Source organism: Aeromonas sp. A04 (assembly GCF_047780465.1).
In the GTDB taxonomy this organism is placed as follows: domain Bacteria; phylum Pseudomonadota; class Gammaproteobacteria; order Enterobacterales; family Aeromonadaceae; genus Aeromonas; species Aeromonas bestiarum.
In genome coordinates this window covers 1,022,288-1,078,828 of sequence record NZ_JBLNHP010000001.1, presented here as the reverse complement: position 1 = coordinate 1,078,828, position 56,541 = coordinate 1,022,288, and the positions used below count along the sequence as shown (strand labels likewise).

Sequence of the window (56,541 nt, the reverse complement as noted above, 5' to 3'; positions counted from 1 at the left end):
GAAAGCTGTGGTAAGGCGGCTCGGGATGGGCTGTTATAAAAAATATACTTGAGATAGATCAAGAGGATGGCTGCTTATTGCTTTCGGGGGATGTGATGTTTTCCGGCAGTGGGTATGGTAGGCCTCGCCACTATATTAATAACAGAAAGGTTTTGTGAGCTATGTGGAAATGGTTGCACCCTTACGCTAAACCCGAGCGCGCCTATCAGCTGGCAGGGACCTTGCTGCCCTGGTTTGCCGTGACAAGCCTGCTGGCGTTCATCATTGGCACCCTCTGGGGCCTGGCTTTTGCACCCGCTGATTATCAGCAGGGTGACTCCTTCCGGATCATCTACATCCATGTGCCGGCCGCCATCCTCTCCATGGGGGCTTATTCCACCATGGCGGTGGCCGCCTTCATCGGGCTGGTGTGGCAACTGCGAATGGCTGACATGACGGTGGCCGCCGTTGCGCCGGTCGGTGCCGTGTTCACCTTCATAGCGCTGTTTACCGGCGCCGCCTGGGGCAAACCCATGTGGGGCACCTGGTGGGTATGGGATGCCCGTCTCACCTCCGAGCTTATTCTGCTGTTCCTCTATCTGGGGGTGATCGCGCTCTACAACGCCTTCAGCGACAAGGTGCTGGCCGGTCGCGCCGCCGGCATTCTGGCGTTGGTGGGGGTGATCAACCTGCCCATCATTCACTACTCGGTGGAGTGGTGGAACACCCTGCATCAGGGCGCCAGCATCACCAAGTTTGACAAGCCCTCCATCTCCCCCGAGATGCTGTGGCCGCTGCTCATCATGATACTGGCCTTTGCCACCTTCCTCGGGGCCCTCTCCCTGATGCGTTTTCGCAACGAGCTCTTGATGCGGGAGTGGCATCGCCCCTGGGTCAAAGAGATTGCAGAGCAGGAGAAGTAAGCATGCACTTTGCCTCTTTCAGTGACTTCATGGCGATGGGCGGCTACGCCTTCTATGTCTGGCTCTCCTTCGGTCTGACCCTGATCTGCCTGGTCGGCATCGTCATTTCCACCCGGTTGAAGACCCGCAGCCTGCTCGGCGAATTGCGTAGCAAGCAGGCCCGCGAGACCCGCCGCAAGGCGGCCCAGCAGATGGAGAACACCCTATGAACCCGAGACGCAAGAAACGCCTCACCATCATATTGGCGATAAGTCTTGGCCTCGCCGCAGTGATAGGCCTAGTGCTCTATGCCCTCAGCCAGAATATCGATCTCTTCTACACCCCGAGCGAGCTGGTGGAGGGCAAGGGGCCGGACAAGATCAAGCCGGAAGAGGGGCAGCGCTTGCGCATCGGTGGCCTGGTGGTACCGGGTTCTGTGCAGCGGGATCAGCAGAGCCTCAAGGTGGCCTTCAAGCTGGTGGACAACGGCGGCCATCTGGTGACCGTCGAGTTTGACGGCATACTGCCCGACCTGTTTCGCGAAGGGCAGGGCATAGTGGCCCAGGGTACCCTCAAGAACGCCACTACTGTGGAGGCGTTCGAGGTGCTGGCCAAGCACGATGAGAACTACATGCCGCCGGAAGTGGCCGATGCCACCAATGGCATGCATTTCAAGCCGGAATATACCGAGGCGCAGTTGAAGGGAGCCAAGCAATGATCCTGACAGCATTCGCACCGCTTTCACCATTTCAAGCCGGTTTACAGGTTCGTGCTGCGGCTCATTTGAAAGGAGTTCAGCCATGATCCCGGAATTAGGACAGTTTTCACTGATCCTGGCCTTTGCCACCGCCCTGCTGCTGGGCGTCTATCCCTTGCTCGGTGCCCAGTGGGGGCGGCTCGGCATGATGTCGGCGGCCCGTCCGCTGGCCTATGCCCAGTTCCTGCTGCTGCTGCTGTCCTTCCTGTGCCTGACCTGGGCCTTCATCGACAATGACTTTACCGTGCAGTATGTGGCCACCAACTCCAATACCCTGTTGCCGCTGGCGTATCGGATCTCCGCCGTCTGGGGCGCTCATGAGGGCTCACTGCTGCTCTGGGTACTGACCCTGGGTGGCTGGACCGCGGCTGTGGCCCTGTTCAGCCGCAGCCTGCCGCTCGATGCGGTGGCGCGGGTACTCGGCGTGCTGGGGCTGATCTCGGTCGGTTTCACCGCCTTCGTGCTGTTCACCTCGGATCCTTTCACTCGTACTCTGCCTTACTTCCCGGTGGATGGACGCGACCTCAATCCGCTGTTGCAGGATCCCGGCCTCATCTTCCACCCGCCCATGCTCTACATGGGCTATGTGGGCTTCTCGGTGGCGTTTGCCTTCGCCATCGCCTCCCTGATGACGGGGCGTCTCGATGCCACCTGGGCGCGCTGGTCCCGTCCCTGGACCATGGCGGCCTGGGTCTTTCTGACACTCGGTATCGTGCTGGGCTCCTGGTGGGCTTATTACGAGCTTGGCTGGGGTGGCTGGTGGTTCTGGGATCCGGTGGAAAACGCCTCCTTCATGCCCTGGCTGGCGGGCACTGCCCTACTGCACTCGCTGGCGGTGAGCGAGAAGCGAGCTACCTTCAAGGCCTGGACAGTGCTGCTGGCGCTCTCTGCCTTCTCCCTGAGCCTGCTCGGCACCTTCCTGGTTCGCTCCGGCGTGCTGGTCTCGGTGCATGCGTTCGCCTCCGACCCGACCCGCGGCCTGTTCATCCTGGGCTTCCTGCTGGCGGTGATCGGCAGCTCGCTCTTGCTATTCGCCTTCAAGGGCTCCCAGGTGAAGAGCCACGGCAAGCACGAGCTGTGGAGCCGCGAGACCCTGTTGCTGTGCAACAACATCATGCTGGTGGCGGGTCTGCTGACCGTGCTGCTCGGCACCCTGTTGCCGCTGGTGCACAAGGAGCTGGGGCTTGGCAGCATCTCCATCGGCACCCCCTTCTTCAACCACATCTACAGCTGGCTGATCATTCCGTTTGCCCTGCTGCTGGGGATGGGCCCGCTGTTCCGCTGGCGCCGTCAGGATCTGGGTGAGCTCAAAGGCAAGGTGATCCTGGCGCTGGTATTGAGCCTGGCCGCCGCCTTCCTGCTGCCGCTGCTGCTGGCCGAGGAGTTCAAACCCTGGGCCGCGCTCGGCATAGGCCTCGGGGCCTGGATCATAGTTACCAGCGTGCAGGAGACCTGGGTGCGCGCCACCCACAAGCACAGCTTTGCCGTCGGCGTGCGTCGGCTTGGCAACAGCCACTGGGCCATGATCCTGGGCCACGTGGGGCTCGCGGTCAGCATCATAGGCATCGCCTGTACCCAGAACTACAGCATCGAAAAGGATCTGCGCATGCAGGCCGGCGATCGCGTCCAGTTTGCCGACTACGAGTTCGTCTTCACCGGCATCAAGGAGAAGAACGGCCCCAACTACGACGGCTTCAAGGGCGTGCTGGAAGTGCACAAGGATGGCAAGCAGATAGCCCTGCTCAAGCCGGAGAAACGCATGTACAAGGTGAGCCGGATGCCGATGACGGAAGCGGCCATAGACGCAGGCTTCACCCGGGATCTCTATGCTGCGCTCGGCGAGCAGCTCGACAACGGTGCCTGGGCGGTGCGGATCTACTACAAACCCTTCGTGCGCTGGATCTGGTTTGGCGGCGTCTTCATGGCCATCGGCGGTGTGCTGGCGATGCTGGACAAGCGTTACCGTTTCGGCCGTCGTGACGAGGAGGCCAAGGCATGAGCAAGAAGACCTGGTTGTTTCTGATCCCCTTCATCATCTTTCTGCTGGGGGCCGTCTTCCTGTTTCGCGGGCTCTACTCAGACCCCACCAAGCTCGAATCCGTGATGGTGGGCAAGGAGGTGCCGGTGTTCACCCTGCAGGACATTTATGACCTGAACAAGCAGCATGACAGGAGCATCCTCAAGGGACGCCCCATGCTGCTCAACGTCTGGGCCACCTGGTGCCCGACCTGCTATGGGGAGCATACCTACCTCAAGCAGCTGGCGGGGCAGGGGATCTACATAGTCGGCATGAACTACAAGGATGAGCGCGCCAAGGCCATCAACTGGCTGGCGGAGCTCGGCAATCCCTACCAGATCAACCTGTATGATCCGGATGGCATGCTGGGGTTGGATCTGGGGGTCTACGGCGCGCCCGAGACCTTCTTCATCGACAGCCAGGGCATCATCCGCTATCGCCACGTGGGGGACGTCAACCCCGAAGTCTGGGCATCGACCCTCAAACCCATCTTTGATGCCATGAAGTGAGGGAGAGCCTGATGAGAGTATTGATTGCATCCCTGCTGTTGCTGGCAGGATTGGGTGGCGCCGGTCAGGCGCTGGCCGCCATCGATGTCTACACCTTCGACAACGATGCCCAGGAGCAGACCTTTCGCGAGCTGACCAAGGAGCTGCGTTGCCCCAAGTGCCAGAACCAGGACATAGCCGATTCCAATGCCGGGCTGGCCAAGGATCTGCGCGACAAAACCTACCAGATGGTGCGCGAGGGCAAGGAGAAGCAGGAAGTGGTGGACTACATGGTCGCCCGCTACGGCAACTTCATTCTGTATAACCCGCCGCTGATGGCGTCGACCCTGATCCTCTGGCTGGGCCCGCTGCTGGTGATCGTCATAGGTGTCGTCACTGTGGTGGTGCGCAGCCGCCGTCGTCCCGCGGCAGCCAGGCCGACGGATAGCGCCCTGAGCGCGGAGGAGCAGCGTCGTCTGACTGCCCTGCTCAAAGAGGAAGAGAAACAATGACCGCATTTTGGATAGTGATCGCGGCCCTGCTGGTGCTGGTGAGTCTGGCGCTGGTACTGCCGCTGTGGCGCGGTGAGGGCAAGCAGAGCATCAGCCGATCGGCCCTCAACAAGCAGCTCTATCGCCAGCGTCTGCTGGAGATTGGCGAAGAGCGTGAACAGGGCATATTGGCGGAGGAGCCGGACTCCCTGGTCGAGCTGCAACGCAGCCTGCTGGACGACATTCCCGACGTGGAGCAGACCGCCCGTGGTGGCAAGAGTCTGATCTGGATCCCGGGTGTGCTGGTGCTGGTGGTGGTGAGTCTGGGACTCTATTACCAGCTCGGTTCCTGGCGGGAAGTCCAGCGCTGGCAGGATGCCAACAGCCGGCTCGGTGAGCTGAGCAACCGCATCCTGGTGGAGCGGGATGCCCAGGTGACCGAGCAGGATCTGATGGACTTCATGCTGGGTTTGCGCACCCGTCTGAAAGACGAACCGAACGATTACCGCGGCTGGCTGCTGCTGGGTCGCCTGTCGCTGGATGGCAATGATCCCGAGATGGCCCGTGAGGCACTGGAGCGGGCCTATGCGCTGGCACCACAGAAGGCCATGGTGGCCGTGCCCTATGCCCAGGCGCTGATGATGACAGGAGATGACGCCCAGGCCGATGAGCTGCTGCGTAGCGCCATCGCGCTGGATCCGGCCAACATAGAGGCGCGTTCCGTTTATGCCTTCATGGCGCTGCAAAAAGAGGACTTCAAGACGGCGCTGCTGCGCTGGCGCGAGATGTTGCCGCTGATGGAGAAGGGCTCGACCCGCTACGCCATGGTGGAGCGCTCCATCGACTATGCCGAGCAGCAGCTGAAGCAGCGTAGCATGGCGGCGCCAGGCGTGCCGGCGACCCAAAGTGAACAGGCACAGAGCCAGGCGCCTGCCCAAGTGCTGGAGGTGAAGGCCGGTGAGTTCCCGCTGCACGTCACCCTGGCTCCCGGCATCCAGTTGCCGGAGGATGCCCATCTGTTCGTGTTTGCGGTGATCCCCAACGGTCCGCCCATGCCCATCGCGGTCAAGCGCATCCCGGGTCCCCAGTTCCCGCTGACCCTGTCACTGGGGGATGGCGATGCCATGATGGAGGGCAGCAAGCTCGCCGCCTACCCGCAGTTGCAGTTCAAGGCGCGGCTCTCCCGCGGTGGCAACGTCATGAACAAGGAAGGGGCGTTTGAAGGGGTATCGGCTCCGATCCCGACGGACGCCATTCCGTCAGCACCGATTGACATTCGCATCGATCACGCCCTCTAATACTCCTTTGGCCCGGCCCCTCGATGGGGCCGGGCTGCCTATAATTCAGATTAATCACAATAAAAAGCTAGGACTTCCATATGTATGTGCGTTTAGGGGCATTGATGGTGGCCTTGTTGCTGGGTGGCTGTGCAGGTGGCCCGCCCAAGCCGGGTCCCGAAAGCCTTGACCTCAAGGAGACCCCGAGTCGACCAGAGGCGACCAGCACGGCCAGCGATGGCCGTGACCCGTTCCAGGGGGCCAACCGGGCCATGTGGGCGGTCAACTACGATGTGCTTGAGCCCTATGTGGCCCGCCCCGTGGTGCATGGCTATGCCCGCTACATTCCGCAAGGGATGAAGGACGGCATCGAGAACCTGGTCGAGAACTTCAACGAGCCGAGCAGCATGGTCAACCACCTGATCACGGGGGATCTGAAGGGGGCGGGGACCAACCTGGGTCGCTTTACCCTCAACACGACCCTGGGTCTGCTGGGGATCTTCGATGTGGCCAGGCACACAGGGCTCGAGCGCAACAAGCTGGAACTCAATACTGTGCTGGGGCGCGCCGACATCGGCGATGGCGCCTATCTGATGGTGCCCGTCTACGGCCCGACCACGACCCGCAAGCTGGTGGGGGACACCATAGACACCATTTACTTCCCCTATGCCCTGCTGACCTTGCCGCTGCGTATCACGCACTGGGCGCTGGATGGCTTGGGCACGCGTTCCAAGCTGATCGATCAGGAGCGGATCATCGACAACGCGCTCGATCCTTATGCCCTGACCAAGGACTTCTATCTGCAATACAACCAGAACAAGGTGACGGGTCGCCAGACCGAGATCAAGCAGGAGCAGAAGGAGAAGGTGGACGACACCAATCTGGATGAATACCTGGATGAAATCGATCAGTGATGCCACTGGTTGTGCAACAAAGGCGCCTGTGGGCGCCTTTTTCATCTTGGTGCCGCGAATGCCGCCCATAAAAAAACGCCCCGCAGTGCGGGGCGTTTTGGCAAGAAGCGGCTATCAGGCAGCCAGGTTCTTGGCCACGAATTCCCAGTTGACCAGAGTCCAGAAGGTTTCCATGTACTTGGGACGCAGGTTGCGGAAGTCGATGTAGTAGGCGTGCTCCCACAGGTCGACGGTCAGCAGCGGGGTAGTCCCGGCTTCGGTCAGCGGGCAGCCGGCGTTGGAGGTGTTGACGATGGCCAGGGAGCCGTCGGCTTTCTTCACCAACCAGGTCCAGCTGGAACCGAAGTTGCCGATGGCAGACTTGGTGAACGCATCCTTGAACTCGGCAAAGGAGCCGAACGCCTTGTTGATGGCATCAGCCAGGGCGCCGGTCGGCTCGTTGCCGCCGTTCGGGGAGAGGCAGTGCCAGTAGAAGGTGTGGTTCCAGATCTGGGCGGCGTTGTTGAAGATGCCGCCAGTGGAGGTCTTGATGATCTCTTCCAGGGACTTGCCTTCAAACTCGGTACCCGGCACCAGGTTGTTCAGGTTGACCACATAGGTGTTGTGGTGCTTGCCGTGGTGGTATTCCAGAGTTTCCTGGGAGATGTGCGGTTCCAGAGCATTGATTGCATAGGGCAGAGCGGGAAGTTCGAATGCCATTTTCTACTCTCCATTGGCTGGCCGTGCGAAGGCGACGGTTGCAAGACATTGCGTACTCTTTTCTATTTTGAAAAGAATTGTTCTTGAAATGATGGGGCCAAACGGCCCAAAGCCCGTCGATTGTACCAGCATCAAAGATGGGCTAACAACTCTTGATTCTCGCCATGACTTGGATCAAGCTGCGGCGTATTGATTCATCACTTCTTGCATCCGGGACGGTTTGTCAGTTTGTGGTCTGCCCGGATTGCAGTAGAATGGCCGCCGAAATCGCTCTAGTGAGGCACCTATGGAAACTATTGAAAAGATCAAACAGCAGCTGGCTGACAATCCCATCATCCTTTACATGAAGGGTTCCCCCAAGCTACCCAGCTGCGGTTTCTCTGCCCAGGCCTCCCAGGCTCTGATGTCCTGTGGCGAGCCGTTTGCTTACGTCGACATACTGCAAAACCCGGACATCCGTGCCGAGTTGCCGAAGTTTGCCAACTGGCCCACCTTCCCGCAGCTGTGGGTCGAGGGTGAGCTGGTCGGTGGCTGCGATATCCTGATCGAGATGTTCCAGGCCGGCGAGCTGCAGACCCTGATCAAGGAAACGGCCGCCAAGCACAAGCAGGATGACGCTGCCGCCGAATAAGGTCGCATCTGCATCATGCAAAAAGGGGAGCCAATGGCTCCCCTTTTTTTATTCCACGGCTGGCATCAGGCGATGCGTTCGATCCGCGCCATGTAGAAGCCGTCAAAACCGGTCGCGGACGGGCTGACGGTGTGGTCATCCCGCAGACGGTAGTTGTCGTTGGCAGCCAGGAACTTGTCCACCTGCTGGCGGTTCTCCTGGGGCAGGATGGAGCAGGTTGCATAGACCAGCAGACCGCCGACCTTCACCATCTGGCTGTAGCGCTGCAGTATCTCTTCCTGCAGGGCGACCAGAACAGGCAGACGCTCGGCGGTGTCGCGCCACTTGGCATCCGGGTTGCGCTTGAGCACGCCCAAGCCCGAGCAGGGCACGTCCAGCAGCACGCGATCGGCGGTGCCTTTGAGGCGCTTGACAGTCTTGCTGCTCTCGATGACGCGGGTTTCCACGTTGTGGGCACCGGCGCGGCGGGCGCGCTGCTTGAGGTTTTCCAGCTTCCACTCTTCCACATCCATCGCCAGCAGACGGCCCTTGCCGTTCATCATGGCGGCGATGTGCAGCGTCTTGCCGCCGGCGCCGGCGCAGGCGTCTATGACGCGCATGCCAGGCGTCACTTCCAGCGCGGCAGCCACCAGCTGGGAGCCTGCATCCTGCTGCTCGAAGCAGCCATCGGCAAAGGCCTTGGTGCGGAACAGGGCGGCGTCCGAGGTGACCTGCAGGGCGGTATCCACGCCCTCAACGGGAATAGTGGTGACATGCTCTTTGGCCAGAATGGCCTGCAGCTCTTCACGGGTGCACTTGAGGGTGTTGACCCGCAGGTAACGCTTGGGCATCCAGGCCAGGGCGGCGCGCTCGGCAGGCCAGGCCTCGCCGAGCTGCTCGCTGCCCAGTTTTTCCAGCCAGCTGGGGCAACCGTCCATCAGCACGGGGTTCTTCTTCGCTTCGGTCAGGCGGCGACGGAATGCCTCCTCATTGAAACGATCCAGGGTCGGATGGTTAGGTTGAGCTATCTTGTGAAAAGCGTGCCAGCTGTGCAGCAGCGGCCAGACATTCTTCTCGGCCTGACGTACCTGAATGCCGGTCAGGGCGCAATAGAGGCTGAGGCGACGCAGCAGATCGCCAGTGACCAGAGCAATCCTTGCCTGTTCTTGCGGTTTGAGTTCGATGCCGGAGAAGTGACGGGCATAGGCGCGGTCCAGAGTGAGACCCTGGCCCAGCACATCGTCAACAATGGCAACGATCAGGTCCCCGAAACGGGGCAACAGTGGGGATTTGAGCATGAGATTAACCTTGGTCAGATAAAGACGAACTGTCGTCATGGTGACGCAGCTCTAAAACTGATAAATCCGCGCAATGATAGGGGCTAGACAGGGTTGGTGCAACACTCCCCATTCGGGGAATATACAGACGATGGCGCTGGACTAATCAGACCAGCAGGAAAATGATGCCGGTTGCAGTTCAGGTGAGTGCATTTAAAAGGACTAAAAAGATGCAGTTAATGAAATATTCTCCCTTGGCGCTGGTCGTGGCCAGCCTGATGAGCTCGGGTGGCCTCGCGGCCAAGGAGTGGAACACGGTAGCGGCGCGCGCCACGGCGGCGGACGGCTATGAAGTGCGGGCCAACCAGTTCCGGGTGGCCAAGGTGCCCCTCGATTACTTTGCCGGACTGCAGGCCGGGGCGCGTCAGCTGACCCTGCCACTGCCGGACGGGGGTGAGGTGAGCTTCACCCTGCAGGCCTATGACCTGCTGCCCGCCGATCTCGCCGCCAGGTATCCCGAGATCCTGACCTTCAAGGGCCATAACCCGGCGGCGCCGGTGGAGACGGGTCGCTTCGACCTGGGCCCGCAAGGTTTCCACGCCATGTTCACCCACCAGGGCAAGACGGTGTTCGTCGATCCGCTGCGCAATGCCGAAGGCTATGCCGTCTATTATCAGCAGGATGCCTACAGCCGGCTGGAAGAGGAGGCCGACAAGGTGATCGGGGCTGACGCCAAAGCCCTGGCCCGCAAGGTGCAAGTGGATGGCAACGAGCGCAAGCGCTACATCATCGCCATCTCGGCGGCCGGGGAGTACACCCAGTTCCACGGGGGGTCCAAGGTGCTGACCATGGGCGCCCTCGCCACCCTGCTCAACCGGGTGAACGAGGTATATCAGCGCGATGTGGGGGCCGAGTTCCAGCTGGCCAGCGGCAATGACGCCATCATCTTTACCGATCCGGCGAGCGATCCGTTCAGCAATGACGACACGGATGTCGATGTCAACGGCGCGGTGCAGGCCAATGCGCAGACCTTGCCCAGCGGGGCGCTGGGACCATTCGACATAGGCCATGTGGTCAACACGGGTGGTGGTGGTCTGGCCGGATTGGGTGTGCTCTGTACGGCCACCAAGTCGGACGGCATGACGGGTTCATCCACCCCGGTGGGGGATGCCTTCTTTATCGACTATGTGGCCCACGAAATCGGCCACCAGTTCGGTGCCGATCACACCTTCAACGGCACCACTGGCAGTTGTGGCGGTGGCAACCGTGAGGCGGCACAGGCCTGGGAGCCGGGCAGTGGCACTTCCATCATGGCCTATGCCGGTATCTGTGGTGACGAGAACATCCAGCCCCACAGTGACCCCTATTTCCACAGCAAGTCCATCGAGCAGATGCGGGCGCACATGGCAACCGTGCCGACCTGTGGCACCACGCTGCCCCTTGCCAACAATGCTCCCCAGGCGGCTGCCGGGGCCAGCCATATCATTCCCGCCAACACCCCGTTTGTGCTCAAGGGTGCCGGGGCTGATCTGGACACGGATCCCCTGACCTACACCTGGGAGCAGATTGATCTGGGCAACCTGTCCAGCAGCGCCCTCGACATGATCGATGACGGCTCCCGTCCGTTGTTCCGCTTCGTGTCGCCGACCAGCTCGCCGGAGCGGATCCTGCCGAGCCTGCCATCCCTGCTCTCCGGCTCGCTGGCCAAGGGCGAGGCCTGGCCCACCACCAACCGGGATCTCAACTTCCGGCTCACTGTGCGTGACGGCAAGGGCGGCGTCGCCAGCGATGACATGAAGGTGCAAGTAGTCAACACCGGCAGCGCCTTCCGCCTGACCAGCCCCCTTGGCGTTATGGTGACGCCGGGCGCCAGCCAGGCGGTCGGCTGGGATGTGGCGGGCACCAGCGCGGCCCCGATCAACTGCAGCAAGGTAGACCTGTCCGTGACTCAGGATGAGGGCGCAAACTGGGCGACCCTGGCCAGCGGCCAGCCCAACAGCGGCTCGGCCACCGTCACCCTGCCGGCCACGCTCACCAGCAGCGTCAGGCTGAAAGTGGCCTGCAGCGACAACATCTTCTTCGCCATAAGCCCGCTCAAGTTGCCTGTGGTGCAAAGTGGCGGCAACTCGGGCGGTGGTGGTGGCGGTACGCTCGGTTTCTGGACCCTGGCGCTGGCCCTGCTCGGCTGGCAACGGAGGCGGGCATGAGAGTCACCGGCTTGCTGCTGCTCACGCTGCTCGGGGGCTGTCAGGCGGATGCCGACACCCTGGAGCAGGCGGTCAGCGCCAGCCTTGCTAAACAGGATTACCGGCTGATAGTGCGGGCCGGGCGTGGCGAAGTGGCGCCCGGCATTGCGACCGGTGAGCAGGAAGCGGCCAAGGCGCGCTGTGGCGTGCGCTATCTGGAGGGCTTGGGGGATGTCATCAAGCCCGATCAGAAAGAGGCTCAGGCCAGGCTGAGGGCCTATGCGGCCGAATATAACCAGCGCATGCTGGCCCATTGTCCACCGGCCGCCGGCAAGCAATAAGCCCGCAGCCGGGTGTGGGCAGAAAAGGGGAGGCGCAAGCCTCCCTTTCTTTTTTGGGCGCTGGCATTTGGCCGCCCTGAGGCTTGTACCCATGGCGTGCTCGTCGCACAATGCCAGCACGCATGGCCGCATCGGCGGCAAGAGAGAAGGAAAATCAAGATGATGGATGTGGCTGATCTGCGCCGTGAATACACCCAGGGCGGATTGCACCGGGCCGATCTGCCGGCCGACCCCCTGGCACTGTTCGAGAAGTGGCTGGCCCAGGCCTGCGAGGCCAAGTTGACCGATCCCACCGCCATGGTGGTGGCGACCGTGGATGCCGAGGGGCAACCCTGGCAGCGCACCGTGCTGCTCAAGCACTACGACGCCGAGGGCATGGTGTTCTACACCAACATGGGCAGCCGCAAGGCGCGCCAGCTGGAGGGCAATCCCCGCATCAGCCTGCTCTTCCCCTGGCATACCCTGGACCGCCAGGTGCACGTGACCGGCCGGGTGGAGAAGATGAGCACCTTCGAGGTGATGAAGTACTTCCACAGCCGCCCCAAGGACAGCCAGATAGCCGCCTGGGTTTCCCAGCAGTCGACCCGCATCTCGGCCCGCGGCGTGCTGGAGGCCAAATTCCTCGAACTCAAACAGAAATTTGCCAAGGGCGAGGTGCCCTTGCCGAGTTTCTGGGGCGGCTTCCGAGTGGTCATCGACACGGTCGAATTCTGGCAGGGTGGCGAGCACCGGCTGCACGATCGCTTCTACTACAGCCGGGAAGGGGAAGGCTGGCACATAGAGCGGCTGGCGCCCTGATCCCCCGTTTATCCCTCTGCAATCCTGTGCTGACAAGGAGTCTGTATGCGTCTGTATGGCGATCTGAGATCCGGCAACTGCTACAAGGGCTGGCTGCTGGCCCGCTGGCTGGCATTGCCTCTCGACTGGGTCTCTGTGGATATCCAGGCCGGTGACACCCAAACCCCGGCCTTTCTGGCCATGAATCCCAACGGCAAGATCCCGGTGCTGGAGCTGGCCCCCGGCGATACCCTGGCGGAATCCAACGCCATCCTCTTCTATCTGGCGCAGGGCTCGGCGCTCTGGCCGGCGGAGCCGCGTCAGCAGGCCGAGGTGCTCAAGTGGCTGTTCTTCGAGCAGTACAGCCACGAGCCCTACATAGCGGTGGCGCGCTTTATCGTTCACTATCTGGGCCGCCCCGAGTCCCAGGAGGCGCGACTCGACGGCCTCAAGGCCGGTGGCGAGCGGGCGCTGGCGGTGATGGAGCAGCAGCTCAAGCGTACCCCTTATCTGTGCGGCGAGGCACCGACCATCGCCGATATCGCCCTCTATGCCTACACCCATGTGGCGGAGGAGGGGATCTTCTCGCTGCAGGGCTGGCCCGCCATCCAGGCCTGGATCGCCCGCATGGAAGCCCACCCCCGCCACCTGAGCCTGCCTGCGGCCTGTCAGGCCGCCTGATGGAGCTGCTGATCGAACGGGCGCTGTGGCAACCCCATTGGGCCCAAGTGCTGCAGGCCTGGCAGCGGCAGGGCCATCACTGGCAACTGCTGCTCAGCAAGGAGGCCGAGTCCCAGCTGGCTGAGGAGGAGGATCTCTGGTCCACCTGCCGACCCGACGGCCTCCTCTCGGCCACTTCGCTGCTGGCAGCCTGGCTCGACGGCGATCTGATCGCGGATGTTCAGGCGGACCCCAGCCGCCAGATCCTCATCAGCGCCTCTGCTTCCCTGCTGACCCTGGCCAAGGAGAGCGGTCTGCTCACCCTGGGTCCGCTCGGGGCCGATCTGGTGCTGACCGCGGACGACGACATGGGCGCCGTGCTCAACCGCCTGCTCGCCCGCCGTTTGACCGTGCCCCTGCTGCGCGAGCCCGTTGCTGCGTCCTCCTCGGCTGCGCTGGTGCTGCGGCCGCTGCTGGCCGACGACGAGGCCGCAGTGGTGCGCTACTGCGGTGACGAGGCGCTCTCCCGTTATACCCTCAACATTCCCCACCCCTACCCGCCGGAGGGGGCCCGTGACTGGCTCGTCAGCAGCTGGCGCAAGGCGGCACTGGGGCTGGGCTGGAGCTGGGCCATGACGCTGCCACAGGGAGATGAGGTGGCCCCGCTGGTCGGGGTGATCTCGCTGCACTGGAACGGCGAGCTGGCCTGGTGGGTCGGCGTCCCCTGGCAGAATCAGGGGTTGGCCACCCGGGCGGCGCAAGGGGTCAAGTCCTTTGCATTCGACACCTTGCAGCTGCCGGCGCTGACTGCGCGCCACATGCCGGGCAACCTCGCCTCCGGCCGGGTGATGGCCAAGCTCGGCATGCACTATCGCGGGCTGCGCGGCCGAACCGCCCAGCAGCCTTGCGAGGTGAGTTATTGGCGACTGGACAGGGCCATCAGCCTGCCCGAGCCAATGACCCGGCAACTGGCGCCCTGGCTGGCGGACGAGCGGGTGGCCGTGGCTATCCTGCAGGGTGCCGATGCACAGACAGGGTTGGACCATGGCCGCCCGTGGCAGCTCACCCTGTTTCTGGATGAGCAGGGCTATGATCCCGACTCGCCGGGGGGCGCCTCTGATGATGGGGCCTGGCTCGATGTCATCTGCTATCCGCTCAGTGAGCTGGATCTGGCCGAACCCGAGCGGCTGCCTCTGCTGGGTGGTGTGCTGCTCAAGGACAGGGATGAGCAGGGGCTTGCCTGCCTGCTGCAACTGGCCAGCCTGCGGCGTCAGGGGCCCGTCCTGCTCACCCGCACGCAGCGACAGCAGCGGCTCGGCTGGATTGGCAAGATGGCGCGTCGCACCGGCCTGCTCGGGGCCAGTGCCGGGGAGGCGGTGGCCGGGCGCTATCGCCAGCTCTGGCTGCTGGTGGAGCTGCCTGCCCTCATCGATGAGCTGGCCGGGCATTGGCATCAGGGGCCCGAGCTGGCGTTGGCACGGCTTGAGCGAGAGGATGCCGGGCTGTTTGCGGCCTACCACGAGGCCATTGACACCCTGACGCCGGCGGCCTTGCTGGGGTTGCTGCGGCAACTTGCGGCTCGTTTTCCTGAGTCCACCCTCCCATTTCTGGACAAAGGTGCTCAGGCTGACCGGCACTTTGTGGAATAATGCCCGCTCTGCTGTACGAGGAGTAACGCTGTATGCTGAGAACCGAGCGCCCCGGCGACATGTTGCCGGTCTATGAACTGGTGAGCGCCGCCTTTGGCCGTTCCGATGAGGCCGAACTGGTCAACCGCCTGCGCGAGTGTGGCGCCGCCGTGGTGACCATGGTCGAAGAGGAAGAGTACGAGTTCATGGGGCACCTGATGCTGAGCCCGATCACCATTAACGGCCTGGAAGGGCCCTGGCTCGGCTTGGCGCCGGTGGCCGTGCATCCGGACTGGCAGGGGCAGGGCATAGGCTCGGATCTGGTGCGTGAAGGGCTGGATACGGCGCTGGAGATGGACTGGAAGGCGGTGGTGGTGCTCGGCGACCCGACCTATTACGGTCGCTTCGGTTTTCGTCCCGCCAGCGAGTTCGGCCTGCACTGCATCTACGAGGTGCCCGCCGACTGTTTTCTGGCGATGGAGCTGCAGGAAGGGGGTCTGGCCGGCATGGCCGGCGAGGTGCTCTACCACCCGCTGTTTGACGAGCTTCCCGAAGAACAATGAGCAAAGCAACGGCAGCCCTTTGGCTGCCGTTTTGTTATCTGAAAGAGCAGCAAGCGATCTGCCTTTTCCCCCTCGAATAGCCGATGAGTCGCTGTTCTCCCCCGCTTAATCATCCTGGGCAGTACCCGCGACCATGCAACGCATCTTGGCCCCGTGTCGGGATATACGGAGCAAGTCGCCATATCCCTGAATATGACGGTGCTGACCCGCTGTCTGATTGCACGCCGTTGCATTTTTCCGGACGTGTTTCGTTGCAATATCTTGTTACAATTTTGCTCTCGGCAAGATCTGTTTTTGTCTAACGGGTAACACTTTCTGGTTTGACCTCATTATTGATGTTTGACTCAAATGAGGATGTAAAGGTAGGTTGTTGAATATATAAACAAGGAGGCCTAGTGCGATTGCCATGGCTTTAATTATTCATACCTGCCCTTGTCTTATATATATTAGTAGCGTTGCTGTCATATTCGTATCAATCATTCTAATGCGGTAACCTATTTTATTCTCTCACCGGAAAACAACAACCATATGCTCGGTCATGATGATATGGCCTGCCCGGCTATTGTCTGAAAATATCGATCAATCTGGAAAAACCATTGAGCACTGATAGGGATATATTATATGAAAAAACTTTCAGAAATAATCCATCGTGAAGTTTCACAGGGTCGTCGCGATTTTCTCACTTTCTCTTCCATGTCATTGCTTGGCTTGGCGGCGAGCAGCGTTTTTCCTGCCCCGGTGAAGGCCGCTATCTCTATTATGAATAGTGGCACTTTCGCTGAACTGGATGCGATCGACTTTTACGTGATGGCGTCTAACCAGCCCACCGTTGATTCAAATCGGGTCAACTTTGTACAAGAAACCGATGAAGCTCAATATCTTGCCCAGGTGATGTTTCAAGAGTTGATGAAGTTTGAATTCCAGTATCAGAACAGCTCATTAAGCGAAGCGTTAGGCCCTGGCATGAAGCCTAATAATAATGTGCTGACAATGAGTGATGGCATCAACTCGGTCAATGCTATTTTCACCAGCAATCGACGCTATTTTACCGATAATATGGTTGAATATGTGAGTGGCTTGTTGCAGCACTCATATAGCAAACAAAAAGATGTCACAGTGGCTGACCGGAAGCTGTATAACTCTTGGGATATGGTGAAGGTAAATGCGAATATTAAGCAAGCAGAAAAGGGGGCGCAATTTAAAGAGATTATCGATCAGCTATACTCTGTCGCCACCCATTATTGTCAAAATGGAAAGTTAACCGCCTACAAAGCAGGGGGAGAAAACTGGGCTCGTCAACTTATCGGGCACTACTCCAAGAATGAGGTGTTAGACGAACTTATCAGTTCTTTTAAAGTTCAGGAGTATGTGGGGTCAGGCTCATCGTTTGAAAAGGCGATGTGGAAAGTATATAACACCATAAATAAAGTAAGAGCGCTCAATATCTCATCCGGTAGTCACATCTCCAGTGATGAGCTGAAAAAATTTGAACGCACCATGGCGGGTTCTGTTTACAGCGGGTTTGCCATGAACATGAGCTGGGGTCACCAAAGTGAGAAATACACAGTCCTGGCCAACAGGAGAAATTTCGATGATGTAGTGACCTTGTTGAGAAATGAAAGTGGTACTCAGCGCACCTTCTGGAACAATTTCTTCAACCAAAATAGCCCGGATAGCTTCTGGAATGAACTGAATAATATGAGCTTGAGAACGAGCACCTTGCAGGATGGGGATGCCCGGCAGCGTATTCTTCAAAGATACCCTGCTCTGGCAGGGGCGACGGGCAGTATGGCTCCCACAGCCTTCTCCGGTGTGGCTCCCGCTGCCTTCTCCATAGATTCATTCCTTTCCGTGTTTACCTTGTTGCTGGGGGTGGGCAACTTTACCTGGTTGACGGCGACCGATCGGGAGGAATGGAGCAACCCTGTTCCTTTGATGGAGTTGGGGGCTGCCCTTTTTGATGTGACATTGAATCTGATCCAGCTCGGTCGGTTCCTTGATAAAGTGACCATGTTTATTTATGGCAATGGTGAAGGCATCATAAATAGCATAGCCATTAATATGGGGAAATTCAGTCAATTCTTGAGCAACCTTACAGCCAAAGGCCAGCATCTCACGAATGTGCTAGAGCGGCAGATAGCCAGCAAGATGTTTCTCGCCACTCAAAATATCGCTCGGGTTATCAATATATGTTTTATTGGATTGGCGGCGCTGGGGGCAGCCCTGGCCGCGTATAACCTATATCAGGCTGTCGAGGGCGGGGATGTTGGGGATATTATATTTGCTGCAATAAATATGTTGGTCGCCACTGTGGCGTTGGGCGTTGCCATTGCCTCTTTTATGGGGGTTGCCATTGCCGGCCCCTTGGGTATTATTATTGCGGTGATAGGCATAGTGGTGGCCATCGCCCAGTGGATATACTCGTTACTCAAGAAAGAAGAGATCAAACCTACCCCAATCGCGAGATATACCAACGAATATATTAAACCTCGGGGGCTTGAGTATGAAGACCTTGGTGCATATATTTGCCGGGTATCCAGTTACTGGAAGCGTACTCTGGTATGCGCATTCGATGCAAGGACCATGAATACCGATTGGGATTACGTCCCAAGTATCGCTGATCATGATAACCCGATTTATACTCAGCCAGGGGCATTGGTAACCTCCCCAAGAAATGGCAAGATTTATAACTTTGCCAATATTCAGAAGCCAGGCTACGGAAATATATCGAATTTCTTCACGGCGGGAGCCACAACCCCAATCAGTAACTGGCGGCCGGGGAGTGATTTGCAGACCTGCTGGCATGCCGTTGAGAGTCAGGCAAGCAATAATAGTCGCGCCGCAATATTCGTGGTGCTAGGCAACGGCTCAAGCTTTTCACGCGCCTTCTTGACCTCTCATCTGGAAGATGCCCCGACAAGTAGCAATGAGCTGACGAGTCAATTAAATCTGGAGTGGCAAGAATATCCGCTGGATGTGGTTGCCATCAATGGCCTTGATGAGACCATGTTCCTTATCTTTACTACCCGACACATCTATCAGGTGAAAGGTGGTGTAGCACGCAGGATAATATCTGACTTTGTCGGTCAGCGCGATGCACCGATAACCTATGGTCTGAATGCACTGGCACTCGGTACCAACGTGAATTTGATCTATCGGTTAAATGGTCTGCAGGCTCCCGAGACCCGCTACCATTATCTGCTGACCCGGGATGACAATGGTGACTATACCAGTATGAAACTACTGCGGACCATCAATAATCCTCTGTCCTCAGACTCGCCGATTGTTGGCCGGTTGTTCAAGAAAACCAACGATCTGGTTTCGCGGATGGACTTTATGTATCACGATGGCAAAAGTGGTTATGCGCGCTATGGCGCAATTATGAATAAGACTGGCGATGCCTCATTGTCATTGCACAATGGGGTTGAGTTTCAGGTGCCGGATAATGGATTCAGATCCTTCTACAAGAATGCATTTATTCCTAAATAACGCACCCAGTACCCTCTCAATCCCTGGGCCATGAAGGGCCCGTATTGAGCGTGACAGTGCCGCAAATAAGCAGCGCCCTTATCGGCAAAACTCAAAAGCCCTCAGCGAGGGCTTTTTTTATGTCATCCCACGCTCTGCACTGGGTCTTGCTCAGGCGCTGGTATCGAGCAGGTTACCCTTGCGATCCTCGGCACCCGTCATGCCCTCCAGCTGTTTTCCAAGCGGACTCTGCCGGTATTGCAGGTAGTCGATGCGCACCTGCTGGCGCTGGTAGCGATTCTCCATCCGATAGATGTCGGTGGCGTTGGGGGAGGTTGTTTCACTGCTCTCCTGCCCGCTTGCTTGCAGGTAACGCTCCACCACGGCTTTATCCTGCTGGTGGGCGGTATAGGAGACTGCCATGGTCCTGCGGGCGCTTGCCTTCTCCTCGCTCTGCGCCTGCACCTCATCCTTCTTGTCCAGTGCCTGGTTGCGGGCCTGATTGATCTGCTCAGGCGTCACGTCGGGGTAGGAGGGATACTTGCTGTAATCGGGCAGCGGCATGGGCCGGGAGGTGATCTGCATGGTGATGCTTCTCTTCTGAACAGGGACGGACGCATGATACTGGTCCGGTTTCGCTCAAGAAAGCACCATCTGTTTGTTCGTCAAGAGTGGGTTCAGCTTCGCGAATCGATTGTTAATTGTACTGCCGCGGAGTAACAAAAAAGGCGCCATCAAGGCGCCTCTGTCGTTTCTGTCAGCCAGCAAAATCAGCTGAAGAACCAGTAACCACGGTTGACCAGACGGGTCAGCAGTTGCAGGAAACCGGCCTGATCGGTAAGCGTAACCATGTCGGCCTGAGTGATGATGTCCTTGTCACACAGCAGGGAGATGGCGGCTGCATCTTCGCTTGCCAGGGTCCAGGCTTCGCCGTCGATATAGCACTGCTGACTGTCGCCGCTGAACCAGACGGTGCGCAGGCCTGGTACCTTGATGGCGGGCTCGCCCTGGGTCAGCAGGTCGGCCACTTCCTCGGCGCTGTAGTCAGGCTCGACCGGATTGACGTCCAGATCGTGCTTGGCCTCGGAGATCATGGTGCCGAACCACTCCTTGAACAGGGTCTCGTCATCGAGGGCCTGCTGCATCAGCTCGCGCAGACGGTGCATCTCGTGGGGCAGGATCTCGCCGTGGCGGGCGCGGGGCTTGAGATCCCCATCGCCGTAACGCTCGGTGCGCACCTCGTTGTCGATCAGGTGATCGGCAAAGGAGGAGATGAGCGCCTTGGCATCCGGCGCCCGGAAGCCCACGGAGAAGTTCATGGAAGGCTCGATGGCGTAGCCTTCGTGGGGGAATCCAGGCGGAATGTAGAGGATGTCGCCCGGCTCCATGATGACGTCGATGATCGCCTCGAACGGTTCGCAGTGCAGCAGCGCAGCGTGGGCGGCAAACTCGTTGAGAGGCTTGGCATCGCCGACGCGCCAGTGACGCTTGCCCAGGCCCTGGGTGATGAACACATCGTAGTTGTCGATGTGGGGACCTACACCCGCATGAGGGGTGGAGAAGCTCACCATCACATCGTCAAAGCGCCAGCCCGGGATGAACTGGAACGGCAGTGCCAGCTCGTTGACCTCCGGGGCCCAGTGGTTGCAGGCCTGCACCAGTATGGTCCAGTTCTCCTCCCCCAGGTGATCGTAAGATTCGAAGGGGCCGTGGGCCGCTTCCCACTTGTTGTCGAAGCGGGTCACCAGACGGGACTCGATAACCTCTTCCATGGCCAGACCCGCCAGCTCGTCCGGGCTGATGGGATCCTGAAAATTCTTGAAGCCGCCCTTGATAAGGAGCGGGCGTTTCTGCCAGTAATGCTCGAGGAAGTGAGCGATATCCAGATTGAGTTCGTACATAGGTCTTCTCGTCAAAGGGTTCGACAAAGGTCAAGAGAGGTCTTGCCAGAGGCGGCTGCCGGCCTCGGGCAAGCCCTCTTGCAAACTGTGTATAGGGTGTCACATAAAATAACCGGGGCCCTGTTGCAGATCATGCACAGGGCCCCGGTAACGTCATTTATCCGCTTATTTCAGCAGATCAACCAGACGCTGAGCCTGACCGATATAGTTGGCCGGGGTCAGTTTCTTCAGCTCGACCTTGACCGCTTCCGGCAGTTCGAGGGTGTCGATGAAGGTACGCATGCCTTCGGCATCGACGCGGCGGCCACGGGTCAGCTCTTTGAGCTTCTCGTAGGGCTTCTCGATGCCGTAACGGCGCATCACTGTCTGGATCGGCTCGGCCAGCACTTCCCAGTTGGCATCCAGATCGGCGGCCATGGCACCGGCGTTGGCTTCCAGCTTGGAGATGCCCTTCAGGGTCGCCTGATAGGCAATCAGGGAGTAACCGACCGCCACACCCAGGTTGCGCAGCACGGTCGAGTCAGTGAGATCTCGCTGCCAGCGGGAGATGGGCAGCTTGGAGGCCAGGTGCTGGAACACGGCGTTGGCCAGACCCAGGTTGCCTTCGGAGTTCTCGAAGTCGATGGGGTTGACCTTGTGCGGCATGGTGGAGGAGCCGATTTCGCCCGCCACAGTGCGCTGCTTGAAGTGACCCAGCGAGATGTAGCCCCACACGTCCCGATCGAAGTCGATCAGGATGGTGTTGAAGCGAGCCATGGCGTCGAACAGCTCGGCGATGTAGTCGTGCGGCTCGATCTGGGTGGTGTAGGGGTTCCAGTTCAGGCCCAGCGAAGTGACAAACTCCTCGGAGAACTGGTGCCAGTCCACTTCCGGATAGGCGCTGACGTGGGCGTTGTAGTTGCCGACCGCACCGTTGATCTTGCCGAGGATCTCCACCGCCATGATCTGCTTGAACTGGCGCTCCAGGCGATAGGCGACGTTGGCCATCTCCTTGCCCATGGTGCTCGGGGTGGCCGGCTGGCCGTGGGTGCGCGACAGCAGCGGCATGTCACGGTACTCGTGGGCCAGACGCTTGAGCTCGCTGATGAGCTTCTCGCAGCAAGGCTTGATGACCTCGTCACGGGCGGTTTTCAGCATCAGACCGTGGGAGTTGTTGTTGATGTCTTCCGAGGTGCAGGCGAAGTGGATGAACTCGCTGACGGCGGCCAGCTCGGGGTTCACTTCGACTTTCTCTTTGAGGAAGTACTCCACCGCTTTCACATCATGGTTGGTGGTGCGCTCTATCTGTTTGATGCGGGCGGCGTCACTCTCGTTGAAGTTGAGGACTATGCCGTCGAGCAGGGCGTTGGCGGCCGCGCTCAGGGCAGGGACTTCCGGGATCCCGGCGTGGCTGGCCAGTTTCTGCAACCAGCGCACCTCAACTTCGACGCGAAAACGCAGCAGGCCGAATTCGGAGAAGATAGGGCGCAGGGCATCGGCCTTGTCGCCATAACGACCGTCAATCGGGGAAACAGCAGTCAGCGCGGACAGCTCCATGGGGTGAACTCCTGATGTTTGGTGTGGGGGATTCTCATCAACTCGCGCGCCTGTTGCGAGGCCGTTATCAAGGCTCATGTGCTGCTCGCTTGTTGGTAACCGAGAGTGCTCATTTATCGACATAAACTCCGGTACCTGCGCTGCGCTTCACCTTGCTTCTGGCCTCTCACGACGGAGCCCGAGCCGATTCTTAAAAACGTTTGGCCAATTCCACCATCTTCTTGCGAGCGAAGATGATCTGGGTGCGGCTGCCGCCGAGCTGGCGCCACAGCACGCAGGCACGTATGCCCGCCAGCAGCAGGGCGCGCACCTTGTGCTGCACCAGCGGCTGCTGCAGGAACAGCGGAGTACCCGCCACCTGGATCCTGGGGCCAATCGGGCTGATCAGATCGCTGTAGATGCTCGCCATGTTGGCCAGGATCTGCTCGTCGAGCAGATCGAAATGCTGTTGCTGGCGGCCGATCTGACCGATCCGCTCCCCCAGCATGTTGAGTATGTCCTTGCGCTTGGCCAGCTTGCGCTCCAGCGCGATCAGGCTGACCACGTAGCGGGTCAGCTCGGCGTTCTTCTGGCTGCCGTCGGCGCCCAACTGCTCGACCAGGGCGCGATAGCCATCACGAATGGCCAGGTGGTTGCCGAACACCTCCAGCGGCTGCTTGGGGTCGGTCACCAGCACGCTTTGCAGGCTCTCGCGCAGCGAGGCCTCGTCGCAGCTGCCGTCGCGGGCTACTTTCTGTACCAGATAGGCTGCCTGGCAGATGCCGGCAAAGGCCATGGTTCTGTCTTGGAATTTGTCAGTCATATGTTCACGGCCCTGTCTTGTTCGTTCACCGGCTGATGCCGCCGAAGGCCATGATCCGGCCTTGGAATTTGTCGCTCACGTTCGCGGCCTTCTGTTAATTATTCAAAGCACATTCAAGCCAGCTGGCCGAATGCGGTCTGCAAAGGGCCGCGCGTTGCGGCCCTCGTTGTTCATTTATACCGGGTGGCTGAAACGCTGTTCTATGATGCCGCCGCCCAGGCACTCTTCCCCGTCATAGAAGACGGCGGACTGGCCCGGGGTCACCGCAGCCTGCTTCTCGTCGAAGATGACCCGGATGGTTTCATCGTCGATGGGCTGAATGAGGCAGGGAATATCCTGCTGGCGATAGCGGGTCTTGACGGTGCAGCGGCGCGGGGCGCGGATCGGGGTGCGATCCACCCAGTGCAGCTGGCTGGCAACCAGGCCGTCGGAGTAGAGGCGGGGATGTTCGCCCTGCGCCACCACCAGCACGTTGCGCTCGACCTCTTTGTCGACCACATACCAGGCCTCTTCGGTGGCGTCTTTGCGACCACCGATACCGAGCCCCTTGCGCTGGCCCAGGGTGTGATACATCAGCCCCTGGTGCTCGCCGATCACCTTGCCGTCCACGGTTTCGATGGGGCCGGGCTGGGCGGGCAGGAACTTGGCCAGGAAGTCCTTGAATTTGCGCTCACCGATAAAGCAGATACCGGTGGAGTCTTTCTTCTTGGCGGTGATGAGATCCAGCTGCTCGGCGATGCGGCGCACCTCCGGTTTCTCCAGATCCCCGACCGGGAACAGGCTCTGGCCTACTTGCTTCTCGCTCAGGGTGTAGAGGAAGTAGCTCTGATCCTTGTTGCCGTCGAGACCGCGCAGCAGGCGCGGGTGGCCGGTGCTGTCGTCACGGCGCACGTAGTGGCCGGTGGCTATGTAGGTGGCACCCAGCTCTTCGGCGGCAAATTCGAGGAACGCCTTGAACTTGATCTCCTTGTTGCACAGGATATCCGGGTTCGGCGTGCGGCCTGCCTTGTACTCTTCGAGGAAGTGCTCGAACACATTGTCCCAGTACTCGGCGGCGAAATTGATGGTATGCAGTTTCATACCCAGCTTGTCGCAGACGGCCTTGGCATCAGCCAAATCCTGGGAGGCAGAGCAATACTCGTCCGTGTCGTCTTCTTCCCAGTTCTTCATGAACAAGCCTTCGACCTGATAACCCTGCTGCTGCAGCAGGTAGGCCGAGACGGAAGAATCCACGCCGCCGGACATGCCGACGATCACCTTGATTTGGCTGTTGTCTGTCATTAGTCGAAGTTACCAGTTCGTTTAAACGGGGCGTATTCTACCAGAATTTCGCGCCCCCGGTCACATATCCATGCCCTGGCTCCCATCGGGCGCGCAGCGGCAGGAAATCGTTTTTCTATTTGTCGGCACCATGATGAAAAAATGGTGCCAAACGACCTCGGATGGCCTGTTCACTATCTGTCACGAGAGGCCGGAAGCTCGGTAAAGAGCAGCGCAGGAACCTGAGTGTGTAAATACACATGAGCTTTCCTGATTACAAACAAGCGAGCAGCACATGAGCCTTGATCACGGCCTCGCAGCAAGATCGTGGGCAGGCTCTCAAATAAAGGCCTTGAGGGCCGACAGGGGCAAGCGGGTGCCCCCCAGATAATCCTGGATGCACTGCCACACCAGCGGGCTGCGCAGGGCCGGTTTGCACTCGGCTATCTCCTCCAGGGTGAGCCAGTGGCAAGCCAGCACGTCGCCGTCAGGATCCTCTGGATGGTGCTGACCCGGCGCCTTTTCAAGGTCGAAGATGACGGCGGTGCGCACAAAGGTGGCCTCGCTGTCGGCCGGTTTGAACAGATAGGTGCCTAGCCAGGCGCTGGGGGCGGCGGTCAGGCCCGTCTCCTCTTTCAGCTCGCGGCAGGCCGCTTCAATCAGGTTTTCGCCCGGTTCCACATGGCCGGCTGGTTGATTGAAGCGGCGCTGGCCCTTGATCTCCTCCTCCACCAGCAGGAAGCGGCCCTGCCAGTGCACCAGGGCGGCAACCGTCAATCTGGCTTGCATTCTCTCTTCCATCGGCGGGTGCTTGATCATCATGACTCCTTGTCTGTGGTGTGACGGGCGGGACGGCGGGCAGTGCCGCGACCACTGCTGCGGGGCTTACCGCCGGTCGGGCTAGTGGTCGATGCGGTGCTGCGGGGCCGTTGATCCCGTCTCGGTTGGTTTGCCCGCCGTGGCGCCTCGCCTGCCGGTTTGGCTGCGCTGCCATCCGGGCGGGGTGATGAGGGTTTGCGCTGGCGCTGGGCCGGCGCCAGCTCGGGGGCGGGCAGGCTGAGGCTCTGCCCGGGGGCCAGCCCGTCTTCTTGCCAGTTACCCAAGGTCCAGTCGCCGATGGCGTAGCGAATAAGGCGCAGGGTGGGGTGGCCGATATGGGCCGTCATCCGCCGCACCTGACGGTTGCGCCCCTCGATGATTTTGATCTCGAGCCAGCGGGTGGGGATCTCCTTGCGCTCGCGAATGGGCGGAGTGCGCGGCCACACATCGGGCTCATCCATGATGCGTGCCCCGGCGGGCAGGGTCATGCCGTCGTTGAGCTCGACTCCGGCGCGCAGGGCGGCCAGCGCCTCCTCGCTTGGAATCCCTTCCACCTGCACCCAGTAGGTCTTGGGGGTCTTCTCCCCCGGCTGGGTGAGGCGCGCCTGCAGCTTGCCGTCGTTGGTGAGCAGCAAGAGCCCCTCGCTGTCTCTGTCCAGCCGGCCCGCGGCATAGATGCCGGGCTCCTTGATGTAATCCTTGAGGGTCTCCCGCCCCGCCTCGTCGGTGAACTGGCACAGCACCATGTAGGGCTTGTTCAGCAGCAGCAACTTGCGATCGGCGGGGTCCACCTGCGGTTTCTGCCCGGCCTGTTCAGCCTCGTGTGCGTGCCGGGTGCCGGCCCGCGAGCGGGCAAGACCGGGCCGGTTGGCGTCATCCTGTGCGGTGCGGCCGGAGGCGGTCGTGCGGCCTTGGAGAGAGAGACGGGGGCGGGCAGATTTCATCGCATGCATACCAAAAACAGGGGATGGCGCAGTGTATCACAGGGGGCCGAGTGGATGGGGCATGGGGATGCGCTCACCCGGCAGGCCAACGCCCTGAGGGCAATGAACGGGGTGAATTGCACCTGATTCGGTGCATCTCAGCTCAGCAGTCCTTCGATGACGATGGCCTGACGGGCGGGGGCCGAGCCTGCGTGCAGCAGCGCCGTGCTGACCACCTCGTCCATCATGGCGCGGGCCAGCCGGGTGAGGGGGCGCAACTGCTCGGGGGCGAGCCCGGCAGGGATCGCCAGCAATATGATGGTCTGCACAGGCCCGAGCACCGAGCCCCACTCGATGGGCTCGGCGCAACTGAGCAGCGAGAGGGCGGGCTGGCGGATGGCGGGGCAGATCACGTGGGGCATGGCGAGGCCGGGCCGGATGATGGTGGCGGCGATCTGCTCGCGCTTGGTGATGGCCTGCTCAAGCATGGGCCTGTCGCGCACCAGCTCGGCGGGCAAGAGATCGACCAGCACCCTCAGGGCCAGGGATTTGTCCAGCGATGCCGTCGCGTGCCCCAGCTGGGCGAGGGAAAAACAGTAGTCGGGCTGGGCGAGGCCAAGGCGCTGTTCGGCCTGGGCGGCGGTGGCGGGGCGGCCAAGGGGCTGGCCCAGCTCCACGCACCAGCAGGTAAAGGCCATGTGGGCCAGCTCGGCATCCAGTCCTTCGATGAGCAGCAGACAGAGATCGCCGGGCTGGGTGGCCAGGGTGAGCAGGGAGAGCTGGTTGGTCGCCTCCACCGTCTGGCGGCGGCTGACGTTGATGAACTGGATATGGGACTTGAACAGTCCGGCCAGCCGGCTCAGCTGCTTGGCCTGGGTGATGGTCAATCCCAGCTGGCAGAAGAAGGTGAGCTCGCGGGTGAGCATTCAGGCGTCGGCGGTGGCGGTTTTGAGCACGGCGTTGGCGTCCAGCAGCACGGATTCCAGCGATACCTGGCGAACCCGGCAGCCGAGGAAGCGATCCTTCTGCTCAATCTCGATGTCGGAGGCGATCAGCACCAGATCGGCGCAGGCGATGTCCCGCGCGGTGAGAATGTTCTCCAGTCCCATGGCGCCCTGGGTTTCAACCTTGATCTTGAGCCCCAGCTTGTCGGCGGCTTTTTGCAGCGCCTCGGCGGCCATGTAGGTGTGGGCTATGCCGGTGGGGCAGGCGGTGACGGCGAGGATCTTCATCGGTTCTCGAAGCAAGGAGAGGTGGGCCAACAAGATAGCGCCAAGGGGCGGACTTTGCCAAAGCTGCGGGGCAAAAATGGGATCTTGGCAGCCCAGTGGTGCCTGCGTGCACAGAGGATGGCAATAGCCTGGATTCATCTGCTGACGATGGGGGCGACAATAAAAAACCGGCCCCGCCAGAAGGCGGGGCCGGTTGCATTCAGTTAACGCGGGTTCAGGCTGACTGGGTTGCCAGCTCGGCGGCGTTCAGTTCACGCTGGTTCAGACGGATTGAGTAGCCAGGGTAGCGGCTTTCAGTTCCCGTTTGATACGGCGGATCTTGCGCTCCTCGGCCACGGCCACGCAGGCCATCAGCACCAGACAGGCGGCGGCTGCCATGTCCAGCGCCGCGAAGGTGCCGGCCCAGCCGGTCAGACCGAAGATGGGGGTGCCATCGGCGATCATGCCCAGACCCAGCTTGGCGAAGCTGTCACCTATGAGGTAGGCGAAGGTGCCCTTGACGCCATCGGCCACGCTTATGCCCTGCTTGGGTACGAAGCCCACTGCGGCCACGCCGATCAGCAGTTGCGGACCAAACACCAGGAAGCCCAGGGTGAACAGTGAGCCCAGGAACATGAACTGGGTGGTGGCGTGCTGGTAGAGACCCAGGGTCGCGATGATCAGCGCCAGTGCCACGCAAGCCACCAGACCACGACGGCCGTTGGCCAGATCGGAGAGGTAGCCCCACATCAGGGTGCCGACCAGGGCGCCTACTTCGAAGAAGGTGAAGCCCTGGATGGCGATCTCCTTGGAGAAGCCCAGCTCCTGGTGAGCGTATACGGTGGACCACTGGTCGATGCCGATGCGCACCACGTAGAGGAAGATGTTGGCAAAGCAGAGCAGCCAGATCACCTTGTTCATCAGCACGTACTTGACGAAGATCTGGCCCTTGGTCAGCTTCTGCTCCTCGGTGGCGATATCTTCTTCGCTGGCCACCTCGTCAAACAGCTCCTCCACCTTGCCCAGGCCATAGGCTTCCGGTGAATCGCTGCCGAAACGCAGGCCAACGAAGCCGACCACCAGCGCTATGATGGACGGGAAGATGAACATGCCGAGCACGTTGCCATCGAACAGGTAGTTGGCACCGAACAGCGCCACACCGGCCGCGCCGGCACCGCCCACGTTGTGGGAGAGGTTCCACATGCCGAGATAGGTGCCGCGCTTGTTGCGGGGGGTCCACTTGGTGATGGTGGAGTAGCTGCAGGAGCCGCCACAGCTCTGGAAGAAGCCGCTCAGCGCATAGAAGAAGATCATGAAGTAGAGGCTAAAACCCGTGCCGCCCATGCTGGCGCTGAAGCCCAGCATGCAGAGGGCGGAGAGGATCAGCATCAGCGGCAGGAACTGCTTGGTGTTCTTGCCATCGGCGTAGTAGGAGACGACCGTCTTGCCCACCCCGTAGGTGATGGAGAAGCCAAGGCCAATCATACCGAGCTCAGTCATGGAGAGGCCGTACTCCTGGATCATGTCATTCTGCGCAATGTTGAAGTTCTTGCGGATCAGATACATGGTCAGATAGCCAATAAATACAACCAGATAGGATTGCATAAAGGGCTTGAACCAGAGTTTGCGCCGGGCTGCGACCGGCAAGTCCAGGGTCGGGACCCGCACCTGTTTGAGAAAATCCAACATATTCATCCTCTGCGAGATAGTCGGTATTTCCGCCGCGCCCCTCACTTTTTGGTTGGTGTTAGAGGTCGCGCCACGGAAAGGACAACAGCAAGAGGTTGGACTGTGCGCCTCGCTCTCCTGTCGATTGAACCCATGCCCACTCCCTGCGCCACTGCGAGGGTCGGGTAACTACATCAGGTAGCGTGACTTTAATGAGGCGCGGCGCAAATGGCGTGAGAGCCATCCCTAGGGGCATTAGGAAAATTTCCTAGTTTGGCGGGATCCGGCCATGAAGCGTGAAGGGGATCACAGCGTGGCGGCCCACGGCGGCCTGGTGACTGCGGCGATCCGGCGCGCAGGAGATGAGGGGACGGAGAGCAAAACGTGGGCTGGCCCGGCAGATCAACGGCCGCGCCGGTGCAACATCAGGTGCAATGAAAGAGGCCACCCGCAGGTGGCCTCTTGTCGTATGAGCGTGATAAGGGGATCAGGCCGCCTTGGCCAGTTCCACCTCGTCGGTTTTCTTCACCCGCAGTTTTTTCAGGGCAACCGCCACCACGCCGGTGACGATGGCGCCGCAGATCATGCAAAGCAGGGCCAGCAGCGGCTTGTTGACCGCGCCCAGCAAGGCGACTATGGGGCCACCGTGGGCCACGCTGTTGGTAATGCCGAACAGGAAGGCCATCACGGCGGCTGTCATGCTGCCCAGCACGTTGGCCGGAATGACCGCCAGCGGGTCGCGAGCGGCGAACGGGATCGCCCCCTCTGAGATACCCACCAGGCCCATGGCTCCGGCGGCTTTGCCCGCCTCGATTTCTGAGGCATCGAAGATACCCAGCTTGCGACCGAGTACAGTTGCGAGCGACATACCGAGCGGCGCGGCCGGGATGGCGCAGGCCATGGCACCCATGAACTGGGTCTGGCCGGAGGCTATCATGCCCACCGAAAACAGGAAGGCCACCTTGTTGACCGGGCCGCCCATATCAAAGCCGGCCATACCCCCCAGCACTATGCCCAGCAGCACCAGGCTGCCACCGCTCATGGAGAGCAGCATGGCGTTCAGACCCGTCATCATGTCGGCGATGGGCGCACCTATGATGAAGATGAAGACGGCGGCGATAAACAGCGATCCGACGATGGGCGCGATCAGGATCGGCACCAGCGGCTGCACCATCTTGTGGTAGTGACGGGTGGCGATCCAGCGCACCAGATAACCGACCAGCAGGCCCGCTATGATGGCACCGATAAAGCCGGTACCGGCGTCGGCGCCGTAGAAGCTGCCGTTGTTGGCGATCCAGCCGCCGATAAAGCCCGGGGCCAGGGCCGGGCGATCACCGATGGCGTAGGCGATGTAGCCCGCTAGAATGGGGATCATCAGGGTGAAGGCGGCCACGCCCACGTTGAGTATCTGGTTCCACATGCTCCCTTCCGGGATCTGCATGCCGCTCGGGGTCGGGTTGCCGCCGATGGCCAGCGCCAGCGCAATCAAGAGACCGCCGGTCACCACGAACGGGATCATGTGAGAAACGCCGTTCATCAGGTAGCGGTAGAGATCCGAGCTGCCGCCTGAGCTCTTCTCTTCGCTCTTGCGCTCATCCTTGTCCGCCACATAGGCGGGGGCCTTTAACGCCTGCTCAATCAGCCCCTTGCCATCCTTGATGGGGGCCTTGACGCCTGTCTTGATGAGCGGCTTGCCGTTGAAGCGGACCATGTCCACCTGTTTGTCACAGGCCACGACTATGGCGCTGGCGCGGGCGATCTCGGCCGCGGTCGGGCTGTTCTTGACGCCGATGGAGCCGTTGGTCTCCACCTTCACCTCGTAACCCAGCTCCTTGGCAGCGCGCTCAAGGGACTCCGCCGCCAGATAGGTGTGGGCGATACCGGCCGGGCAGCCGGTGACACCTATGATGAAGCCTTTGTCGGCAACAGGGGCGGCTTGCTCTTCTTTCTTCTCGAGCAGCAGGGCCAGCGCGGCGGCCGGGGTCTTGGCGGCCAGCAGTTTGGCGATAAAGCCTTCTTCGATCAGCTTGGCGGAGAGCTCGGCCAGCACCTCGATATGGTGGTTGGCGCCACCGGCCGGGGAGGCAATCATGAAGAACAACTTGGACGGCTTGCCATCCTCGGCGCCGTAGTCTATGCCGGCACGGCTGATGCCGATGGCCACCGCCGGGGTGCTCACCGCTGCGCTCTTGGCGTGGGGCAGGGCAACGCCCTCCTCGAAGCCGGTGTTGTCCAGCGCTTCCCGGGCCCACAGATCCTTGATGAACTGTTGCTCATCGCTGACCTTGCCCTGCGCGACCAGCAAGCGGGCCATCTCGCTGAAGACCTCTTCCTTGCGGGTGGCCTTTAAATCGAGCGCGATCAGCTGCTCGTTGATAAGGGTGGTGATCATGGTGTTCTCCCCGCTCCTCGATGGAGCCTGTTGGCATGCCACCCGTGCTGGCACGGCATGCAGACAAAATTGACCTCACTATTATCCCGCCCGCAGGGCAGCACACCTATCGGACAAAGCTGCGGAATACTGGATTTTTGTGCGCCATCACCTCGAGTGTGACCCCGATCGCAAAGCGGGGAGACAAGAGGGATGGGGATGGATTGAATCGCCTGTTATTTTATTTTTGTTATAAATCATGCTTTTATTCTTTTCTGTGATGAGGTGCTCTGGCTGTTCTCCGAGTGTTTGCTCGAGCGAGAGGTTATTTCTTTCTATAAATTTGTGAGGTGAAAAACTGTGGTGGTATGTGAACCAACGCACACAAATGGCAGTGATTGGGGAAGATGAGAAGAGATCACGGGAGGAAAAACTGGAGAAATGGGTTTGGCAGGAGAGGGGAGCGAAAGCTCACTTTGCGAGGCGGTTATATCATATGCGCGACCGAATCGAGCCAGTGCGGAACCCGTTGCCGATACCAGTCCAGATAGCGCTGCGCTTGCGGTTTCTCTCTTCTGGTCAGCAGATTGGTGACCTCAATAATCAGCCAGCACTTCGCCATGATGAGATGGCGCAGCAACCGGTCGCCAGAGAGAAGCGAACTGTGGCGCAGGTAGTGTTCAATGATGGCTTCATACTCCGCCAGTGAACCCACCTGTGGCACCAACGGAGCCAGATCGATGGCCGGGCTGCCATAACCAAATCGCTCCCAGTCAAACAACACCAGCTCACCATTGTCGCGGGTGCCCCAGTTACCCTCATTGCTATCCCCCGAGATGAGACAAGGCTCCGCAAACAGCTCGTGGCCAAGCTGCTGAATATGGTGAATTGTCTCACTGGCTGATTCCGGCAGACAGAGCACAGAGAGCGCCGCGTCGGTATCGGCGAGCGACCAGCTGTGCGCTTTCAGCGCAAAATCGGGTTGATAGCGACTGTTGTGCAGACTGGCCAGCTGAACAAAGGTCTGCTCGCTGTGGTGCAGTTGCGTGAGGGTGACCGGATTGGGGATCTGCTCAAGGAACAGGGCCTCCCCCTCGACTCTGAGCAGAGCCGGGGTGTTGACCCCGCGCAAATGGGGAGCTGCGCGTTGGTAAAAATGGCGCTCGACCGGTGATGCTCCGCTTTTTCTGATGCAAGGAGTGCCATCCAGCATCTGGATATTTACGGAGGCACTCCCCATCTTTGCCAGCTCGTGTTGCGTCATCCAGTCCCCCGTTAGCTATGAATGGCCAGTTGAGTGAGATAGCTATTTACCTCTGCGCGAGTCGTGAAATGGCGCTTATCACTTTGGCATCGTTCAAATAGCTCGCGATGGAATTGGCGGGAGCTTTTGCTGGCTCGCTGCCCATATTCCGATGCCCACACCAGCAGTTTGTGAAAGTTATCTTCGGCTGCCATTGCATCCCGTTGCTTGGTGTTTTCCGAGCCGCGCGATATCAGTGAATCACGGCATACAGACCAGTCGAGATCCAGAAATAGCAAGGTATCGGCGGTATCAAGCAGCTGTTCGGCCAAGGCACCAAATATCCCTTCGACCACCCATGAGGGCTCTTGGGCAAGTGTTTGAATGGCAAAGTCAATCTCATGCTGGGTCGTTTTTGGTTAAAGCCGCCTGGCTGCCAGACAAGAGTGTCCAGATTGACCTCGCGGATATTTAACCGCTCTTTTCTGGAACAGATATCTGGAGGCTGGAAAGTAGAGGTGATGACGCTGAGAGTGGATTAAAAGTAGGTTGGCGGTTCGCCGACATAGCGTGGCCGCCTATGAGAGAAATACATGCAATCACCCCCCGGAATGCGCCTATACCCCAGCCTCTCGTAGAAGTGATGGTCGATATCTGCATGGAGGAAGGTGGCGACGGCATCGGGACTACCCAGCAGCATGCCTGTCACCCCACGTAGCAGATGGGTGCCAAATCCTTGCCCCCTCATCGCAGGTGTCGTTGCCAGTGAACCTATGCCAAAACAGCCCTGGCCAAGGCCAAATCGGTCCCGATAGACGATAAGGGAAGAGACAGGCTGATTGTCCACAATAAGGACATACCACACACCGGAGCGGTATTTTTGACTGGCGTGGCAGCTCGCCAGATATTCAGTCGGTGACAGTCCTTCGCCCCAAGCATCAAAGCCCATCCAGAAGATGGCATTCAGTTCATCTGGGCTGGCTTTTCTTGTCTGCATCCTGCATTCATCCCTTTACCAGTGTCATGGCGATCGATATGGCTCTCGTTGCTTTCGATGAGATGTGGCGACGCTGAATTGATCCCCCCACCATTTATCCCCAGGGCGCTACAGGCTGCTGAGGGTAGGGATAGCCTAGCCCAGTTCAAGGTAGAGTCGCAGCATATCCTTGTGCTGGATGCCGTGCTCCATCAAGGGTTCCGGGTAGTGGATAAGGAAGTGATTTTTTACGACGGTATCGACGCGAAAGCCGTGGCGTTGGTAGTAGGTGAGCTGGTGGCCGAAGCTGCCGGTACCGAGCTCGACGCGGCATACCCCTTTCTCGGCCAGGCTCGTCAGTACGAAGCGCAGCAGGCCGGAGCCGATGCCTTGCTGCTGGCGGTTGGGGGCAACGGCGATATTGAAGATTTCGGCCGTTTGCTCCCCCACCAGACCGGCCACGCAGGCTCCCACTACCTCGTTGCCATTGTTGCCCGCCAGGGCGGCAAAGCCCCAGGATCCGGGCAGATAGGCGGCAATGCGCTGCTCAGCGGGATCCGCCTCCAGCAGCAGCGCCAGCGGCAGTTGACCGGGGTCCATCTCGACAAACGTCATCTTTATCTCGCTTTTATCTTGCTCTGTGTTAGTGATTATCCGGGGCGCGCCGTCCTCTGGGCCTCAATACTCCAGAAACTTCTCCCCGCAGCGCTCGCAGATCAGGTGCTTTACATGGGTGGTCTGGTAAGCCAGCGTTTCGCCAAACGCCCAGTTGGTGATGCTGCTGGAAGTAAAGGCTTGCCAGAAGGCTTTGCGCGGATCCTTGGGCATGATGTCCTGAGTGTGATCGCGGGCGACCAGCACCACGATATGGCGGGTGCGCTCCCGGCATTTGTCACAGCGATGGATTTCACTCGGCGGGTTCTGGTCGTGCGGGTTGCTCATAAAGGGGCTCGTGAAGAGAGTGGGCGCCCATCATATTCCTCTCCACTTGGCTCTCAATCTCTCCTTGCCAACGCAGTGAGCAGGCTCACGTTTTGGCGCTCGCGCTTTTCTGCTTGACCACAACTGTCGCTTGCCTGGCGCCGCAACAGGGCGCCTCAGGCCGACTCTCGTTTTTGCAGATTGGGGGTGATGATATGGCGATGGGGGGCAAGTTCCGGTTGCTGCATCCGGGTCAGCAGCCGCTGGGCGGCCTGGCGGCCAATTTCGCGGGCCGGTGAGCTGACGAAGGTGAGGGCGGGGGAGGTGAGCTCGGCTTCCGCCACGTCGTCAAAACCGAGCAGGGCGACCTGCTGACCTATGTAGTTGTCCTTGCCCACGGTGCGCCCGCTCGCCTCCACCCCGTAAATGCCGCCGAGCGCCACCTCGGGATAGTGGCAGAGCACGGCGGTCACCTTGGGATGCTGGTGCAGCAACTGGGCTATGGTGTCGGCGGCGCTGCGCTGGGTGCGTTCGCACTCGAGCACCCACTCGGGTTTGAAGGGGAGGCCGTATTGCAGCAGGCTGGCGCAGTAGCCGCCGATGCGCTCGGCGCGGGTGAGGGAGTCGGCCCGCCCGCCCACGTAGGCGATATGGCGGTGGCCCTGTTCGATGAGATAGGTGGTGGCCTGCTGGGCGGCGTGGGTGTTGTCGGGGCCGATAAAGTCCACGTCATCACGATAGTAGGAGCGTGCGGCGCACACCACCGGCAACTGTGAGCCCAGCAGGGTCTCCAGGGTTTTGGCCGCCGCGCCGCGCACCGGATTGAAGATGATGCCTGCTACCCCCTGCCGTGACAGCGACTGTATGCTCTGCTGCAACCGCTCCGGGCTGTGGCCGCACTGGGTCAGAAACAGCAGATAGCCCTGCTGCTCCAGCACCTCGCTCACCCCTGCCGTGACCTCGGTATAGAAGGGATCGGTGATGTCGCGCAGGATCAGGCCCACCAGGTTGGACTGCTGGCTGCGCAGGTTGGCGGCGGCGCTGTTGGGCACGTAATCGAGTTGCTTGATGGCCTGCTGCACCCGCTCGGCAGTCGCCGGCGAGATGCGTCCCTTGCCGCGCAATACCATGGAGACGGTAGTGACCGAGACCCCCGCCAGCTGGGCGACATCGGTGATCTTGGCGTTTTTCGATACAAGCAGTTTGGGCGACATAGGTTTGGACGGCATGGGTTGTGACGACATAGGGCGAGTGCTGCAGCCATGGGCAAAGAGACCGGAGAACCACAGCATACCCCCTCGTATACCCAAGTGAAACGTTACATCACGGCTGCGCCGATCTGGCTCACAGATTTTGATCCTCTCGCCATTCGGGCCAGCCATTCTGTGATCCTGTCGGCACTTGCGAGTTGATAAAACGTTTTATCATCCGCAAAACCTGATGCAGGCTCTCTCCGCTGTTTGCCCTCGCCGAGTGCAGTGCGGGAGATCGGCATCGAGACGCGACCTTCACTTCACAAGGATCAGACACATGGCCAAGTCCCCCGCCAAATCCACCATATGGGAGTTTCTGCAGAGCCTCGGCAAGACCTTTATGCTGCCGGTCGCCCTGCTGGCCTTCTCCGGTATCCTGCTCGGTGTCGGCAGTTCGCTCACCAGCGATGCGGTCAAGCAGAGCATGCCCTTCCTCGACAACATGGTGTTGCAACTGCTGTTCCTCTGGATGACCAAGGTGGGGCTGGTGGCCTTTATCTACCTGCCGGTGATGTTTGCGGTCGCCATTCCGCTCGGGCTGGCCCGTGAAGAGAAGGGGGTCGCAGCCTTTGCCGGTTTCGTCGGCTATGCGGCGCTCAACCTCTCCATCAACTTCTACCTCACGGTGGCCAACGTCATCGGTGATGCGGCGGCGGAGAAGGCCTACGGGGTGAAATCGATCCTCGGCATCAGCTCCATCGACACCGGCATTCTGGGGGCCATCATAGTCGGGGTGATCGTCGCCAAACTGCACGCCCGGTTCTACACCTACAAGATGCCAGATGCGCTCGCCTTCTTCGGCGGAGCCCGCTTCGTGCCCATCATCACGGCGCTGGTGCTGGGAGTGGTCGGCCTGGTGGTGCCCCTGGTCTGGCCCTGGTTCGCGGCCGGCATCAACGGCATAGGGACGCTTATCTCCCACGCCGGTCCCTTCGGCCCCTTCCTGTTCGGTACCGGCGAGCGTCTGCTGCTGCCGCTCGGCCTGCACCACATTCTGGTGGCGCTCATTCGCTTCACCGAGGCGGGCGGCACGTCGCTTGTGTGCGGCAACGAGGTAAGCGGCGCGCTCAATATCTTCTACGCCGAGCTCTCCTGCGCCGACACCACCCAGTTCTCGGTGTCGGCCACCTCCTTCCTCTCTCAGGGCAAGATGCCCGCCTTCCTCGGCGGCCTGCCGGGGGCGGCGCTCGCCATGTATCACTGCGCCCGCCCGGAAAATCGCGGCAAGATCAAGGCGCTGCTGGTCTCCGGCGTGGTGGCCTGCGTCATCGGCGGCATCACTGAGCCGCTGGAGTTTCTGTTCCTGTTCGTGGCGCCCGTGCTCTATGTCATCCACGCCATCCTGACCGGTCTGGGCTTCATGACCATGGGGCTGCTCGGCGTCACCATAGGCAACACAGACGGCAACCTCATCGATTTTCTGGTGTTCGGCGTGCTGCAGGGCACCGCCACCAAGTGGTATCTGGTGCCGATGGCGGCGGCCATCTGGTTTGCCATTTACTACGGCGTGTTCCGCTTCGCCATAGTGCGCTTCAACCTGAAAACCCCTGGTCGTGAAAAAGAGAGCCGCGAGATTGAGGCCAGCGAGGCTGCCCAACCGGCCGGCAAGAAGGCGGGCAACAGCGGTTACAACGGTGAAATCATCCTCAACGCCTTGGGCGGTGCCGATAACATACTGGCGCTGGATAACTGCATCACTCGCCTGCGGATGTCGGTACAGGACATGAGCCGGGTCGATGACAAGGTATTGAAGGCGAACGGCGCCATCGGGGTGATCAAGCTTGACGAGCACAACCTGCAGGTGGTGATAGGCCCTCAGGTGCATCTGGTGAAAAACCAGCTGCAGAGCCTGATGGGGGCATGATCCGGCCCGCCTGCTGCCTTGATCCTACGGGGGCGCCATGCCCCCTTGTTCATTCGTGTTTTTGCTGGCGAGAGAAAAAGAGATGTCCAACACAGAACCGTTTGATTTTGACCGCCTGGTCGATCGCCACGGCACCTACTGTACCCAGTGGGACTATGTGGCCGACCGCTTCGGCCACGCCGACCTGCTCCCCTTTACCATCTCCGACATGGATTTCGAGACAGCCCCCTGCATTCGCCAGACCCTGGCAACGCGCCTCGAGCACGGGGTCTTTGGCTACAGCCGCTGGAATCACGGCGACTTCAAGGGGGCGGTCAGCGACTGGTTTGCCCGCCGCTACGGGGCCAAGCTCGACCCCGAGACTCTGGTCTACGGCCCCTCTGTCATCTATGTGATCGCCCAACTGGTGAGCCTCTGGTCGGCGCCGGGGGAGGGCGTGCTGGTGCATACCCCCGCCTACGACGCCTTCGGCAATATGCTGGCTGCCAATGGCAGGGTGCTGTTGCCATGCCCGCTAATAAAGGCGCAGGGGAGTTACCAGATCGACTGGGCTTGCTTCGAGCAACAGGCCGCTCGCCCCGATTGCCGCATCCTGCTGCTGTGCAGCCCCCACAACCCCACAGGCCGGGTCTGGACGCGGGATGAGCTGAGCCGGATGGCCGCCATCTGCCAACGCCACGGGGTCAGGGCCATCTCGGATGACATCCATATGGATATCAGCTTCGCCCCCTACCTGCCCTGGAGTGAGGTGGCGGTAGATGATGGCTGGGCACTGGTCAGCTCGGGCTCCAAATCCTTCAATATCCCGGCCCTTGGCGGTGCCTACGCCTTTATCGCCAACGCGGATGCGCGGGCGGCCTACCTGCGGCGGCTCAAGGCGGCTCATGGTCTGTCATCGCCACCCATTCTCGGGGTGCTGGCCCATATCAGCGCCTATCGGGACGGTGGCTCCTGGCTCGATGCTCTGAAAAGCTATCTGCACGGCAACCTCGCTCATGTGGCGGCGCGGCTCAACACCGTTTTCCCCGCCATCGACTATCGGGTGCCCGAGGGGACCTATCTCGCCTGGATTGATCTGCGCGGCCTTGGCATCGACACCACCGAACGGATGGATGCGTTGCAAACCTTGCTGGTGGAGAAATACCGGGTCGCCATCATGCGCGGCGACACCTACGGCCCGGAAGGCACAGGCTATATCCGCCTCAACGTCGGCTGCCCGCGCTCGAAGGTAGAGCAGGGACTCGATGCCCTGATCGCCGCGCTGCAGGAGCTGCTTGCCGGATAGAGAACCGCCGCCCTCGGGCGGCGGTTGTTATTTCGAGGCCGCCTTTTCAGGCTTGTAACGGGTCTGCTCTATCTGATCGAAGCGCAGGATCAGGGTATCGCCCCCCTTGAGGCGGTAGGCGCAGTGAGAGCCGTTGCAGGCGATGCGGATATGGGGCTCATCCCCCAGCAGAGGAGACTGACTATGGGCCTCGGTCAGCGGCCACTTGCCTTGCTCTAACTGGTCTATCTGCTTTTTGGCAAAAGCTTCTCCCATCGGCTTGAGGTGTTCAGACGCCATGATGACCAACAAGGGAGGCACGACAAAAACAGCGAGTTTTAAAATAGAGCTCTGCAACCAGAGCATGATGTTGAAGGTTAAGGGGGCTGGGTAGTTATTGGCGATTTTTCCTCCCTTTAGTACGAGAAGGCTTAGGACAAAGAAGCGGATAACCCACCAGGAGAGTGTCAGACGCCACCTCACGGCAAACAACATGGCAAAGAGAGCAAGAAAAAGCGTTCCTAGCGCAACGATTACTGGGACTACGTAGGGTAAAAGCAGCTGGATCAGCAGATAGAAACCGGTAAAAAGCGTGATATCGGCGGGTGGAGAAAACTCAGTTGACTCCAGTCTGAATTGCCCCAGGTAACCTTGGTAATAGCGCATTCCCACAAAGTACACAGCCGCTGTCAGCAAGGGGATCAGAGCGCATAGAATACCGACGAATCCCAGCATGCCTCCTTTCTTTTCTTCCTCGTTTTTTGCCGCCCGCAGTTCTTGTAAATGTTTTTTAAGCCAGCGTCTGCGCAGGGTGTTCAGATCCAGATCTGGTGTCATCAAATCCCTTCTTGTGCCTTGGCCCTAGTCGGTTGGGGCGATGGATAAGCCATCGAGGATGTTTGCGTGCCTTATATGGCATGGCGGTCGGTATTCTGTCAGAGAATGGCGCGACTGCGAAACAGCACCTTGCCGCAAGCAAGGCAGGTGTGACGCAGGCGGTAATCACCGGAGCCGGTCAGCGGCTGGAATAGCACCTTGTGGGAACCGCAGGCGTAGCAGCTGGCGTTCTCGTCATCCTCGGTGGCGCACTCGGGATGCAGGTTGAGGTACTCGGGCAGGGTGGGCAGCTTGTCCCAGTCGGGCTGAGTGACAGAGCGGTTCTTGAGGATGATGCCGGCGGTCACCAGACCCGCCAGGGTGAGCAGTACGTCAGTCAATTCCATGAGCGTCAAGGCTCCGTCCGTGAGGGGCCGCAGGGCCGTGGGATATGCAGTTGCAATATGGCTCCTATCTTATCGATCCTGAGGGTGAGGGCGCTATCCCCGTTCGGGCGGCTGACGAGCGGGGCTTGCAGCTGCCTGATGCCGAGATAAAAGAAGGGGCCCTTGGCCCCTTCTGTCGTAGGTACTCTCAAGTGCCGTTATCAGGCCACCTTGCTGCCCGGCTGGGTGCGGGCCAGCAGCCCTTCCGGGTTGTGGATGGCCTCCCTGGTCTTCACATCGATGACCTCGATATTGGCGAAGCGCTCCCGGTTCTTGATGGCCACATCGTGGGCCAGGATGACACAGCGGGCATTGGCCACATCCTTGGCTGTGATGCGGTTGATGATGCCGTTGGCGCCCTGGGTTTCCACTTTGAGCTTGATGCCGGCCTTGGCGGCCGCCTTTTGCAGGCTCTTGGCGGCGAGGAAGGTGTGGGCCACGCCGGACGGGCAGGCGGTGATGGCTAGCACGTCCGCTTCCCCTTCCGCTTCGATGATCTGATAGCCGCTATCGTCGGCTGTCACTGTCTCATCCTCTGTCACCGGCTTTTTCAGCAGGTTGACGATGATGGCGGTGGTCAGGGCGCCGAGCACGGTACCCAGGATGTAGCCCATCTTGCCTTCAACAACCGGCAGCACAATCCAGCCGCCCCAGGGGGCATGGTTGATGCTGTGCATCATGAAGCCTGTGATGTTGCCGACGATCCCACCCGCGACGATTGCCGGAATGACCCGCACAGGATCGGCGGCGGCGAAGGGTATGGCACCTTCACTGATACCGATCATGCCCATGATGGCGGCCGCCTTGCCCGCTTCACGCTCTTCCTTCTTGTAGCGACGCGGTGAGAGCAGGGTTGCCAGCGCCATGCCGAGCGGTGGCACGCAGATGGCGATGCCGACCCCGCCCATCAGCCAGGGTTGGGTGTTGACCTGGGTCTGGGCGAACAGGGTCGCCACCTTGTTGACCGGGCCGCCCATATCAAAGGCGGTCATGCCGCCCAGGATGGCGCCCAGCATTACCTTGCCGGAGCCCGCCATGCTGGAGAGCCAGTGGTTCATCCCCTCCATCATGGCGGCGATGGGCGCACCTATCACCCACATGACGATGCCGCACACCAGGAAGGTGCCGATCAGCGGATAGATGAAGATGGAGCCCAGCGAACTCATGGAGTCCGGTAGCTTGATGCGTTTGAGCTGATTGACGATAAGGCCGGCGATGAAACCCACCAGGATGGCGCCGAGAAAACCTGTGTGGAACTGCTGCACCGCTATCCAGGAGCCGATCATGCCGGGCGCCAGCCCCGGTTTGTCCGCCATTGAGTAGGCGATATAGCCGCCGAGCACGGCGGTAAACAGGGTGAGCCCCGCTATCCCCATGTCGGCCATGTCCTTGAGCACGCCCGCCTCGGGCACGGCGCCCTTGCCGCTCATCATCACGGAGAGCGACAGCAAGACGCCCCCCGCGACTATGAAGGGGATCATGTGGGAGGTGCCAAACAGCAGGTGCTGCTTGAGGGTATTGAGCTGGGCCTTGATGCTGCGATCCTGGGGTTCAGGTGCACTGGCTCGCGGTTGAGTTGTTGCCTCGGCGCGCACCGGCTGCTTGCCGGCTAGGCCGATAGTCGCCGTGGCTGCCAGCAGCTTGAGCACTTCGGCCTTGCTGGTGGCCGCCTGCATCCGGGGGATAAAGCCGGGTTCCAGCAGCTTGGTGGAGAGCTCGGCCAGCACCTCGATATGGTGGTTGGCGCCGCCCGCCGGGGAGGCAATCATGAAAAACAGTTTGGACGGCAGTCCATCCTCGGCGCCGTAGTCGATCCCCTGCCGGCTGATGCCGATGACGATGGCGGGCTGCAACACGGCCTCGCTCTTCGCGTGGGGCAGGGCAACCCCCTGTTCAAAACCCGTGTTGTCGAGGTTTTCCCGTGCCCAGAGGTCGCGCACGAACTGATCCTGATTGCCTATCTTGCCGCTGGCTTTGAGCCGGGCGGCCAGTTCGACAAACAGTCCCTGCTTGTCGGTGGCTGCTATGTCGAGGCAGATCAGTCCTTCATCTATCAAGGTGGTGAGCATAGGTGTCTCCTGGCTCTGCGAGCCCTGGTGATATGAGTAACGAATGGAGCAAACGATTGACCTGCCTATTGTTTCTCCCAAGCCATGTCACCGAAATCGGATATATGTGCCCTTTACTGGATTTTTGTGTCAGTTCCCTCACCCTGTGAGCCGGTTCGCATTTTTGTTTATGCCATCTCCTTGGCCAATTTTTGATTAAAGCTTTTTAAAAACAGATGCTTGAGTTTTTCAGTCAAATGAGAATAAAGAGAAGGCGGGACATTAGCCCCCTGAACCGGCAAGCATGGATGGAGATTTGTGCGCCCTTGTCACCTTTTGAAATGTGAGCCGCTTGGCAAAAGTGTGGCCCGGGAGCCAAAGTGCACATCAGCAAGGGGAGAGAGACCGGCCTGGCCGAACCGCGTGAAAAAAATGTGCATAACCTGCTGCCCTCGATGATGGCGGTGAGAAAGCTGATGTGGTTGATTTCAATTTACTGATAATAAAAGGAAATTTATGATTTCATCACGCCGGGTCCGGATGGTTTTACATGGTCTCACAAGAGGCTTTTAGCTGCTTTTTAGATTAGCTTTTGCATAATCAATCGTTTATTTAGTTGGACAATCCAGGTGGGATCGGTGTCCAATCAGAGAGCAGGTTGGCCAACAGTGCCGTCAGCCAGTGTGTAACCCTATGATGTAAGGAGACATCCTGATGGAAAAACTTGACCAAGAGATCGACACCATGCGCCAGGAGTTTGAGTCACAAGGCCAGAAACAGGCCCACGACAAATGGCAAGCCAGGGTCGATGAACTGCAACGGGAACGGGAGCGTTCAGAAGCGTCCCAGCCGGAAGCGGCAGAACACTAGCCCGCCGACGGCCACCATAGTGATGGCCATCGGTCAAGCAGATAATAAAAACCCCCACGGCCCGCAAGGGAGGTGGGGATTTTTATTGGCCGGGCGATGGCGCCCTTGAAGGCGTCATGCGGCGCAGACTGACGAACGAAGGCGCAGCCAGGGAACAACAAGGCCATCAGTGATGGCCCTTGTTGGTTTATCCGCTCATTGAACCCGTGTCGGAGTCACGCCTTAGCAGCGGTTGCCGGCGCGGGCGACCCGGCCTTCGGTCAGCAGCTGGTAGTGGCCGGTGGCGGCAGGGACAAAGGCGGACTGGCCCTTATCGAGGCGCAGCGTCTCGTCACCCTGCTTGAGCGTCACAGTGCCATCGATGGCAAACAGGATCTCGGCGCTGGCGGTGGTGAGCGCATGTTCACCCGCCGGGTAGACGCTGAAGGTGAAGTCCGGCACCGGCACATCGAAGTGCTGCACCGCACCCTCTACGCGGGGGGCCAGCAGGATCTGGTCATCCGGCTTGGGCAGGCAGCGAGTGCAGTCCAGCAGCTCTGCCACGTCTATGTATTTGGGGGTGAGACCGGCGCGCAGCACGTTGTCCGAGTTGGCCATGATCTCGAGGCCGGTGCCGCGCACATAGGCGTGGGGGGTGCAGGCATCGAGGAACATGGCCTGACCCGGCTGCAGGGTTACTACGTTGAGCAAGAGCGGTGAGAAGAGTCCCACATCCCCCGGGTACTGGGCGGCCAGGCTGGTGATCAGCGCAAAGGTCTCCTCATCCTGGTGCGCGGCGGCATAGGCCAGCAGGCCCGCCAGGGCGTCTTCCTTGTGCGTCCCTTGTAAAATCAGCAGCTGATGGAAGAAGTGCTGCAGGCCCGCTTCGTTCTGGTTGGCGGCAAAGGCCGTGACCAGATCGGCGATGGCTGCCAGCTTGACCCGCTCGAACAGCGCCAGTATGGCGGTAATGGCGCGAAAGCCGTTCATCGCCTGATAGGGGGTGAGGGCAAACACCAGCTCCGGCTTGTGGTTGGGGTCTTTGTAGTTGCGATTGCCCGCCTTGATGGGGATGCCTGCGGCTTCTTCCTTGGCAAAGCCGGCTTCGGCCTGAGCCTTGCTCGGGTGTACCTGAATGGAGAGGGCCTTCTCGGCGCACAGCACCTTGAACAGGAACGGCAGGCTGCCGAAACGGGAGACGGTAGCCTCACCCAGCGCGGCGGCCGGGGCCGCGTCGATCACTGCCGAGAGCTTCTGGGCACTGCCCGCCAGGCTCACTTCGGAGCAGCCGTTGGGGTGGGCGCCCATCCACAGCTCGGCCTGGGGTTTGCCCGCCGGATTTGGGATGCCAAACAGGGTGGTGAGGGCATCATGGCTGCCCCAGTCGTAACCTTGAATCGGATTTTGCATTAACAAAAAAGAGGGCAGAAAGGAGGACAGATCGCGACTGCTCATAAGGGACGCCTCATTTAGTGTGAAGAAAGTCGGGTGAAGAAAAGGGTGGCATTGCTGCTGCGGACCGGACTATAACATGGGCGGCCTTTGCCGCCGCAACCGCTTGCCTCTCTCTATTTGATCAGGATCAGCATGTCACCTATCTTCAGCCAACTGCTCGATGGCGCCCTTCATGAGCAGGCCCCCTTCGAGCAGATCTGGTTTGCCCAGGATCAGGGGGTGCCGCCCGGTTTCAGCTATCAGGTCAACTTTCCCCGCCTCGAACTGGTGTTCAGCGGCGAATACCTCAACCAGATCTGGGACAAGGAGCAGGGCTGCAAGGAGATAAGTGTGTTGCCGGGGCAGGCGCTCTACATTCCTCCCAATGGTTGGAACAAGCCGCTGTGGACCACGGACTGCTCTGTGCTGAGCCTGCTGTTTGGCAAGCGCCAGCTGGGGTTCAGCCTGGTGAGCAAGCGGCGGGAAGACCCCGATTTTTTCGACGTGCAAAAGCACAGCATAATGGCGCGGGCCGGCCATGTGATCGAACACATATTGGCGGCGCTCAACGTGCTGACCGAGGATCCCGGCCGCTCCCCCACCGACAACCACTTGTTGCAGGCGCTGCTCACCAGTGCCCGCCAGCTGCTGGCGGAGTCCGCCGCCGAGCGGCCAAGAGGGGCGGACCTGTTTCACGGGATCTGCATCTATATCCAGGAGAATTTTCACCGCCCCATCACCCGCGACTCCATCGCCCACCGTTTCAACGTCTCGGCCAGTCATCTCTCTCACCTGTTTCGCGAGCAGGGCCACATGCGCCTGGCCGATTACATCAGCTGGGTGCGGATCGACAGGGCCAAATTCATGCTGAAAAAATACCGGTTTCGGCTGGAAGAGGTGGCCAGCCGCTGCGGTTACGGCGATGTGAACTATTTTTGCCGGGTGTTCAAGCAAAAGACCGGGCTGACCCCTTCCCAGTACCGCTCCCTGAGCCAGCCACAGGGGCAGGGCGAGGGGTTGGTGGGATAAGCAGGGATGCCGCTGGAACCTGCGTGAGTCAGGTGTTGGCGGGGCCGCTGTGGATCCGGGGCGGGCAGGCTGGACGCATTGTGATCCAGTACTCGACTATGGTCTGACATGCGTGCTCGCCATTTGATTATGAAAACGAATGGGCTAAGATGGCCGCGCGCAACTTACAGATTGATAACAAACGGAAGTTAGGAGATGCCGATGGAAAGCAAAGTAGTTATCCCGACCCAGGGCCAGAAAATCACAGTCGATGCCAACGGCAAGCTGCAGGTTCCCAACCATCCGATCATTCCGTTTATTGAAGGGGATGGCATAGGTGTGGACGTGACCCCGGCCATGTTGAATGTGGTCAATGCCGCGGTCGAGAACGCCTACAAAGGCGAGCGCAAGATCGCCTGGATGGAGATCTATACCGGCGAGAAGTCGACTCATATCTATGGCGAAGGTGCCTGGCTGCCGGCCGAAACCCTGGATTTCATTCGTGAATACTGCGTGGCCATCAAGGGCCCGCTGACCACCCCGGTCGGTGGCGGTATTCGCTCCCTCAACGTGGCCCTGCGTCAGGAGCTGGATCTCTACATCTGCCTGCGCCCGGTCCGTTACTACGAAGGCACCCCGAGCCCGGTCAAGCGTCCCGACCTGACCGACATGGTGATCTTCCGCGAGAACGCCGAAGACATCTACGCCGGTATCGAGTGGAAGGCGGACAGCGACGAAGCCAAGAAGGTCATCGCCTTCCTGCAAAACGAGATGGGCGTGAAGAAAATTCGCTTCCCCGAGTCCTGCGGCATCGGCATCAAGCCCATGTCCAAGGCCGGTACCGAGCGTCTGGTACGTGCCGCCATCGAGTACGCCATCGACAACGATCGCGACTCCGTGACCCTGGTGCATAAGGGCAACATCATGAAGTTCACCGAAGGTGCCTTCAAGGATTGGGGCTATGCCCTGGCCCAGAAAGAGTACGATGCCCAGCTCATCGACGGCGGCCCCTGGTGCTCCTTCAAGAACCCGAAAACCGGCAAGACTATCGTGGTCAAGGACGTCATCGCCGACGCCTTCCTGCAACAGATACTGCTGCGTCCGGCCGAGTACGACGTCATCGCCTGCATGAACCTCAACGGTGACTACATCTCCGACGCCCTGGCCGCTCAGGTCGGTGGCATCGGTATCGCCCCCGGCGCCAACATAGGTGACGGTGTGGCCCTGTTCGAGGCGACTCATGGCACCGCGCCCAAGTACGCCGGTCAGGACAAGGTCAACCCGGGTTCGCTGATCCTCTCCGCCGAGATGATGCTGCGCCACATGGGCTGGGTCGAAGCGGCCGATCTCATCATCAAGGGGATGGAAGCGGCCATCGCCAACAAGACCGTGACTTATGACTTCGAGCGACTGATGGAAGGTGCCACCCTGCGCTCCTGCTCCCAGTTCGCCCAGGACATGGTCGATCAGATGTAAACGGTGAGACTGAAATGCAAAACCGGCGCCATGAGCGCCGGTTTTTTTATGGGTGACAGGCCGCTGGCCTGAAGGTGCACCTGTGATCAGGTGGTCTTTTCCACGTGCTGTTGATAGAGCTGTTGCCACTTGCTGCTTTCGGCTTCATCGCCCTGCGTCTGCCAGAACTCGCAGATGGAGTTGGCGAGCTCGGATGCCATGGCGTGATCTCCATCGCGGCGACTCATCAGATATTGTCCCAGCCAGCTTTGATATTGTTTCATTGCCCGATCTCCTTATCTAAGGTGCCCTTGGTGGTTGCCCGTTTGGCAGACAAGCCTCTCGACCGCTGCCAGACCTGACTCAACCAGGTCACTGTTTTCCTGCGCACCTCTGTTCGTTGTTATCGCCGGATTGGGTAGCGATCTCGCCGGATAACGGCGCTAACGGGGCGCAGATGTCAAAAAACGGTCCCTATCCTATCACAAAATAACCAACTTGGGGGGATTGGCGGCCGAAGGAGGAGAGGTGAGGTGCTCACGCTCAGGGCAAAGGGTGTGCCATCTTGCTGATCCATGAAGAGAAAAACCCGCCAGGGTGGCGGGTTTGTTGGGTGAAAAAAGATCAAATTTTGGCGGTGGCCAGGTATTTTTCCATCTCCTCGGCGGGCACCATGCCGCCGCCGGTGGCCCACACCAGGTGGGTGGTCTGTGCCATGTGCTGGGCAGTCAGACCGCGCGATGCCTGCCACTCTCCATCGGCACTGACCCGCCACGGACCCGGCATGCCGGCCAGCGCCGAGGGTTCGAGTTTGATCTGCTCATCCCGTGCCAGCAGCCCCAGCAGGTCATACATCTCCTGATCGCTCAGGGTGAAGAAGCCATCGAGCAGTCGCTCCATGGCGCGGCCGACGAAGCCGGAGGCGCGCCCCACCGCCAGACCGTCGGCGGCGGTGAGGTTGTCTATCCCCAGATCCTGCACCGCTATCCCGTCGTGCAGGCCGGTGTGGACCCCCAGCAGCATGCAGGGGGAGTGGGTGGGTTCGGCAAACAGGCAGTGGACGTTATCCCCGAACGCGAGTTTCAGGCCAAAGGCCACGCCGCCGGGGCCACCGCCCACACCGCAAGGCAGATAGACGAACAGCGGGTGTTCGGCATCCACCTTGATGCCCATATCATCGAACTGCTTTTTCACCCGCTCGCCCGCTACCGAGTAGCCGAGGAACAGGGTGCGGGAGTTCTCGTCGTCGATGAAGAAGCAGTTGGGGTCGCGTTTGGCCTCCTTGCGACCCTGCTCCACCGCCACCCCGTAATCTTCGGCGTATTCCACGACTATGACCCCGTGTTCGCGCAACTTGCGCTTCTTCCACTCCCGCGCATCGGCGGACATGTGGACTGTGACGGTGAAGCCGAGCTTGGCGCTCATGATGCCGATGGACATGCCGAGGTTGCCGGTGGAGCCCACGGCAATGCTGTACTGGCCGAAGAACTGGCGAAACTCGTCCGTGAACAGCTTGCGATAGTCGTCTTCTTCGCGAAGCAACCCGGCCTTGATCGCCAGCTGTTCGGCATGGGTCAGCACCTCGTAGATGCCGCCGCGCGCCTTGATGGAGCCGGAGATGGGCAGATGGCTGTCTTTTTTCAGCAGCAACTTGCCGGTTACCTCGACACCGTAGCGCGCATTGAGCGTTGCCTGCATGGCCGGGATGGCGGCGATCTCGGACTCCAGAATGCCCTTGCTGGCGCGGGTCTCGGGGAAGGCGTCGCACATGTAGGGGGCGAAGCGGGCAAGCCGGGCGGAGGCATCCGCCACATCGCTGCCATCTAGCCCCACATAGGGAAGGCCAACCGCCAGCGTGCTGGCCTTGGGGTTGAACCAGGTCACAGGCTCGAGTGCGATCAGGGATTGCACCAGCGGGAATTGGGTAATGAGTTGTTGGACGTCGATGTTTTTCATGGGATGTCTCGGTCTTGTTACACGATATAGGAGAGCAGGAAAGTACCGGCCAGCGCCATCAGGGAGGCGACAAAGGTGGCGGTAGTGTAGTACTTGAGCGTTTCGTTCAGGGTGGCGCCGCAATACTGCTTGACCAGCCAGAACAGGGAGTCGGTCACCATGGTGCAGCCGATGGCGCCGGATCCGATGGCGAGCGTCATGATCTCGGGGCTGATGTTCGGGTAGTGCACCATGATGGGGGAGACGATGGCTGTGGCACCCATCATGGCGACGGTGGCCGAGCCGACGGCGGCGTGCAGCACTATGGCCACCAGCCAGGCCAGCAGTATGGGATGCATGTCCAGCTGGGAGAGAATGGTCGCCAGGCTGTCCCCCAGGCCGCTCGCCTTGAGCACGCCGTTGAAGGCGCCGCCTGCCCCTATGATCAGCAGGATATTGGCGATGGAGGAGAAGCACTGCTCGGTCTGGTTCAGCAGCCCTTCCATCTTCATGTGCTGACGGATCCCCAGCACGTAGTAGGCGGTGAAGGCGGCGATAAACATGGCGGTGATGGGGTTGCCGATGAACTCCAGCAGGGTATAGAGGCCGCTTGCGTGATCCATGTTGAGCTCGGCCACCGTCTTGGCCAGCATCAGCAGTATGGGCAGCAGCACGGTGAAGAGAGAGGCACTTAAGGTCGGGAGGCTTGCCTCGTCGCGCGCCTCTATATTCGCAAAAGCGGCAGGCACCTCTTTGAACGGCACCCGTTTACCGAGCAGCTTCAGAAACAGCGGGCCGCCCACCAGGGAGGCAAACAGCCCGACCGCGAGGCCGTAGACGATGACGGAACCTATGTCGGCACCCAGCTGATTGGTGACGTAGAGCGCGGCCGGGTGGGGCGGCACTATGCAGTGCACGGCCATCAGGGCGGTGCAGAGCGGGATGGCCAGGGTCAGCAGCGAGGTCCTGGTCTTGCGGGCGATGGAGAAGGCCAGCGGAATGAGCAGCACGACTCCCACTTCGACAAACAACGTGATGCCGCACACCAGACCGACCAGCACCATGATCACCTGAGGCGAGAGCCAGCGGCACTTTTGCAGGGCGAGACCTATGCGCTCCGCCGCCCCCGATACCTCCATCATCTTGCCGAGTATGGTGCCAAGGCCGATGACGGCGGCGAGAAAGCCCAGGGTGCCGCCTATGCCTTCTTCCATGGCGTTGACCATCTTGACCGGGTTCATCCCCATCATGGTGCCGACATAGAAGCTCGCCAGCAGCAAAGCCAGGAAAGGATGCACCTTGCCCTTCACTATGGTGAAGACAATCAGAATGATGCTAGTCAGCAAGGTACCGACGACCCACACTTCAGAATTCATACTGCGCCTCTATGTGTCATGAGTGATGATTAGGCGCCTATTGAATGAAAATGACGGGTGGCTGACAAATGATGAAAATGGCGTCTTGGATGATATGAGTTGATGCAAAGGTGCCACATCCATCACATTTATCGGCTTTGATGGGATTTGGGTTGTTTGGTTGCATCCAAAGGCCGGTTTTCTGGCTATCATCTGTGCGTTTTTTGGGGGCGAAGAGGCGTGCCAGATGTATACCGAAGATAACTATGTATCGAGAAACAAGCTGCTGAACGGTTATCAGCTCTCCAAGCTGCATACCTTCGAGGCGGCGGCCCGTCACAGCTCCTTTGCCCTGGCGGCGGATGAGCTGGCGCTCAGCCCGAGTGCGGTGAGCCACAGGATCAGTGCGCTGGAAGAGGAGCTCGGTTTCAAGCTGTTCCAGCGCTTTCACCGCAAGGTGATGCTGACCGCAGAGGGGCAAAGAGTCTTCTGGGCGCTCAAGTCATCGCTGGAGTTCATCAACCAGGAGATCCTGGAGATCAGGCATCAGGAACTGTCCGGTTCCCTGACCGTCTACTCCCGCCCCTCCATCGCCCAGTGCTGGCTGGTGCCCAGACTCGCGGATTTTTCTCGCCTGCATCCCCAGATCGATCTCAACGTCATGACAGGCAACGAGAACATCAATCTGCACGGCTATGGCATAGACCTGACTATCTATTTCGATGACAAGACCCCGGAGCGGCTCGCCATCCACCCGCTGATGGATGAGTACATGGTGCCGGTTTGCAGCCCCGAATATGCCGAGCAGCATGGGTTGCTGGACAATCCAGACCACTTGTCTCGCTGTCGTCTGCTGCACGACAGGCAGGCCTGGGGCCATGATTCGGACAGCGACGAGTGGAGCAGCTGGGCCCGCCAGTGCGGCATCTCCCTCGACGCCTGCCAGTCGAACATGGGGTTCGATCGCTCCGATCTCGCCATTATCGCCGCCATGAACCACGCCGGGGTCGCCATGGGCCGCAAGAACCTGGTGAGCAAGCGGCTGGCCAGAAATGAGCTGGTTGCCCCCTTCCCTGGCATGGAGGTGCGCTGCGAGCAGCGTTACTACATAGCGACCTTGCCCAACCGCCAGTGCCCCAAGATCCAGGCCTTTGTCGACTGGGTCTGTGCCCAGGCAAAGGAGACACAATAAGCGGCAGGGCCAAGCGCCGTGTTATTCCCCGTCTGGCGTGCAGGATGGAGGGTGAACACCCGGCAAAAAGCGGTACAGACGGCAGGATAGACGCCGAAGAGCGGGGAATTCGTCTGACATCCCAGCGAGTTAGCCGAATACACTGCCAGTAAAGGCTCAATCGTTCGACATAGGATGGAAACCGGACACAAATAAAAAAGGCCACTTCTTGCGAAGTGGCCTTTTCCAATGCTGGGGAGGCTGAATCAATATTTCATGTTGTTGATTTTATATAATTTGTTTTTAGTGAAAAGAGCTTAGGTGTTACTGGCAAATAAGCCACCGCACATTTTGCCATTGAGGCGTACCTGTCTACCTCGCGAAAAAGCCGGCCAGGTCTCCGGCTACTTCTAGCGCTCGCGACGCACTTCTCGGGATGCGGGTTCAAATCCCTATGACCCGGATCCCACGATTCATACTCAGCGTGTTGTTCTTCGCGCCGATGTATTTCTTTTTTCACAGGGCTGCGCAATTGCGCATTTTCCAAGCCTCTCACTCCCTCCCCAAGCCTTGCCACGCCTCTAACATCCAATATTGGGCTATTCGTTGGGTTTCGTTTTTGCGCAGAGAGGTGAGCAATTTGCGCAGTTTGTAGTGCGCTGTGCCAGTGATGGTCATACAGAACTCGTTCTACCATGGAGCAATTGCGAATGCGCACGGTTGAGATGACTTGATACTGGCCACTTGGGGGAGCGACTCATAGTCGTAACTTGGCCACAGATATGCTGTTGAGTAAAGCATGTGTTTTTTGACATTGTCGGCCCACTTCGGCGCTTAGGACTTCCCATCCCAGCCTGGGCCAAGCTCATCCATGATGGCCTGCTTGCGCTCAACTGCCTACCAGCAGCGTCCAGTGAAGGCATCAAGGGTGGCACACTCCTTGAGCAGGGTCTTACGGGTGTCATCCTTGAATGACTCGGTCACCAGCTTGCCATCGGTACTGGCCTGACGCTTACTGCCAAGCCCGTGATGTTGAGCCCCTTGGGTGGATCTTGCCGCCGGCCCTTGACCTTACCGGGTCAGGCGAAGGCGTGGTCGCACTCGGTGGACCCGGTAGATTGCTATGCCACAGAGCGTGGACGACAGTGGCAACTGAGTGTGCGAGCCGGATATGGCACAGGGCGGAACAGCCCATCCCGGAGGCTGCTACACTGGCCGAAGAGATTCGTACGGACACACCAACAAGGAAGTTGATGATGAGAGAGACTCCCAGCGCCCTCGCGGCGTGGCTGCCCCCCCAACCCCCCAGTCCGGGGCATCTGCGCGCCGATCTGGATACCTGGCGGCAACAGTTTTTTCGGGCGCTGCCCGACGCGCGGTGCCTCGAGGCCCTGTTCGATCGGGCCCCGGACATTGTTTTCTCCATCAAGGACAGGGCAGGCCGCTATGTGAGCATCAGCGAGGCCTGTACTGAGCGCTGTGGTCTGGCGAGCCGGCATGATGCCATCGGCAAGACGGCCCACGAGATCTTCCCACCCCACATGGCAGCGCGCTACCAGGCCCAGGACGATCGTCTGTTTGGCACCGGTGAGCCCGTAGTGGACAATCTCGATCTGACCCTGTTTAACGACCGCAGCCCCGGCTGGTGCCTGACCAACAAGGAGCCGCTGCGCGATGCCGGTGGCGCCATTGTAGGCCTGGTATGCATGTCACGCGATCTGCACGAGCCGAGCCGGGCCGGCTTCATCGACGATCGCTTCGTCGAGGCGGTCGATCACATCCTGACTCATTATCCCACCCCCTTGCGCATTGAATCGCTGGCAAGACGGGCCGGGGTATCAGTCGCCCAGTTTGAGCGGCGCATGAGGCGGATCTTCCAGCTCTCCGCCGGTCAGTTCATCACCAAGACTCGCATCGACATCGCGATCAACTGGCTAAAGGGCAGCGATATGGCCATCGCCGACATCGCATTGCGGTGCGGTTTTTGCGATCAGAGCGCCCTGTCGCGGCAGTTTCGAGCCCTGACAGGCCTGTCTCCACGCCAGTACCGGCAGTTGCTGCGCCGGGGGAATTGACGCGCCGCCGGTGCGGCGCGTCGTACTCACCTATTGAGCCAGCCCCACACTGAGGCTCAGATCCCGGTAGGGTGCACCGGCGTCCACCGCTATGTGGTAGTAGGTGCCACCTTCGGGGGTCTGGATGGTGACTGCCTCATCGTTACCGCCATTGGCCGAGCCCTGATCGTAGCTGTCCCGGTTCGGCCAGCCCCGGTGCATGACATAGAGGTTGGCGTCGCCACTGCCACCTCGGGTCTGCACCGTCAGCCGCGTCGTCCCCTGGGGCACGAAGACGTAGAAGTAGCGGATGTCGTCCGACGCGATACCGGTGCGGGCACAGGTCGCGTCGATGACCTGATCGTCGGGATAGCCGCAGTCCGGCTCGGGCGGCTGGCCAGCCGTGGTGGCCGTCTGCACCCAGGCGGCGAAGTCGTCGTCATAGGCCAGATCCTGCATGGTCGACCAGTAGCCGTCATAGTCGTCGGCGCGAAATCTGGTCACGGTATCGTCCACCCTGTCCCTGTGGTGTTCGAACATGTAGCGCACCGCCATATAGCCCCAGCGGTAGGCGCGGGTCCCATAGTCGTTCATGTCATAGGTATTGCTGAAGATGGTCGACAGGGGATAGGTGCCGGCCTGGGCCGCCTCGATCGCCTTGGCGTTGTCGTTGCCAAGGGACAGATACTCGGCCAGACCTTCTATCCACCAGACGGTAGGCTGGCTGATGGCTCGGGCGAAGTCGCCGGCCATGTTGAAACGTCCATCCAGATAGTGCACATACTCGTGCTCCAGATTCCACACCGAGAACAGGGGGCGCAGCCAGGAAGCCTCATGGGCGATGAAACGCGCCTGGTTGCCGGGTTGGTCGGGATCCCCTTCCAGATACATGCCGCCGTTGTCGGTGGCGATGCCGTAGATGACGCCAGCGTAGCGGCTGTAGTTGGCGTAGTCGTCGAACACCACCACCTCCAGCGCGTCGTTGACGTCGCCCGGCAGTGGCCGGTTCTGGGTCTTCAGCATGCGGTGGAAGTATTGCTCCTCGTTGGCCAAGGCTGCGCAGCTCTCGGTCAGTTGCTGCTCTGTCATATCCTGGGCTCGGATGCGCAGGGTCGACCCGCACTCGTGGCGGATCGGCAGCACTATGTCGGCCAGCCGCTGCTCGAAGTCACAGGTGCCGTACTCGGCGCAGCGGGCATTGTCATAGTATTTCACGGCACTGGCGGCCACTAACCAGAGATCGGCGCCGGGACCATCCAGACTGTTCTTTGCCAGGATCTGCTCGATCCTGGCCCGCGACGCGGCGAAGTGGGCCGGATACTGCATGTAGCGCAGGGCCTCGTTCAGGCTGTCGGTGAGCTGGTAGGCGTAGCTGGTGCCGAGCAGAGCGGCCTGGTTGCCCTGCACGAAGGCGAACAGGGCCTCGGCGTAGCTGCCGTCTTGTTCGGCCAGGGCGCGCCCCTCAGCGCGGTAATGGGACATGAACAGGACGGTCAGCAGGCCGGTGTAACCCGACCCCACCTCCCAGTGCTTGAGGGCATCGGCGGCATTCGGCTGTCCGTCTCGATTGGTGAAGCGGGCGATGAGGGGCTTGAGGCGCGGCAGGTAATAGGCCTCATCACGGAGATTGGTCATCAGGGTGAAGCTCTCTCCGATCGTGCTGCCCGCGTCCGGATTGGGGATGAACAGGGCAGGGTTGTCCAGCAGCCGATCGAGGCCAACCCGGATCGCGTCGCGCACAGTAAGCGGTGGCTCCGGATAGAGATCGCGGGCGATGGCATTGTAATAGCCAGCGCGCAGATAGAGCACCAGATTGGCGAGGCCACGGCCGCTGCCCTGATAGTCGACGGCGCGCGCCTGCAACCGTTCGGCCACCGCCAGCAGGTTGGCGGTGTCATAGATGCGGGCGCCGTCGTCCGCCGTGAGAGAGAAGAGGCCATAGGTGCACGACACCTCGGGCAGGCCCTCCAGATAGTCGGCCAGTGCAGCACCGGATTTGTCGAGGAAGCCGGCCGGATCGCGACAATCACCCCCCTCGGCCATCAGGCTCTGGGCCTGGGCGCGCCAGTCGGGCTCCCGGTCGCGCTGGACGTGGGGATCTTGCGCCAGCTCGGGGGCGGCGGGCGGCGGCAGCAGGCGGTGCAGCCGCGGCGCCGGCAGGGTTGCGAGGGACTGGCCGTGCTCGGCGCCGGCCAGATCTGCCGGCACCATGGCGGGCGAGGGCAGGGAGACGGGGGCCTCGGTAGCGGCCAGGGCGGTGGCCCAGCCAGCCAACAACAGACACGCCAGGGGTTTTAGTGCAAGCATAGGACTCTCCATGGTTGGGGTAGATGCCCGTGCCGGTGTAGTCACGCTGCTGGCGCCTCCCTGCGCCGGTCCGGGACACCTAATGTGGCAGAGAGTCCCCCCGCCCGTATTGGCATATCCCTGCGCCTTGACGGCGCAATTTGCCAAAAACGCTTCGCCCGGGCATGCCTTCGCCATCTGGTGTGGGCAGGTAGCACCCTATCATTGGGATCCGCAGATGCGGGAAGATTTGGGCACCCCTTCACCATCAGGAAATAACATGGACAGGCATTGTTCATAACAGAGCTACCAAGCCTATCTCCCAGTTCAACTTGATGCGCACCATTAGCCTGGCAATGCATCGTTTTGCACCACAAGATGAGACTCGGTACGGTTTGGGTGAGAAAAGGTGCGAGGGAGCCCTCGGCAGCGAGCCGAGTGAGAACATTTAGAGCCGCTAACAAAACCGCTCAATAAAGCGCAGGCAGATAACGGCACAAGCCAGCGTCAGCAAGGCTTGATGGATATCAAGCCGTCGCTCGAAACGAATTCGTGGGGCTAGCCAACCAGGAGTTCACTCTACGACCCAGCGGCTGCCGCCAGCTCACAGCTCCCTTGCTCATGAACCTCCCAGCCCA

The 56,541-nt window shown here is 60.2% G+C and carries 50 protein-coding genes and 2 pseudogenes; 23 read left to right on the top strand and 29 right to left on the bottom strand.

The genetic code is table 11. From position 1 onward, the window contains the following. Nucleotides 1-161 precede the first annotated feature (161 nt). The 8 genes from ACM3N8_RS04840 (at nt 162) to ACM3N8_RS04805 (ending at nt 6,825) form a co-directional block, all read left to right on the top strand. The gene (locus tag ACM3N8_RS04840; protein ID WP_043134710.1) at nt 162-902 is read left to right on the top strand and encodes a heme ABC transporter permease; all 741 of its coding nucleotides are present in this window, start codon (nt 162-164) and stop codon (nt 900-902) included. Nucleotides 903-904: 2 nt separating this feature from the next. Next, nucleotides 905-1,111 (top strand): heme exporter protein CcmD, encoded by a 207-nt coding sequence (gene ccmD, locus ACM3N8_RS04835; protein ID WP_042872035.1) that lies wholly within the window; start codon nt 905-907, stop codon nt 1,109-1,111. Then, nucleotides 1,108-1,599: a cytochrome c maturation protein CcmE gene (gene ccmE / locus ACM3N8_RS04830; RefSeq protein ID WP_042872036.1), complete on the top strand. Its 492-nt coding sequence runs from the start codon at nt 1,108-1,110 to the stop codon at nt 1,597-1,599. Before ccmD ends, ccmE begins: the two co-directional genes overlap by 4 nt. 82 nt (nt 1,600-1,681) lie before the next feature. Further along, entirely contained in the window at nt 1,682-3,637 is a 1,956-nt protein-coding gene (locus ACM3N8_RS04825; protein ID WP_290017193.1) for a heme lyase CcmF/NrfE family subunit, read from the top strand. Further along, nucleotides 3,634-4,164, top strand: a complete 531-nt coding sequence (locus ACM3N8_RS04820) for a DsbE family thiol:disulfide interchange protein (protein ID WP_042872041.1) — start codon at nt 3,634-3,636, stop codon at nt 4,162-4,164. The genes ACM3N8_RS04825 and ACM3N8_RS04820 overlap by 4 nt, the downstream gene beginning before the upstream one ends. 11 nt (nt 4,165-4,175) lie before the next feature. Beyond that, entirely contained in the window at nt 4,176-4,655 is a 480-nt protein-coding gene (locus tag ACM3N8_RS04815; RefSeq protein ID WP_043555993.1) for a cytochrome c-type biogenesis protein, read from the top strand. After that, nucleotides 4,652-5,932, top strand: a complete 1,281-nt coding sequence (gene ccmI, locus ACM3N8_RS04810) for a c-type cytochrome biogenesis protein CcmI (protein ID WP_290017191.1) — start codon at nt 4,652-4,654, stop codon at nt 5,930-5,932. Before ACM3N8_RS04815 ends, ccmI begins: the two co-directional genes overlap by 4 nt. An 80-nt stretch (nt 5,933-6,012) precedes the next feature. After that, entirely contained in the window at nt 6,013-6,825 is an 813-nt protein-coding gene (locus tag ACM3N8_RS04805) for a VacJ family lipoprotein (protein ID WP_043134714.1), read from the top strand. Nucleotides 6,826-6,939: 114 nt separating this feature from the next. Here the strand turns inward: ACM3N8_RS04805 and sodB are convergent, their stop codons facing one another. Beyond that, complete coding sequence (sodB, locus tag ACM3N8_RS04800) at nt 6,940-7,524, bottom strand: superoxide dismutase [Fe] (RefSeq protein WP_005319233.1); 585 nt, start codon at nt 7,522-7,524, stop codon at nt 6,940-6,942. A gap of 286 nt (nt 7,525-7,810) precedes the next feature. On the opposite strand from sodB, the gene ACM3N8_RS04795 reads away from it, so the two are divergent. Continuing rightward, nucleotides 7,811-8,155, top strand: a complete 345-nt coding sequence (locus ACM3N8_RS04795; RefSeq protein ID WP_043134716.1) for a Grx4 family monothiol glutaredoxin — start codon at nt 7,811-7,813, stop codon at nt 8,153-8,155. 65 nt (nt 8,156-8,220) lie between these two features. On the opposite strand, the gene ACM3N8_RS04790 is transcribed toward ACM3N8_RS04795, so the two are convergent. Beyond that, nucleotides 8,221-9,432 (bottom strand): RsmB/NOP family class I SAM-dependent RNA methyltransferase, encoded by a 1,212-nt coding sequence (locus tag ACM3N8_RS04790; RefSeq protein ID WP_098984593.1) that lies wholly within the window; start codon nt 9,430-9,432, stop codon nt 8,221-8,223. Nucleotides 9,433-9,641: 209 nt separating this feature from the next. On the opposite strand from ACM3N8_RS04790, the gene ACM3N8_RS04785 reads away from it, so the two are divergent. From ACM3N8_RS04785 to ACM3N8_RS04755, 7 genes are all read left to right on the top strand, one after another. Next, nucleotides 9,642-11,618: a reprolysin-like metallopeptidase gene (locus ACM3N8_RS04785; RefSeq protein ID WP_290017189.1), complete on the top strand. Its 1,977-nt coding sequence runs from the start codon at nt 9,642-9,644 to the stop codon at nt 11,616-11,618. Beyond that, nucleotides 11,615-11,938, top strand: coding sequence for a hypothetical protein (locus ACM3N8_RS04780; RefSeq protein ID WP_290017187.1), 324 nt, complete (start codon nt 11,615-11,617; stop codon nt 11,936-11,938). Before ACM3N8_RS04785 ends, ACM3N8_RS04780 begins: the two co-directional genes overlap by 4 nt. 159 nt (nt 11,939-12,097) lie before the next feature. Further along, on the top strand, nt 12,098-12,736 hold the full coding sequence (gene pdxH, locus ACM3N8_RS04775) for a pyridoxamine 5'-phosphate oxidase (protein ID WP_290017186.1): 639 nt from the start codon (nt 12,098-12,100) through the stop codon (nt 12,734-12,736). 45 nt (nt 12,737-12,781) lie between these two features. Further along, complete coding sequence (locus ACM3N8_RS04770; protein ID WP_241280310.1) at nt 12,782-13,396, top strand: glutathione S-transferase family protein; 615 nt, start codon at nt 12,782-12,784, stop codon at nt 13,394-13,396. Beyond that, a complete protein-coding gene (locus ACM3N8_RS04765) occupies nt 13,396-15,024 on the top strand; it encodes a GNAT family N-acetyltransferase (RefSeq protein ID WP_290017185.1) in 1,629 nt (542 codons plus the stop codon). Before ACM3N8_RS04770 ends, ACM3N8_RS04765 begins: the two co-directional genes overlap by 1 nt. A 32-nt stretch (nt 15,025-15,056) precedes the next feature. Continuing rightward, nucleotides 15,057-15,566 (top strand): GNAT family N-acetyltransferase, encoded by a 510-nt coding sequence (locus ACM3N8_RS04760; RefSeq protein WP_016350073.1) that lies wholly within the window; start codon nt 15,057-15,059, stop codon nt 15,564-15,566. A 621-nt stretch (nt 15,567-16,187) separates the two neighbouring features. Continuing rightward, nucleotides 16,188-19,055 carry a hypothetical protein gene (locus tag ACM3N8_RS04755; protein ID WP_416015511.1) on the top strand — a complete coding sequence of 956 codons (2,868 nt, stop codon included), beginning with the start codon at nt 16,188-16,190 and terminating at the stop codon, nt 19,053-19,055. Nucleotides 19,056-19,205: 150 nt separating this feature from the next. On the opposite strand, the gene ACM3N8_RS04750 is transcribed toward ACM3N8_RS04755, so the two are convergent. The 17 genes from ACM3N8_RS04750 to ACM3N8_RS04670 all read right to left on the bottom strand — a co-directional run bounded on the left by ACM3N8_RS04750 (nt 19,206) and on the right by ACM3N8_RS04670 (nt 35,879). Further along, nucleotides 19,206-19,619, bottom strand: a complete 414-nt coding sequence (locus ACM3N8_RS04750; RefSeq protein WP_043134723.1) for a hypothetical protein — start codon at nt 19,617-19,619, stop codon at nt 19,206-19,208. Between the two features lie 185 nt (nt 19,620-19,804). After that, nucleotides 19,805-20,935 carry a cupin domain-containing protein gene (locus ACM3N8_RS04745; RefSeq protein ID WP_098984585.1) on the bottom strand — a complete coding sequence of 377 codons (1,131 nt, stop codon included), beginning with the start codon at nt 20,933-20,935 and terminating at the stop codon, nt 19,805-19,807. Nucleotides 20,936-21,100: 165 nt separating this feature from the next. Further along, nucleotides 21,101-22,471, bottom strand: coding sequence for an adenylosuccinate lyase (gene purB, locus ACM3N8_RS04740; RefSeq protein ID WP_416015508.1), 1,371 nt, complete (start codon nt 22,469-22,471; stop codon nt 21,101-21,103). A gap of 190 nt (nt 22,472-22,661) precedes the next feature. Next, entirely contained in the window at nt 22,662-23,273 is a 612-nt protein-coding gene (gene hflD, locus ACM3N8_RS04735; protein ID WP_241280300.1) for a high frequency lysogenization protein HflD, read from the bottom strand. A gap of 174 nt (nt 23,274-23,447) precedes the next feature. Continuing rightward, on the bottom strand, nt 23,448-24,554 hold the full coding sequence (gene mnmA / locus ACM3N8_RS04730; protein ID WP_416015506.1) for a tRNA 2-thiouridine(34) synthase MnmA: 1,107 nt from the start codon (nt 24,552-24,554) through the stop codon (nt 23,448-23,450). Between the two features lie 318 nt (nt 24,555-24,872). After that, nucleotides 24,873-25,352, bottom strand: coding sequence for an NUDIX hydrolase (locus tag ACM3N8_RS04725; protein ID WP_172955383.1), 480 nt, complete (start codon nt 25,350-25,352; stop codon nt 24,873-24,875). Next, a complete protein-coding gene (locus tag ACM3N8_RS04720) occupies nt 25,352-26,296 on the bottom strand; it encodes a pseudouridine synthase (protein WP_416015504.1) in 945 nt (314 codons plus the stop codon). Before ACM3N8_RS04720 ends, ACM3N8_RS04725 begins: the two co-directional genes overlap by 1 nt. Before the next feature lie 137 nt (nt 26,297-26,433). Next, nucleotides 26,434-27,201 (bottom strand): PTS sugar transporter subunit IIA, encoded by a 768-nt coding sequence (locus ACM3N8_RS04715; RefSeq protein ID WP_290017176.1) that lies wholly within the window; start codon nt 27,199-27,201, stop codon nt 26,434-26,436. Then, nucleotides 27,202-27,507, bottom strand: coding sequence for a PTS fructose transporter subunit IIB (locus ACM3N8_RS04710; protein ID WP_290021238.1), 306 nt, complete (start codon nt 27,505-27,507; stop codon nt 27,202-27,204). A 261-nt stretch (nt 27,508-27,768) separates the two neighbouring features. Then, nucleotides 27,769-29,175 (bottom strand): hexose-6-phosphate:phosphate antiporter, encoded by a 1,407-nt coding sequence (gene uhpT, locus ACM3N8_RS04705; RefSeq protein ID WP_043134733.1) that lies wholly within the window; start codon nt 29,173-29,175, stop codon nt 27,769-27,771. Between the two features lie 466 nt (nt 29,176-29,641). After that, complete coding sequence (locus ACM3N8_RS04700; protein WP_416015503.1) at nt 29,642-31,546, bottom strand: fructose-specific PTS transporter subunit EIIC; 1,905 nt, start codon at nt 31,544-31,546, stop codon at nt 29,642-29,644. A 466-nt stretch (nt 31,547-32,012) separates the two neighbouring features. Continuing rightward, the gene (locus tag ACM3N8_RS04695; RefSeq protein WP_241324549.1) at nt 32,013-32,789 is read right to left on the bottom strand and encodes a phosphotransferase family protein; all 777 of its coding nucleotides are present in this window, start codon (nt 32,787-32,789) and stop codon (nt 32,013-32,015) included. An 11-nt stretch (nt 32,790-32,800) separates the two neighbouring features. After that, on the bottom strand, nt 32,801-33,100 hold the full coding sequence (locus ACM3N8_RS04690; protein WP_241280289.1) for a hypothetical protein: 300 nt from the start codon (nt 33,098-33,100) through the stop codon (nt 32,801-32,803). A 206-nt stretch (nt 33,101-33,306) separates the two neighbouring features. Continuing rightward, complete coding sequence (locus ACM3N8_RS04685) at nt 33,307-33,765, bottom strand: GNAT family N-acetyltransferase (RefSeq protein WP_241280287.1); 459 nt, start codon at nt 33,763-33,765, stop codon at nt 33,307-33,309. A 135-nt stretch (nt 33,766-33,900) separates the two neighbouring features. Further along, nucleotides 33,901-34,359: a GNAT family N-acetyltransferase gene (locus ACM3N8_RS04680; RefSeq protein ID WP_241280286.1), complete on the bottom strand. Its 459-nt coding sequence runs from the start codon at nt 34,357-34,359 to the stop codon at nt 33,901-33,903. Between the two features lie 63 nt (nt 34,360-34,422). Then, complete coding sequence (locus tag ACM3N8_RS04675) at nt 34,423-34,686, bottom strand: hypothetical protein (protein ID WP_041217726.1); 264 nt, start codon at nt 34,684-34,686, stop codon at nt 34,423-34,425. Between the two features lie 155 nt (nt 34,687-34,841). Continuing rightward, the gene (locus ACM3N8_RS04670; RefSeq protein ID WP_290017370.1) at nt 34,842-35,879 is read right to left on the bottom strand and encodes a Mal regulon transcriptional regulator MalI; all 1,038 of its coding nucleotides are present in this window, start codon (nt 35,877-35,879) and stop codon (nt 34,842-34,844) included. Between the two features lie 316 nt (nt 35,880-36,195). On the opposite strand from ACM3N8_RS04670, the gene malX reads away from it, so the two are divergent. Both malX and ACM3N8_RS04660 read left to right on the top strand, forming a co-directional pair. Further along, nucleotides 36,196-37,782 (top strand): maltose/glucose-specific PTS transporter subunit IIBC, encoded by a 1,587-nt coding sequence (gene malX, locus ACM3N8_RS04665; protein ID WP_416015502.1) that lies wholly within the window; start codon nt 36,196-36,198, stop codon nt 37,780-37,782. A gap of 82 nt (nt 37,783-37,864) precedes the next feature. Then, nucleotides 37,865-39,067, top strand: a complete 1,203-nt coding sequence (locus tag ACM3N8_RS04660; RefSeq protein WP_416015501.1) for a MalY/PatB family protein — start codon at nt 37,865-37,867, stop codon at nt 39,065-39,067. A gap of 27 nt (nt 39,068-39,094) precedes the next feature. Here the strand turns inward: ACM3N8_RS04660 and ACM3N8_RS04655 are convergent, their stop codons facing one another. The 3 genes from ACM3N8_RS04655 to ACM3N8_RS04645 form a co-directional block, all read right to left on the bottom strand. After that, nucleotides 39,095-39,883: a hypothetical protein gene (locus ACM3N8_RS04655; protein ID WP_290017170.1), complete on the bottom strand. Its 789-nt coding sequence runs from the start codon at nt 39,881-39,883 to the stop codon at nt 39,095-39,097. Nucleotides 39,884-39,981: 98 nt separating this feature from the next. Next, entirely contained in the window at nt 39,982-40,269 is a 288-nt protein-coding gene (locus ACM3N8_RS04650) for a hypothetical protein (RefSeq protein WP_065402926.1), read from the bottom strand. Nucleotides 40,270-40,469: 200 nt separating this feature from the next. Further along, nucleotides 40,470-42,377, bottom strand: a complete 1,908-nt coding sequence (locus ACM3N8_RS04645) for a PTS fructose transporter subunit EIIC (RefSeq protein WP_416015500.1) — start codon at nt 42,375-42,377, stop codon at nt 40,470-40,472. Between the two features lie 693 nt (nt 42,378-43,070). Here ACM3N8_RS04645 and ACM3N8_RS04640 point away from each other — a divergent pair. Beyond that, nucleotides 43,071-43,226, top strand: coding sequence for a hypothetical protein (locus ACM3N8_RS04640; RefSeq protein ID WP_098984570.1), 156 nt, complete (start codon nt 43,071-43,073; stop codon nt 43,224-43,226). Nucleotides 43,227-43,448: 222 nt separating this feature from the next. Here the strand turns inward: ACM3N8_RS04640 and manA are convergent, their stop codons facing one another. After that, nucleotides 43,449-44,660: a mannose-6-phosphate isomerase, class I gene (manA, locus tag ACM3N8_RS04635; RefSeq protein WP_290017168.1), complete on the bottom strand. Its 1,212-nt coding sequence runs from the start codon at nt 44,658-44,660 to the stop codon at nt 43,449-43,451. A 132-nt stretch (nt 44,661-44,792) separates the two neighbouring features. Between manA and ACM3N8_RS04630 the strand changes: the two genes are divergently transcribed. Then, complete coding sequence (locus ACM3N8_RS04630) at nt 44,793-45,668, top strand: helix-turn-helix transcriptional regulator (RefSeq protein ID WP_290017167.1); 876 nt, start codon at nt 44,793-44,795, stop codon at nt 45,666-45,668. 201 nt (nt 45,669-45,869) lie between these two features. Then, nucleotides 45,870-47,123, top strand: a complete 1,254-nt coding sequence (gene icd / locus ACM3N8_RS04625) for an NADP-dependent isocitrate dehydrogenase (RefSeq protein WP_290017166.1) — start codon at nt 45,870-45,872, stop codon at nt 47,121-47,123. Nucleotides 47,124-47,209: 86 nt separating this feature from the next. Here the strand turns inward: icd and ACM3N8_RS04620 are convergent, their stop codons facing one another. The 3 genes from ACM3N8_RS04620 to dsdX all read right to left on the bottom strand — a co-directional run bounded on the left by ACM3N8_RS04620 (nt 47,210) and on the right by dsdX (nt 50,413). Next, the gene (locus tag ACM3N8_RS04620; protein WP_005328937.1) at nt 47,210-47,386 is read right to left on the bottom strand and encodes a hypothetical protein; all 177 of its coding nucleotides are present in this window, start codon (nt 47,384-47,386) and stop codon (nt 47,210-47,212) included. Nucleotides 47,387-47,726: 340 nt separating this feature from the next. After that, nucleotides 47,727-49,058 (bottom strand): D-serine ammonia-lyase, encoded by a 1,332-nt coding sequence (locus ACM3N8_RS04615; protein ID WP_416015499.1) that lies wholly within the window; start codon nt 49,056-49,058, stop codon nt 47,727-47,729. Nucleotides 49,059-49,075: 17 nt separating this feature from the next. Then, nucleotides 49,076-50,413, bottom strand: coding sequence for a D-serine transporter DsdX (gene dsdX, locus ACM3N8_RS04610; RefSeq protein WP_274452294.1), 1,338 nt, complete (start codon nt 50,411-50,413; stop codon nt 49,076-49,078). A 226-nt stretch (nt 50,414-50,639) separates the two neighbouring features. Between dsdX and dsdC the strand changes: the two genes are divergently transcribed. Next, nucleotides 50,640-51,584 carry a DNA-binding transcriptional regulator DsdC gene (gene dsdC / locus ACM3N8_RS04605; RefSeq protein ID WP_290064156.1) on the top strand — a complete coding sequence of 315 codons (945 nt, stop codon included), beginning with the start codon at nt 50,640-50,642 and terminating at the stop codon, nt 51,582-51,584. A gap of 793 nt (nt 51,585-52,377) precedes the next feature. Here the strand turns inward: dsdC and ACM3N8_RS04600 are convergent. Then, nucleotides 52,378-52,559, bottom strand: a pseudogene (locus ACM3N8_RS04600) (hypothetical protein); the annotation flags it as partial. Between the two features lie 260 nt (nt 52,560-52,819). Between ACM3N8_RS04600 and ACM3N8_RS04595 the strand changes: the two are divergent. Beyond that, nucleotides 52,820-53,638, top strand: a complete 819-nt coding sequence (locus tag ACM3N8_RS04595; protein ID WP_098984565.1) for an AraC family transcriptional regulator — start codon at nt 52,820-52,822, stop codon at nt 53,636-53,638. Between the two features lie 30 nt (nt 53,639-53,668). Here ACM3N8_RS04595 and ACM3N8_RS04590 read toward each other — a convergent pair whose 3' ends face one another. Together ACM3N8_RS04590 and ACM3N8_RS04585 are read right to left on the bottom strand one after the other, a co-directional pair. Next, the gene (locus ACM3N8_RS04590) at nt 53,669-55,924 is read right to left on the bottom strand and encodes a collagenase (RefSeq protein WP_416015498.1); all 2,256 of its coding nucleotides are present in this window, start codon (nt 55,922-55,924) and stop codon (nt 53,669-53,671) included. A 436-nt stretch (nt 55,925-56,360) separates the two neighbouring features. Further along, a pseudogene (locus ACM3N8_RS04585) lies at nt 56,361-56,504 on the bottom strand (IS5/IS1182 family transposase); the annotation flags it as partial. Nucleotides 56,505-56,541 lie beyond the last annotated feature (37 nt).

Bases quoted from the DNA above. Each gene is read 5' to 3' on its own strand.
- ACM3N8_RS04700 (WP_416015503.1), bottom strand. From the start codon at position 31,546: ATGATCACCACCCTTATCAACGAGCAGCTGATCGCGCTCGATTTAAAG.
- ACM3N8_RS04815 (WP_043555993.1), top strand. From the start codon at position 4,176: ATGAGAGTATTGATTGCATCCCTGCTGTTGCTGGCAGGATTGGGTGGC.
- ACM3N8_RS04725 (WP_172955383.1), bottom strand. From the start codon at position 25,352: ATGATCAAGCACCCGCCGATGGAAGAGAGAATGCAAGCCAGATTGACG.
- malX (WP_416015502.1), top strand. From the start codon at position 36,196: ATGGCCAAGTCCCCCGCCAAATCCACCATATGGGAGTTTCTGCAGAGC.
- ACM3N8_RS04765 (WP_290017185.1), top strand. From the start codon at position 13,396: ATGGAGCTGCTGATCGAACGGGCGCTGTGGCAACCCCATTGGGCCCAA.
- mnmA (WP_416015506.1), bottom strand. From the start codon at position 24,554: ATGACAGACAACAGCCAAATCAAGGTGATCGTCGGCATGTCCGGCGGC.
- ACM3N8_RS04840 (WP_043134710.1), top strand. From the start codon at position 162: ATGTGGAAATGGTTGCACCCTTACGCTAAACCCGAGCGCGCCTATCAG.
- ACM3N8_RS04770 (WP_241280310.1), top strand. From the start codon at position 12,782: ATGCGTCTGTATGGCGATCTGAGATCCGGCAACTGCTACAAGGGCTGG.
- ccmD (WP_042872035.1), top strand. From the start codon at position 905: ATGCACTTTGCCTCTTTCAGTGACTTCATGGCGATGGGCGGCTACGCC.
- ACM3N8_RS04695 (WP_241324549.1), bottom strand. From the start codon at position 32,789: ATGACGCAACACGAGCTGGCAAAGATGGGGAGTGCCTCCGTAAATATC.
- ACM3N8_RS04680 (WP_241280286.1), bottom strand. From the start codon at position 34,359: ATGACGTTTGTCGAGATGGACCCCGGTCAACTGCCGCTGGCGCTGCTG.
- dsdC (WP_290064156.1), top strand. From the start codon at position 50,640: ATGTATACCGAAGATAACTATGTATCGAGAAACAAGCTGCTGAACGGT.
- ccmI (WP_290017191.1), top strand. From the start codon at position 4,652: ATGACCGCATTTTGGATAGTGATCGCGGCCCTGCTGGTGCTGGTGAGT.
- manA (WP_290017168.1), bottom strand. From the start codon at position 44,660: ATGAGCAGTCGCGATCTGTCCTCCTTTCTGCCCTCTTTTTTGTTAATG.
- ACM3N8_RS04805 (WP_043134714.1), top strand. From the start codon at position 6,013: ATGTATGTGCGTTTAGGGGCATTGATGGTGGCCTTGTTGCTGGGTGGC.
- ACM3N8_RS04785 (WP_290017189.1), top strand. From the start codon at position 9,642: ATGCAGTTAATGAAATATTCTCCCTTGGCGCTGGTCGTGGCCAGCCTG.
- ACM3N8_RS04630 (WP_290017167.1), top strand. From the start codon at position 44,793: ATGTCACCTATCTTCAGCCAACTGCTCGATGGCGCCCTTCATGAGCAG.
- ACM3N8_RS04645 (WP_416015500.1), bottom strand. From the start codon at position 42,377: ATGCTCACCACCTTGATAGATGAAGGACTGATCTGCCTCGACATAGCA.
- sodB (WP_005319233.1), bottom strand. From the start codon at position 7,524: ATGGCATTCGAACTTCCCGCTCTGCCCTATGCAATCAATGCTCTGGAA.
- icd (WP_290017166.1), top strand. From the start codon at position 45,870: ATGGAAAGCAAAGTAGTTATCCCGACCCAGGGCCAGAAAATCACAGTC.
- dsdX (WP_274452294.1), bottom strand. From the start codon at position 50,413: ATGAATTCTGAAGTGTGGGTCGTCGGTACCTTGCTGACTAGCATCATT.
- ACM3N8_RS04620 (WP_005328937.1), bottom strand. From the start codon at position 47,386: ATGAAACAATATCAAAGCTGGCTGGGACAATATCTGATGAGTCGCCGC.
- ACM3N8_RS04595 (WP_098984565.1), top strand. From the start codon at position 52,820: ATGAGAGAGACTCCCAGCGCCCTCGCGGCGTGGCTGCCCCCCCAACCC.
- ccmE (WP_042872036.1), top strand. From the start codon at position 1,108: ATGAACCCGAGACGCAAGAAACGCCTCACCATCATATTGGCGATAAGT.
- hflD (WP_241280300.1), bottom strand. From the start codon at position 23,273: ATGACTGACAAATTCCAAGACAGAACCATGGCCTTTGCCGGCATCTGC.
- ACM3N8_RS04755 (WP_416015511.1), top strand. From the start codon at position 16,188: ATGAAAAAACTTTCAGAAATAATCCATCGTGAAGTTTCACAGGGTCGT.
- ACM3N8_RS04795 (WP_043134716.1), top strand. From the start codon at position 7,811: ATGGAAACTATTGAAAAGATCAAACAGCAGCTGGCTGACAATCCCATC.
- ACM3N8_RS04820 (WP_042872041.1), top strand. From the start codon at position 3,634: ATGAGCAAGAAGACCTGGTTGTTTCTGATCCCCTTCATCATCTTTCTG.
- ACM3N8_RS04650 (WP_065402926.1), bottom strand. From the start codon at position 40,269: ATGGAATTGACTGACGTACTGCTCACCCTGGCGGGTCTGGTGACCGCC.
- ACM3N8_RS04790 (WP_098984593.1), bottom strand. From the start codon at position 9,432: ATGCTCAAATCCCCACTGTTGCCCCGTTTCGGGGACCTGATCGTTGCC.
- ACM3N8_RS04750 (WP_043134723.1), bottom strand. From the start codon at position 19,619: ATGCAGATCACCTCCCGGCCCATGCCGCTGCCCGATTACAGCAAGTAT.
- ACM3N8_RS04660 (WP_416015501.1), top strand. From the start codon at position 37,865: ATGTCCAACACAGAACCGTTTGATTTTGACCGCCTGGTCGATCGCCAC.
- ACM3N8_RS04745 (WP_098984585.1), bottom strand. From the start codon at position 20,935: ATGTACGAACTCAATCTGGATATCGCTCACTTCCTCGAGCATTACTGG.
- ACM3N8_RS04670 (WP_290017370.1), bottom strand. From the start codon at position 35,879: ATGTCGCCCAAACTGCTTGTATCGAAAAACGCCAAGATCACCGATGTC.
- ACM3N8_RS04640 (WP_098984570.1), top strand. From the start codon at position 43,071: ATGGAAAAACTTGACCAAGAGATCGACACCATGCGCCAGGAGTTTGAG.
- ACM3N8_RS04655 (WP_290017170.1), bottom strand. From the start codon at position 39,883: ATGACACCAGATCTGGATCTGAACACCCTGCGCAGACGCTGGCTTAAA.
- ACM3N8_RS04590 (WP_416015498.1), bottom strand. From the start codon at position 55,924: ATGCTTGCACTAAAACCCCTGGCGTGTCTGTTGTTGGCTGGCTGGGCC.
- ACM3N8_RS04685 (WP_241280287.1), bottom strand. From the start codon at position 33,765: ATGCAGACAAGAAAAGCCAGCCCAGATGAACTGAATGCCATCTTCTGG.
- ACM3N8_RS04615 (WP_416015499.1), bottom strand. From the start codon at position 49,058: ATGAAAAACATCGACGTCCAACAACTCATTACCCAATTCCCGCTGGTG.
- ACM3N8_RS04760 (WP_016350073.1), top strand. From the start codon at position 15,057: ATGCTGAGAACCGAGCGCCCCGGCGACATGTTGCCGGTCTATGAACTG.
- ACM3N8_RS04825 (WP_290017193.1), top strand. From the start codon at position 1,682: ATGATCCCGGAATTAGGACAGTTTTCACTGATCCTGGCCTTTGCCACC.
- ACM3N8_RS04675 (WP_041217726.1), bottom strand. From the start codon at position 34,686: ATGAGCAACCCGCACGACCAGAACCCGCCGAGTGAAATCCATCGCTGT.
- purB (WP_416015508.1), bottom strand. From the start codon at position 22,471: ATGGAGCTGTCCGCGCTGACTGCTGTTTCCCCGATTGACGGTCGTTAT.
- pdxH (WP_290017186.1), top strand. From the start codon at position 12,098: ATGATGGATGTGGCTGATCTGCGCCGTGAATACACCCAGGGCGGATTG.
- uhpT (WP_043134733.1), bottom strand. From the start codon at position 29,175: ATGTTGGATTTTCTCAAACAGGTGCGGGTCCCGACCCTGGACTTGCCG.
- ACM3N8_RS04780 (WP_290017187.1), top strand. From the start codon at position 11,615: ATGAGAGTCACCGGCTTGCTGCTGCTCACGCTGCTCGGGGGCTGTCAG.
- ACM3N8_RS04710 (WP_290021238.1), bottom strand. From the start codon at position 27,507: ATGAAGATCCTCGCCGTCACCGCCTGCCCCACCGGCATAGCCCACACC.
- ACM3N8_RS04715 (WP_290017176.1), bottom strand. From the start codon at position 27,201: ATGCTCACCCGCGAGCTCACCTTCTTCTGCCAGCTGGGATTGACCATC.
- ACM3N8_RS04720 (WP_416015504.1), bottom strand. From the start codon at position 26,296: ATGAAATCTGCCCGCCCCCGTCTCTCTCTCCAAGGCCGCACGACCGCC.